54 protein-coding genes, 4 tRNA genes and 1 pseudogene (1 of these 59 only partly in view) are annotated in these 56814 nt (G+C 57.6%); 32 read left to right on the forward strand and 27 right to left on the reverse strand.

From position 1 onward, the window contains the following. From FGF66_RS05260 to metK, 3 genes are all read right to left on the reverse strand, one after another. A partial coding sequence (locus tag FGF66_RS05260; RefSeq protein WP_211341980.1) for an nSTAND1 domain-containing NTPase occupies positions 1-2360 on the reverse strand: 2360 nt, incomplete at its 3' end. Between the two features lie 280 nt (positions 2361-2640). Next, positions 2641-4056 (reverse strand): adenosylhomocysteinase, encoded by a 1416-nt coding sequence (gene ahcY / locus FGF66_RS05265; RefSeq protein ID WP_139456640.1) that lies wholly within the window; start codon positions 4054-4056, stop codon positions 2641-2643. Between the two features lie 84 nt (positions 4057-4140). Then, positions 4141-5352, reverse strand: a complete 1212-nt coding sequence (metK, locus tag FGF66_RS05270; RefSeq protein ID WP_139456641.1) for a methionine adenosyltransferase — start codon at positions 5350-5352, stop codon at positions 4141-4143. A 167-nt stretch (positions 5353-5519) separates the two neighbouring features. On the opposite strand from metK, the gene FGF66_RS05280 reads away from it, so the two are divergent. The 3 genes from FGF66_RS05280 (at position 5520) to FGF66_RS05290 (ending at position 8071) form a co-directional block, all read left to right on the forward strand. Continuing rightward, positions 5520-5741: a hypothetical protein gene (locus FGF66_RS05280; RefSeq protein ID WP_139456642.1), complete on the forward strand. Its 222-nt coding sequence runs from the start codon at positions 5520-5522 to the stop codon at positions 5739-5741. An 8-nt stretch (positions 5742-5749) separates the two neighbouring features. Further along, positions 5750-7474 (forward strand): metallophosphoesterase family protein, encoded by a 1725-nt coding sequence (locus FGF66_RS05285; RefSeq protein ID WP_139456643.1) that lies wholly within the window; start codon positions 5750-5752, stop codon positions 7472-7474. Between the two features lie 84 nt (positions 7475-7558). Then, a complete protein-coding gene (locus tag FGF66_RS05290; RefSeq protein WP_139456644.1) occupies positions 7559-8071 on the forward strand; it encodes an HNH endonuclease in 513 nt (170 codons plus the stop codon). 37 nt (positions 8072-8108) lie between these two features. On the opposite strand, the gene FGF66_RS05295 is transcribed toward FGF66_RS05290, so the two are convergent. Further along, entirely contained in the window at positions 8109-9086 is a 978-nt protein-coding gene (locus tag FGF66_RS05295; protein ID WP_139456645.1) for a sugar phosphate nucleotidyltransferase, read from the reverse strand. A gap of 297 nt (positions 9087-9383) precedes the next feature. Between FGF66_RS05295 and FGF66_RS05300 the strand changes: the two genes are divergently transcribed. From FGF66_RS05300 to rny, 9 genes are all read left to right on the forward strand, one after another. Continuing rightward, positions 9384-9794, forward strand: coding sequence for an NUDIX hydrolase (locus FGF66_RS05300; RefSeq protein WP_139456646.1), 411 nt, complete (start codon positions 9384-9386; stop codon positions 9792-9794). Positions 9795-9901: 107 nt separating this feature from the next. Beyond that, positions 9902-9977: transfer RNA gene (locus FGF66_RS05305), tRNA-Pro, on the forward strand. Positions 9978-9999: 22 nt separating this feature from the next. Next, positions 10000-10072, forward strand: a tRNA-Arg gene (locus FGF66_RS05310). 26 nt (positions 10073-10098) lie between these two features. Further along, a tRNA-His gene (locus tag FGF66_RS05315) sits at positions 10099-10174 on the forward strand. 54 nt (positions 10175-10228) lie between these two features. Beyond that, positions 10229-10300, forward strand: a tRNA-Glu gene (locus tag FGF66_RS05320). A 234-nt stretch (positions 10301-10534) separates the two neighbouring features. Next, positions 10535-12967, forward strand: coding sequence for a phenylalanine--tRNA ligase subunit beta (gene pheT / locus FGF66_RS05325; RefSeq protein ID WP_139456647.1), 2433 nt, complete (start codon positions 10535-10537; stop codon positions 12965-12967). A gap of 14 nt (positions 12968-12981) precedes the next feature. Next, positions 12982-13287 (forward strand): hypothetical protein, encoded by a 306-nt coding sequence (locus FGF66_RS05330; protein WP_170181224.1) that lies wholly within the window; start codon positions 12982-12984, stop codon positions 13285-13287. Between the two features lie 5 nt (positions 13288-13292). Beyond that, positions 13293-13556, forward strand: a complete 264-nt coding sequence (locus FGF66_RS05335; protein ID WP_170181225.1) for a cell division protein ZapA — start codon at positions 13293-13295, stop codon at positions 13554-13556. 309 nt (positions 13557-13865) lie between these two features. After that, complete coding sequence (gene rny / locus FGF66_RS05345; RefSeq protein WP_139456651.1) at positions 13866-15440, forward strand: ribonuclease Y; 1575 nt, start codon at positions 13866-13868, stop codon at positions 15438-15440. A gap of 279 nt (positions 15441-15719) precedes the next feature. Here rny and mfd read toward each other — a convergent pair whose 3' ends face one another. From mfd to FGF66_RS12620, 3 genes are all read right to left on the reverse strand, one after another. Continuing rightward, positions 15720-19010, reverse strand: a complete 3291-nt coding sequence (gene mfd / locus FGF66_RS05350) for a transcription-repair coupling factor (RefSeq protein ID WP_139456652.1) — start codon at positions 19008-19010, stop codon at positions 15720-15722. A gap of 206 nt (positions 19011-19216) precedes the next feature. Beyond that, positions 19217-19378 carry a transposase gene (locus FGF66_RS05355; protein ID WP_139456653.1) on the reverse strand — a complete coding sequence of 54 codons (162 nt, stop codon included), beginning with the start codon at positions 19376-19378 and terminating at the stop codon, positions 19217-19219. A 3-nt stretch (positions 19379-19381) separates the two neighbouring features. Continuing rightward, the gene (locus tag FGF66_RS12620) at positions 19382-19534 is read right to left on the reverse strand and encodes a hypothetical protein (protein WP_170181227.1); all 153 of its coding nucleotides are present in this window, start codon (positions 19532-19534) and stop codon (positions 19382-19384) included. Positions 19535-19822: 288 nt separating this feature from the next. Here FGF66_RS12620 and FGF66_RS05360 point away from each other — a divergent pair, with 288 nt between their 5' ends. Beyond that, complete coding sequence (locus tag FGF66_RS05360) at positions 19823-21175, forward strand: EpsD family peptidyl-prolyl cis-trans isomerase (protein ID WP_139456654.1); 1353 nt, start codon at positions 19823-19825, stop codon at positions 21173-21175. A gap of 110 nt (positions 21176-21285) precedes the next feature. Here FGF66_RS05360 and FGF66_RS05365 read toward each other — a convergent pair whose 3' ends face one another. After that, positions 21286-21540 carry a hypothetical protein gene (locus FGF66_RS05365; protein WP_139456655.1) on the reverse strand — a complete coding sequence of 85 codons (255 nt, stop codon included), beginning with the start codon at positions 21538-21540 and terminating at the stop codon, positions 21286-21288. A 181-nt stretch (positions 21541-21721) separates the two neighbouring features. On the opposite strand from FGF66_RS05365, the gene FGF66_RS05370 reads away from it, so the two are divergent. The 3 genes from FGF66_RS05370 (at position 21722) to FGF66_RS05380 (ending at position 23029) form a co-directional block, all read left to right on the forward strand. Further along, positions 21722-22030, forward strand: coding sequence for a hypothetical protein (locus FGF66_RS05370; protein ID WP_170181228.1), 309 nt, complete (start codon positions 21722-21724; stop codon positions 22028-22030). 68 nt (positions 22031-22098) lie between these two features. Continuing rightward, positions 22099-22494, forward strand: coding sequence for a TspO/MBR family protein (locus FGF66_RS05375; RefSeq protein WP_139456657.1), 396 nt, complete (start codon positions 22099-22101; stop codon positions 22492-22494). Between the two features lie 91 nt (positions 22495-22585). Then, a complete protein-coding gene (locus FGF66_RS05380; RefSeq protein ID WP_139456658.1) occupies positions 22586-23029 on the forward strand; it encodes a PPC domain-containing DNA-binding protein in 444 nt (147 codons plus the stop codon). Between the two features lie 124 nt (positions 23030-23153). On the opposite strand, the gene ald is transcribed toward FGF66_RS05380, so the two are convergent. Further along, complete coding sequence (gene ald, locus FGF66_RS05385; RefSeq protein ID WP_139456659.1) at positions 23154-24257, reverse strand: alanine dehydrogenase; 1104 nt, start codon at positions 24255-24257, stop codon at positions 23154-23156. A 143-nt stretch (positions 24258-24400) separates the two neighbouring features. Here ald and FGF66_RS05390 point away from each other — a divergent pair, with 143 nt between their 5' ends. After that, complete coding sequence (locus FGF66_RS05390) at positions 24401-24679, forward strand: hypothetical protein (protein ID WP_246046587.1); 279 nt, start codon at positions 24401-24403, stop codon at positions 24677-24679. Positions 24680-24694: 15 nt separating this feature from the next. Here FGF66_RS05390 and FGF66_RS05395 read toward each other — a convergent pair whose 3' ends face one another. Next, positions 24695-25444 (reverse strand): M48 family metallopeptidase, encoded by a 750-nt coding sequence (locus tag FGF66_RS05395; protein WP_139456661.1) that lies wholly within the window; start codon positions 25442-25444, stop codon positions 24695-24697. 182 nt (positions 25445-25626) lie between these two features. Next, positions 25627-26763 (reverse strand): trans-sulfuration enzyme family protein, encoded by a 1137-nt coding sequence (locus tag FGF66_RS05400; RefSeq protein WP_139456662.1) that lies wholly within the window; start codon positions 26761-26763, stop codon positions 25627-25629. A 173-nt stretch (positions 26764-26936) separates the two neighbouring features. Here FGF66_RS05400 and FGF66_RS05405 point away from each other — a divergent pair, with 173 nt between their 5' ends. Continuing rightward, on the forward strand, positions 26937-27410 hold the full coding sequence (locus FGF66_RS05405) for a DUF4395 domain-containing protein (protein ID WP_246046588.1): 474 nt from the start codon (positions 26937-26939) through the stop codon (positions 27408-27410). A gap of 9 nt (positions 27411-27419) precedes the next feature. Here the strand turns inward: FGF66_RS05405 and FGF66_RS05410 are convergent, their stop codons facing one another. After that, positions 27420-28652: a toll/interleukin-1 receptor domain-containing protein gene (locus FGF66_RS05410; protein WP_139456663.1), complete on the reverse strand. Its 1233-nt coding sequence runs from the start codon at positions 28650-28652 to the stop codon at positions 27420-27422. 172 nt (positions 28653-28824) lie between these two features. Beyond that, a complete protein-coding gene (locus tag FGF66_RS05415) occupies positions 28825-29151 on the reverse strand; it encodes a helix-turn-helix domain-containing protein (protein WP_139456664.1) in 327 nt (108 codons plus the stop codon). A gap of 618 nt (positions 29152-29769) precedes the next feature. Between FGF66_RS05415 and FGF66_RS05420 the strand changes: the two genes are divergently transcribed. The 6 genes from FGF66_RS05420 to FGF66_RS05445 all read left to right on the forward strand — a co-directional run bounded on the left by FGF66_RS05420 (position 29770) and on the right by FGF66_RS05445 (position 35042). Beyond that, positions 29770-30912 (forward strand): trans-sulfuration enzyme family protein, encoded by a 1143-nt coding sequence (locus tag FGF66_RS05420; RefSeq protein ID WP_139456665.1) that lies wholly within the window; start codon positions 29770-29772, stop codon positions 30910-30912. Positions 30913-30923: 11 nt separating this feature from the next. After that, a complete protein-coding gene (cysK, locus tag FGF66_RS05425; RefSeq protein ID WP_139456666.1) occupies positions 30924-31856 on the forward strand; it encodes a cysteine synthase A in 933 nt (310 codons plus the stop codon). Between the two features lie 364 nt (positions 31857-32220). Further along, positions 32221-32430 carry a sulfur carrier protein ThiS gene (thiS, locus tag FGF66_RS05430; RefSeq protein WP_170181229.1) on the forward strand — a complete coding sequence of 70 codons (210 nt, stop codon included), beginning with the start codon at positions 32221-32223 and terminating at the stop codon, positions 32428-32430. 34 nt (positions 32431-32464) lie between these two features. Beyond that, entirely contained in the window at positions 32465-33244 is a 780-nt protein-coding gene (locus FGF66_RS05435) for a thiazole synthase (protein WP_139456668.1), read from the forward strand. Next, positions 33241-34308 carry a 2-iminoacetate synthase ThiH gene (gene thiH, locus FGF66_RS05440; protein WP_139456669.1) on the forward strand — a complete coding sequence of 356 codons (1068 nt, stop codon included), beginning with the start codon at positions 33241-33243 and terminating at the stop codon, positions 34306-34308. The genes FGF66_RS05435 and thiH overlap by 4 nt, the downstream gene beginning before the upstream one ends. Continuing rightward, positions 34305-35042, forward strand: coding sequence for a HesA/MoeB/ThiF family protein (locus FGF66_RS05445; RefSeq protein WP_170181230.1), 738 nt, complete (start codon positions 34305-34307; stop codon positions 35040-35042). The genes thiH and FGF66_RS05445 overlap by 4 nt, the downstream gene beginning before the upstream one ends. Before the next feature lie 62 nt (positions 35043-35104). Here the strand turns inward: FGF66_RS05445 and FGF66_RS05450 are convergent, their stop codons facing one another. The 6 genes and pseudogenes from FGF66_RS05450 to FGF66_RS05470 form a co-directional block, all read right to left on the reverse strand. Continuing rightward, positions 35105-35815: a DCL family protein gene (locus FGF66_RS05450; protein ID WP_139456671.1), complete on the reverse strand. Its 711-nt coding sequence runs from the start codon at positions 35813-35815 to the stop codon at positions 35105-35107. Positions 35816-36013: 198 nt separating this feature from the next. After that, a pseudogene (locus tag FGF66_RS12935) lies at positions 36014-36100 on the reverse strand (tyrosine-type recombinase/integrase); the annotation flags it as partial. 111 nt (positions 36101-36211) lie between these two features. Further along, complete coding sequence (gene recQ / locus FGF66_RS05455) at positions 36212-38038, reverse strand: DNA helicase RecQ (protein WP_139456672.1); 1827 nt, start codon at positions 38036-38038, stop codon at positions 36212-36214. Between the two features lie 9 nt (positions 38039-38047). Next, positions 38048-38650 carry a UpxY family transcription antiterminator gene (locus tag FGF66_RS05460; protein WP_139456673.1) on the reverse strand — a complete coding sequence of 201 codons (603 nt, stop codon included), beginning with the start codon at positions 38648-38650 and terminating at the stop codon, positions 38048-38050. Positions 38651-38875: 225 nt separating this feature from the next. Beyond that, positions 38876-39649, reverse strand: a complete 774-nt coding sequence (locus FGF66_RS05465) for a YdcF family protein (protein WP_139456674.1) — start codon at positions 39647-39649, stop codon at positions 38876-38878. A gap of 105 nt (positions 39650-39754) precedes the next feature. Beyond that, positions 39755-40198 carry a (deoxy)nucleoside triphosphate pyrophosphohydrolase gene (locus FGF66_RS05470; RefSeq protein WP_281279052.1) on the reverse strand — a complete coding sequence of 148 codons (444 nt, stop codon included), beginning with the start codon at positions 40196-40198 and terminating at the stop codon, positions 39755-39757. Positions 40199-40444: 246 nt separating this feature from the next. Between FGF66_RS05470 and FGF66_RS05475 the strand changes: the two genes are divergently transcribed. After that, positions 40445-41215: a hypothetical protein gene (locus FGF66_RS05475; protein WP_139456675.1), complete on the forward strand. Its 771-nt coding sequence runs from the start codon at positions 40445-40447 to the stop codon at positions 41213-41215. 624 nt (positions 41216-41839) lie between these two features. Continuing rightward, positions 41840-42271: a photosystem P840 reaction center protein PscD gene (pscD, locus tag FGF66_RS05480; protein ID WP_139456676.1), complete on the forward strand. Its 432-nt coding sequence runs from the start codon at positions 41840-41842 to the stop codon at positions 42269-42271. Positions 42272-42390: 119 nt separating this feature from the next. On the opposite strand, the gene ybgF is transcribed toward pscD, so the two are convergent. From ybgF to FGF66_RS05520, 8 genes are all read right to left on the reverse strand, one after another. Then, the gene (ybgF, locus tag FGF66_RS05485; protein ID WP_246046590.1) at positions 42391-43224 is read right to left on the reverse strand and encodes a tol-pal system protein YbgF; all 834 of its coding nucleotides are present in this window, start codon (positions 43222-43224) and stop codon (positions 42391-42393) included. Between the two features lie 87 nt (positions 43225-43311). Then, positions 43312-43815 (reverse strand): peptidoglycan-associated lipoprotein Pal, encoded by a 504-nt coding sequence (pal, locus tag FGF66_RS05490; RefSeq protein ID WP_139456678.1) that lies wholly within the window; start codon positions 43813-43815, stop codon positions 43312-43314. Between the two features lie 75 nt (positions 43816-43890). Next, positions 43891-44400: a peptidoglycan-associated lipoprotein Pal gene (gene pal, locus FGF66_RS05495; RefSeq protein WP_342779640.1), complete on the reverse strand. Its 510-nt coding sequence runs from the start codon at positions 44398-44400 to the stop codon at positions 43891-43893. Next, positions 44382-45686, reverse strand: a complete 1305-nt coding sequence (gene tolB / locus FGF66_RS05500; protein ID WP_139456679.1) for a Tol-Pal system beta propeller repeat protein TolB — start codon at positions 45684-45686, stop codon at positions 44382-44384. Before tolB ends, pal (FGF66_RS05495) begins: the two co-directional genes overlap by 19 nt. Before the next feature lie 168 nt (positions 45687-45854). Further along, positions 45855-46805, reverse strand: a complete 951-nt coding sequence (locus tag FGF66_RS05505) for an energy transducer TonB (protein WP_139456680.1) — start codon at positions 46803-46805, stop codon at positions 45855-45857. A 15-nt stretch (positions 46806-46820) separates the two neighbouring features. After that, positions 46821-47240 (reverse strand): protein TolR, encoded by a 420-nt coding sequence (gene tolR / locus FGF66_RS05510; RefSeq protein ID WP_139456712.1) that lies wholly within the window; start codon positions 47238-47240, stop codon positions 46821-46823. A gap of 15 nt (positions 47241-47255) precedes the next feature. Then, positions 47256-47912 (reverse strand): protein TolQ, encoded by a 657-nt coding sequence (tolQ, locus tag FGF66_RS05515; protein ID WP_139456681.1) that lies wholly within the window; start codon positions 47910-47912, stop codon positions 47256-47258. 26 nt (positions 47913-47938) lie between these two features. Further along, positions 47939-49516: a DUF92 domain-containing protein gene (locus FGF66_RS05520; protein WP_170181233.1), complete on the reverse strand. Its 1578-nt coding sequence runs from the start codon at positions 49514-49516 to the stop codon at positions 47939-47941. A 504-nt stretch (positions 49517-50020) separates the two neighbouring features. On the opposite strand from FGF66_RS05520, the gene ilvD reads away from it, so the two are divergent. The 6 genes from ilvD to FGF66_RS05550 all read left to right on the forward strand — a co-directional run. Beyond that, positions 50021-51703, forward strand: a complete 1683-nt coding sequence (gene ilvD, locus FGF66_RS05525) for a dihydroxy-acid dehydratase (RefSeq protein WP_139456682.1) — start codon at positions 50021-50023, stop codon at positions 51701-51703. Positions 51704-51775: 72 nt separating this feature from the next. Further along, positions 51776-53497 carry a biosynthetic-type acetolactate synthase large subunit gene (gene ilvB, locus FGF66_RS05530; protein WP_139456683.1) on the forward strand — a complete coding sequence of 574 codons (1722 nt, stop codon included), beginning with the start codon at positions 51776-51778 and terminating at the stop codon, positions 53495-53497. A gap of 9 nt (positions 53498-53506) precedes the next feature. Further along, positions 53507-53986 (forward strand): acetolactate synthase small subunit, encoded by a 480-nt coding sequence (gene ilvN, locus FGF66_RS05535; RefSeq protein ID WP_129052200.1) that lies wholly within the window; start codon positions 53507-53509, stop codon positions 53984-53986. A gap of 43 nt (positions 53987-54029) precedes the next feature. Next, positions 54030-55022, forward strand: a complete 993-nt coding sequence (gene ilvC, locus FGF66_RS05540) for a ketol-acid reductoisomerase (RefSeq protein ID WP_139456684.1) — start codon at positions 54030-54032, stop codon at positions 55020-55022. An 11-nt stretch (positions 55023-55033) separates the two neighbouring features. Beyond that, positions 55034-56089: a 3-isopropylmalate dehydrogenase gene (leuB, locus tag FGF66_RS05545; protein ID WP_170181236.1), complete on the forward strand. Its 1056-nt coding sequence runs from the start codon at positions 55034-55036 to the stop codon at positions 56087-56089. A gap of 166 nt (positions 56090-56255) precedes the next feature. Further along, on the forward strand, positions 56256-56814 hold the 5' portion of the coding sequence (locus tag FGF66_RS05550; RefSeq protein WP_139456686.1) for a 3-isopropylmalate dehydratase large subunit. 737 nt of this gene lie beyond the right edge of the window; only the first 559 of its 1296 coding nucleotides appear in the window; the start codon lies at positions 56256-56258; the stop codon falls past the right edge of the window.

Consider the following 56814-nt stretch of genomic DNA (forward strand, 5'->3'; position numbering starts at 1 on the left):
TCGGAAGCCGCCAGTCGTTTCCTCACGGCGAGCGACTCACGGAAAGCGTTGAGAGCGCCGTCGAGATCGCCCTGGTCGCGGAGCACGTCGCCTTGATCAACGATAAGCCTACAATTGTGATGGAGCCAAAAAGGCATTTCCCTGTTTTCAGAAGGAAGCGTTTCAAGCCAGTCGGCGACGGAACTCAAAGCGCTGGATACAAGGTCAAGCCGTCCCAACTCCTCCAGCCGGTCGGCGATAGCGTAGAGGAGCGGGTTCGCCAGCGCCTCCCAGTGGTTGTGCTGGCGGTCGGCGCGGAGCAGCGCTCCGGCATGGTTCAGGAGAGCGGTGGCGTCACTGAGTTTGCTGTTGTTTTCGGAGGGGTTCAGCGCTTCGGCAAGCGCATCGCGCAGCCAGTGAGCGAGCCGGTCGCCCAGCGCGGCTTCAGGGCTTTGAGCATCGCGAGCGAAACGGTAGGCCAGCACATGGGTGAAGCGCCAGTGGCCGCTCTCCGCAAGGCGGAAGAGGCCGCGCTGGACAAGGCTTCGGAGGTGTTCGCGGAGGCGGTTTCTGCCGGCATCGCCGGATTCGGCAAGGCCGGTCGCCGCCGCCATCGCTTCGAGCAAAAAGGGGGTGGGGGCCAGCAGGCCCGCTGCGGCGAGCATGAGCTGGCCGGTCTCATCAAGGCCGCGAATGCTGCGCTCGTAGAGCCAGTGGAGTGTTCGTTCGGCCTGCCGGGGGTCACTGAGCAGCGGCAGCCCTTCGGCCTTCCAGCCGCGAATCAGTTCCGCAGGCTCTTCGTCATCGCGCACGAGGAGGTTGCCAGCCCAGTTGAGGGCAAGCGGGTGGCCTTCGAGCAGCTCCAGTACGCTTTGCCGGATTGCCGGGTCAAGAGGCCGACTCGCCGTGAGCGAGTCGAAGAGGCGGGCCGACTCGTCGGGTTGGAGCGCCTCCCTGAGTTCGATGCTCTCCGACGCCGCCGACTGGGTGCTCAGGCGGGTAAGCAGCAGGTGGCGGCACTCGTGGGAGAGCACGCCGAGCAGCTCCGGCATGGTTGTGCGCTCCTCCTCGCCGTCGGCCTCTTCGCCCCCTTCGATGACGAGCAGTACCCGGCGTACGCGGAAAGCTTCGGTGGCCCGGTCGCGTGCCGGAGCGTTGTTCATGAAATCGTAGCCTTGCAGGCGGTTGGCAAGGGCGTTCCATGCCGGTTCGGCACGACCGTGAAGGGCGTAGAGGTCGAGATAGAGAATGCCGTCAGGAAAGGGCGTTGCGTCGAGAGAAGCACGATTGGCGCCGACAATTTCCGCGAGAGCGCTCGCCGCAAGGGCGGTCTTGCCGAGGCCCGCAGGCCCGACGACGGCGGTGTTCAGCCCGGCGCGCAGGCGCTCGGTGAGCTGCTTCAGCTCTTTGTCGCGCCCCGTGAAGTGTTCAGCCAGGGGCGGGAGTTCGCAGGGGATTCGCATCTTTTTCTGCGCGCCAAACGAGCCGTGATCGATTCTGATGACGGTTTCATGCACGACCGGTAACGCTGCGGCAGCGCCCGACGAATTGCTCGTCAATGCGCCTGAAGCAGGAGAGCGGGCTGCGAGCACGTTGTTTATCAGGAGATTCCTTGCCGAATCACATACCTGCGCGCTACGGTCACGCGGTTTGGAGATGGAGAGGTGATCCTCGTCGAGCCCAACCGGTTCGGAGCCTGTGCCCGGATTGGCCGATGTGGGGTTCACAATGGGCAAAACTCCCCGGACGCTGCATAATTCGTAATAGGTGGCTGTTTTGATTCCGAGCGCTGGTGCATGGTTCTGGTACCAGCCATAGAGGTCGCGAAGGTGAGCATCATGCAGGCGAAGCTCTTCGATGCTGACGGTGCTGCCAAAAACCCCTCGAAATGTATCAACAAGCGTGGCAAGCTCAGCCCCGGCGTGAGGCGTGGCGAGGAATAGAACGGCTCTCGACTGTTCGGCAACCGCTTTCTTATGCGGATCAGGGGATTCGCTGGCTTTGCGAAGCAACTGTTTCACCAGCAGGCCGCCGAGGCTGTGGCCGATGAACATGAGAGGGCGTTGGCCGAGACCCTTCTGGGCCATGCGGTCGAGCACCTGAAGCGCCCGGTCGGGCAGGGCCATCGTGTGCCCGGAATCGTTAGAGCCGAGGCCAAACAGACGCTTGAATCGAGGCCACCGCGACGGACTGGCCGCATAATTGAGCGACCAGACACCAACCTGCGGAAACTCGTCGCCCAGCCAGTGCGGCCAGGAGGTCGAGTCATCCTTTCCGTAACGCCAAGCGCCAAAGGCGTCGTCACCCAAGCCGTGGACGAAGAGCACATCCGCCTTGCGGTTGGTCTTGTCACAGCCGGAAATTGGAATCAGCTCACTCATGGTTTATTATGCAGGTCAATGATCGGTGATTTATCGATGCTATGGGAGCCGTTGTTCGGCATTGTTGACCAACCTTTAGTATTCGCGTAGTGCCGCATTCTTTTGAACGTAATTTACTCAAGCGTCATGAGTGCGCAAAGCGGAGTATGTATTCCGCTGTTGCGTGAAACCTGAGAGCAACGAGGCATATCTGACAGATCCGTCCGATCAGTCAGCAAACAAAAAAAGCCGCCCTTTTTCAAGGCGGCTTTTTTTCGTCGATCCTTCGTAAAACCGGGGATCAGTAGCGGTAGTGTTCGGGCTTGTAGGGGCCTTCGACCGGGACGCTGATGTAGTCGGCCTGCTCCTGGGTGAGCGTGGTCAGCTTGACGCCGATCTGGCCGAGGTGCAGGCGGGCCACCTCTTCGTCGAGCTGCTTGGGCAGGCGATAGACATCGACCGCGTAGTCGTTCTTCCAGAGTTCGATCTGGGCGAGGGTCTGGTTGGTGAAGGAGTTGCTCATCACGAACGACGGGTGGCCGGTGGCGCAACCAAGGTTCACCAGACGGCCTTCGGCCAGCAGGTAGATGCAGCGGCCATCCTCGAAGACGTACTTGTCAACCTGCGGCTTGATGTTGATCTTCGTCGCGCCCTTGAAGTTGTTGAGCGCATCGACCTGGATTTCGTTGTCGAAGTGGCCGATGTTGCAGACAATCGCCTCGTCGGGCATCTGCTTCAAGTGTTCGAGGGTGATGACATCCTTGTTGCCGGTGGTGGTAACGTAGATGTTGCCCTCTTTGATGGCCTCTTCCATGGTGGTGACTTCAAAGCCCTCCATCGCCGCCTGCAATGCGCAGATCGGGTCGATCTCGGTGACGATCACGCGAGCGCCGTAGGAGCGCATCGAGTGGGCGCAGCCTTTGCCGACGTCGCCATAGCCGAGCACGACGGCCACTTTTCCGGCGATCATGACGTCCGTGGCGCGCTTGATGCCGTCAGCGAGCGACTCGCGGCAGCCGTAGAGGTTGTCGAACTTCGACTTGGTGACCGAGTCGTTGACGTTGATGGCCGGGAAGAGCAGTTCGCCCTTTTCCATCATCTGGTAGAGGCGATGCACGCCGGTGGTGGTCTCCTCGGAGACGCCCTTCATGTCGGCAGCAACCTTGTGCCAGCGCTGGGTGTCTTCGGCGAAGACGTCCTTGAGCTGCTGGTAGAGAGCCTTCTCTTCAGCGTTGCCGGGAACCTTGTCGAGCAGCGAAGGCTCGTTCTCGATCTTGTAGCCGAGGTGGATCATCAGTGTCGCGTCGCCACCGTCATCGACAATGAGGTTGGGGCCAAGGCCGCCTTCGAATTCGAGAATCTGGCGGGTGCACCACCAGTACTCGTCGAGGGTCTCGCCCTTCCAGGCGTACACCGGCACACCGGCGGCGGCGATGGCCGCGGCGGCGTGATCCTGCGTCGAGAAGATGTTGCAGCTCGCCCAGCGCACGTCCGCGCCGAGTTCGACGAGCGTCTCGATCAGGACGGCGGTCTGGATGGTCATGTGCAGGGAGCCAGCGATGCGGGCGCCCGCGAGCGGTTTCTTGCCTTCGTACTTCTTGCGCGTAGCCATCAGGCCCGGCATCTCTTTTTCAGCGATTTCGATCTCTTTGCGGCCCCATTCGGCGAGCGTTATATCGGCCACCTTGTATTGGAGCACTGCGGCTTCAGTTGTCATGATGTGTGTTTTTTGTCAGTTGGTTCGGAACAGGGGAAAGCCCCTGCAAAACGCGTTCGCAGAGGCTTTCAAAGGATTTATGGATCAGAGGCCGAAAGCGGCTTTCAGCTCGCCGACCTTCTCGGTCTTTTCCCACGGGAAGATGTCGCGGCCGAAGTGACCGTAAGCGGCGGAGTCGCGGTAGCACCAGCCGTGCGGGCGGTCGAGGTTGAAGCGGCGGATGATGGCCAGCGGGCGAAGATCGAAGATCGCCTCGGCTTTTTCCTGAATCTGCTCGTCGGACAGGCCGTGCTTGCCGGTGCCGTGGGTGTTGATGTAGATCGAGACCGGACGGGCCACGCCGATGGCGTAGGAGACCTGCACGGTGCACTTGTCGGCCAGATCAGCGGCAACGATGTTCTTGGCCACGTGGCGGGCTGCGTAAGCCGCGCTGCGGTCAACCTTCGACGGGTCTTTGCCGCTGAACGCGCCACCGCCGTGCGGAGCTGCGCCGCCGTAGGTGTCCACGATGATCTTGCGGCCGGTCAGACCGGTATCGCCGTGAGGGCCACCGATTTCGAAGCGGCCGGTCGGGTTGATGTGGAACTTGGTGTTCTCGTCGATCAGCTCGGCGGGGATCACCTTCCTGACGACGTTCTCGATGATGTCGTTCTTGATGACCGCCTGGAACTCGGCTTCGCTCATGCCTGCCGGCTCGGGATCGTGCTGGGTGGAAACAACCACGGCATCGACGCGGGCGACCTTCTCGTCAACGTACTCGAGCGTGACCTGGCTCTTGGAATCGGGGCGGAGGTAAGTCATGATCTGGCCAGCCTTGCGGATGTCGGCCAGAACCTTCACGAGCTGCTGGGCGAACTGGATGGCGGCAGGCATCAGCTCCGGGGTCTCGGTGCAGGCGTAGCCGAACATCATACCCTGGTCGCCGGCGCCGACGCGGTCGAACTCGTCAGCGATCTCTTCCTTGCGATCCACGCCACGGTTGATGTCGGGCGACTGCGAATGCAGGGCGGAGAGGACACCGCAGGAGTTTGCGTCGAACATGTATTCACCTTTGGTGTAACCAATCTCGGTGATGGTCTTGCGGGCGATAGTCTGAACATCCACAATGCCTTTGGTGGTGACTTCGCCGCCGACGATCACCTGTCCGGTGGTGACGAAGGTTTCGCAGGCGACGCGGGAGTTGGGATCCTGCTTGATGAATTCGTCGAGAATCGCATCGGAAATCTGGTCGGCTACCTTGTCCGGATGGCCTTCTGAAACTGATTCGGAGGTAAAGAAGTACCTTGATTGTGACATAGTTTCCCTTTCGGTTTTTTGTTAATCGAACGACAAGAACGGCAGGCGTCCGGCGGGTTGCCGAAGCGGTATTCTCGTGAAGGTGAATGTCGTGAAGGGACAGACGGGACACGGGAAGCCTTTCGGCAAGCTCCGGGGACGAATCCCGCAAGAGAGCTTTTGGCACCGTGTCCATAGGTAATGGGGATGCCGGAAAATCAGCAACAAATGTACGAATTGGCGTGATGCGATGCAAAAGTTTTGTGCTCTTTTGGGGAAAAGTAAACGGTGTGGACGAAGGGGACGATATGGACGGAAGAGGGGCGGAATTGTTAGCGGGGAGTTTACAATTCGGGGGCGGGCAATGGTTTATCTTTTCGGGTGAATTTGGCGTTTTGCAAAGCAACTGAAAGTTACCATGAGCATCGGTCGTTTGTTCGGGAAATCGGGCGCGGTTTTCGCGCTGTTCGTGCTGCTTCAGTTTCCGGCGGCGGCATGGGCGGAGCCGTGGAAGTTCGGCGTGATGGGCGACACGCAGTGGACATGCGCCGATCCGTCGGGGCAAAATCCGCGCACCGTGCCGGTTTCGATTATCGGGCAGGTGAACCGGCAGTTCATCGATGCTGGCGTGAAGTTCGTCATCCAGGTTGGCGACCTGAGCGACGACGGCAAGGAGGTGTCCGAGGAGGTTCGCGTCGCAGCGGCCCGGCCGCTCATCGATGCCGGGATCGGATTCTTCGCCTTCCGGGGCAACCACGAGGCTCAAAAGAAAAACGATAACGGCTACGGCGCACCCGGCTTCCGGCAGCGCTACCGGCAGACTCGCGATGGCGGTTTCAGAAAAACGGACGGCAATTCCTTTATCGTGGGTTCGAACTTCAGCAGCCCGGTCGAGGTGAGCCGCGATCTCGACGGCTTGAGCTACTCGTTCGATTGCGGCGACGGCGAGGAGCGCGCCCGTTTCGTCATCATCGACAACTGGCCGCTGCCGGGCCGCCTGGTCGCCAATTCGACGCACTACCCCTCCGGCTGCACCGTCGCCGACCAGCAGCCGTGGATCGGCGAGCGGCTCGACCGCCGGACACGCGGCGCGGCGCACACTTTTGTTCTGTCGCATCAGCCGCTCATCGGCGCGGGGCATCAGGACACGCTCTTCAGCGGATACGCCAACGAGCATCCGGAGTGGCAGAACGCATTTTTCGAGAGCCTGCAAGACAACGGCGTCCGCCTCTTCATCTGCGGTCACGACCACATCCACCAGCGCTCGCTCGTCACGAGTCCGGACGGCAAGTCGAAGGTCGAACAGCTCATCGCCCAGTCGGTCAGCACCAAATTCTACACGCCGAAAGTTCTCGACGACGCCAAATGGTTCGGTCAGAAAAGCCGCGAGATTTCGATTTCGCAGGAGCACGAGGCGGTCGGCTACTATATCTTTACCATCGACGGCCCGACGGTGACGGTCGATTACTGGGCCGACGAGGACGGCCACTGGCAATCCGACGCCGCCTATCCGCAAGGCGCGGGCCGTCCGGACACCGGCGTGACGCCGCAATTTCATTTCGTCAAAAAAGAGCACTGGAGCTACAGCCTGAACGGCAAGCAGTTCCTCGTTGCGCAGGGGGCGAGTTATACAGTGGTGCGCGATGGGCGCGATGGGCGCGACGGCAGCGAGGCCCGGGTTCTCGACGGTGTGAACGCGAGCGAGTCGCGGGACGCCAGCCTCGACACTGCTGGCGGCAAGGGACGGCCTCTGACCAAGGTGGTCAATACCGGCTGGATTGCCGCCGGGTCATCGAAGCACCGGAGCGGCAATCTGGCGACTCCCCTCTTTTTCATCAGCGGACTCGGCGAGCTTGGCGGCGACCGCGCCGACACATTCGTGCTGTCGATGAGCTACGATCCGGCGAAGATTCGTCCGGAAGCGATTGCCAGCGGGCGGTTCGGCCTCGTGACGCGGGACTCCGCCAGGCGGTGGATCAACGCGGTCGAGGCCAACAGCGGCGGAACGGCAACCTTTATCGACGGGCCGTGGAAGCGGGGTTACGCCCTCGGTTCGCACGGCATCGACCGCAAGCATCAGTGCGCCTGGGCGGTAATAAACCACGAGGGCGCTTTTGCCGTGGCGAATTTTTCTGCACATTGAAGCTCAAGCCCTGGCCGTCAATTCAAGAAAGGCTAACTGAAATGGAGGTCTGATAACCGGAATGTCCTGCAACCGGAGACAACCATGCTTCTGCAAAAATCCAAAGTTCTGGTGCTCAACGCGAGTTACGAACCGCTGAGCATCTGCGACGCCCGCAATGCCGTGCTGCTGCTCTTCTGCGGCAAGGCGATGATGGTCGCCAGCCATCCGGAACACCGCATCCACACGGTGACGAAGAGCTATCCGCTGCCGAGCATCGTGAGGCTGATGGTTTACGTGAGAATCGATTACCGGAGCGCTGTGCTGAACCGGAAAAACCTCTTCATGCGGGATGGATTCAGGTGTCAGTATTGCGGACGCAAGGATGAAACGCTGACGGTCGATCACGTGATTCCGAAATCACGCGGAGGCGAGGATGCCTGGGAGAATCTCACCACCGCCTGCAAGCCCTGCAATACGAAGAAGGGCAACCGCACACCAGCCGAGGCGGGGATGGCAATGCTGAAAAAGCCGTGCAGGCCGAGCAACATCACGCTCATGCGCCAGCACTACCTCTCGATCTCCGACGAGTGGAAGCCCTACCTTTTCATGAGCTGACCGGCCAGCCTTCGCCAGCCGGTCGCTTGCCATCCGTTCAGCCCATCCGTATTTCCGAATAGTCGCCAATGTTCAGCTCGTGCCCCATCGCCGAAACAAGGGCGTTGTTGCCGACGATCGACCGGTCGAGCATGATGTCGCTGACCTGCGATTTCTGGCCGATGATGGAGTTCATGATGATGGAGTCCTTGACGACGGCGTTCTCGGCGATAGTGGCGTTCGGGCCGATGATGGAGTTGGTGACGGTGGCGCTGTCGGCGATAAATACCGGAGGGTTGATAATGCAGCCGGGCAACGATTTTTCCTGATGATTTTTGTGCAGGAGCACCTCGTTGGTCGAGAGGAGCGTTTCGGATTTGCCGCAGTCGTACCACCCCTGCACCGGAAAGGTCGAGAAGGGTTCGCCAAGATCGATCATGTGCTGCAAGGCGTCGGTAAGCTGGAATTCGCCTTTGGTGCGGATGTTATTGGCGATGATGTGCTCGATGCTGCTGAAGAGCGTTCCGGCCCGATGGAGGAAATAGAGACCGACAAGGGCGAGATTGCTGACCGGCTCTTCCGGTTTTTCGACGAGCCTGACGATCCGGTCGCCCTCGGTGACCGCCACGCCGAAGCGGCGCGGATCTTCGACCTCCCTGACGCCGAGCGATGAAACGGAGCTGCCGAGCACAGGCATGAGATCGACATCGAAAATGGTGTCGCCGAGAATGATGAAGAGCGGTTCGTCATCCAGGACATTCGGCCTGCACATATGGACGGCATGGGCAAGACCGAGCTGCTCCGACTGGGTGACGAAGGTCAACTTGATCGAATAGTTCGAGGTGAGATACTCCTCGATCTTGCTGCCGAGATAACCGACGATGATCACCGCCTCATCGATTCCCGACTCAATGAGCTTGTCCATGATATGACCGATGATCGGCTTTCCGGCGACGTTGAGCAAAACCTTCGGCTGAGAGAAGGTATGAGGACGAAGCCGACTGCCGACTCCGGCAACAGGAATGATAGCTTTCATGCCAGGGGTTGTTTTGGTTGACTGTATATATTCGAGTGAATTTACTTTAATAACAGGAATTTATCATCATCCGGAAGTCCGGGAAACTTCGCCGTTCAACAGAGTCCGGCGAGTGCAATTCAAGCGAGCGAAGCGCTTGGGGCGCGGTTTTCAGGACGGAAAAGATCATTGTGACATGATGGTGAAATCATCATGGAAAAAAGCTGAAATGCTTTATCTTTTGCACTGGCCGGACTCATAACGATCGTTATTGAATAAGCGCCGGTCGATTCAACGATTCACCTCCGTCAGGCAATCATGGCAAATGAAACGCTCAAGATATCGGAACAGTCAGGCGTACTGCCAATTGCTGGCGACAGGATCGTGCTGATCACCGCCCGCGGCTCCGGACGCTGGATACTTCCCAAAGGATATATCGAGAAGGGCATGAGCCCCGCCGAATCCGCGGCCAAGGAGGCCTGGGAGGAGGCGGGCATTATCGGGAACGTCCAGCACGAACAGATCGGCGCCTACTCGTACCGCCGCCCGTCTGGCATCTTCTCGGTCAAGATATTTCCGTTCGAAGTCGAATCTCTGCTTGACCAGTGGGAAGAGATGCATGTGCGCCAGCGTCGCCTGGTCTCCCCCTCGGAAGCCATCAAGATGATCTGCCACAAGGAACTCAAGAGTCTCGTAAGTGATTATATTGTTAATCGTTTCGATCTTTGATCCATCGTTTTCCGTTCTTTTGGCGGAGATTTTTTCCATGAAGAAATTCTGATAATTTTGTTTGGTTATTTCTGCCTGTATCGTATATTATGAGCCTTCCGTTAAGACGGGGCATGGCGCAGCTGGTAGCGTGCCTGCTTTGGGAGCAGGAGGTCCCGAGTTCGAGTCTCGGTGCCCCGACCATGGAGAGCTGCGACAGGATTATGTGCCCGTAGCTCAATGGATAGAGCATCAGCCTTCTAAGCTGAGGGTTACAGGTTCGAGTCCTGTCGGGCATACAGGAAGAGGATTTTTCGCTTTTCATGGTGATTGTAGCTCAGGTGGTTAGAGCGCCAGGTTGTGGCCCTGGAGGTCGGGGGTTCGAGTCCCCTCATTCACCCCGGTTCTGAATGGGCTTCCGCAACTTTCGGGAAGCATTCTTTTTTTGATTGATTGGCCCCATCGACTAGTGGTTAGGTCATCACCCTTTCAAGGTGGTAGCACGGGTTCGAATCCCGTTGGGGTCACAACATAGCTCCGATAAACTTCGCGGTTTTGAGTTGAGTTCAATATATACGCTGGTTTTCAAGCTCTGTGCTGTTGCAGGTTCAGAGCTTTTTTTATTAGGTTGCGGCATCTCTGAACATCGCTGGCACTATCGATAACGCGGTACTGGCTGGCGCTCCATCGAATCGGCATCGCATCGTTCCCGGCGATTTTCCGAGATGCTTTTCATGAAATGCATTGCATAATACCCGCCCATGAAAATCTCCGTCAACTGGCTCAAGGAGTTCATCCCCTCGCTTTCATCCGATAGTTCCGGACTTGTCGATCACCTGACCTTTCTCGGCCTCGAAGTCGAAGAGGTCGTCGAGCAGAAGCTGCCCGACGAGAAGGTGCTCGTAGGCAAGGTCGCCGAGGTCAGGCCCCACCCTAACGCCGACCGGCTGCGCATCTGCATGGTCGATACCGGCGAGGGCGAACTGCGGCAGATCGTCTGCGGCGCACCGAACGTCGAGGCTGGCATGATGGTGCCGGTCGCCACCATCGGCGCCGAGCTGACGACCGTTTCCGGCGAAAGCTTCACCATCAAGCCTGCGAAAATTCGCGGCGAGCACTCGTCCGGCATGATCTGCGCTGCTGACGAGCTTGGCTTGTCCGACAATCACGACGGCGTGATGGTGCTCGACGAGGGGTGCCAGGTGGGCCAACCGCTTGCCAGCTACCTCGAAACCGACACGGTGCTCGACATCGCCGTGACACCGAATCGCCCCGACGCGCTTTCGCATCTCGGCGTGGCGCGCGAGCTGGCCGACTGCCACGAAATTGTCTATCCGCAAGCGCCGGTGATCGAGTTCACGCGCGGCGGCGGCCTCGTCGAGGTACGGGACGAGGAGGCTTGTCCCTACTACACGGCCACGATCATTCGCGGCGTGACGGTCGCCCCGTCGCCTCGCTGGCTGGCCCGCCGTCTCGAACAGATCGGCCTGCGTCCGAAGAACAACATCGTCGATATCACCAACTACATCCTGCACTCGTTCGGCCAGCCGCTGCACGCTTTCGACTATCACCTGCTCGCCGGCAGCCGCATTATCGTGCGTAGCGACGCCAGCGCCCCCTTCATGGCGCTCAACAATGTCGAGTACCAGCTCCAGCCAGGCATGGCGGCCGTTTGCGATTCGCGGGATCCGGTGGCCATCGGCGGGGTCATGGGCGGCCTCCACTCGGCGGTCACCGAAAAGACGACCGACATTCTGCTCGAATCTGCGTACTTCAACCCGGCATCGATCCGGAAAACCGCCAGGCAGCTCCAGCTCTCTTCCGATTCATCCTACCGTTTCGAGCGCGGCGTCGATCCGTGTAACGTGAAACGGGCCGCAGAATACGCCATCGCCCTGATTCTTGAAATCGCGGGTGGCAAGGTCGATTCCGCCGAGGCGTGGGGCAGCATGCCGACCACGCCGAGGATCGTGACGCTCAGGCCCAGGCGCGCCAACGCGGTGCTCGGCAGTTCGATCAGTGCATCCGAAATGGTGCGACTGCTCGAAAAAATCTGCATCAAGGCGGTTTCGCAGGGCTCGGTTTCATCCGACGCCGACCAGATCGCCTTTTCGGCGCCATCGTTCCGGGTCGATATCGAACAGGAGATCGACCTGATCGAGGAGGTCGCCCGCCTCTACGGCTACAACAATCTGGAGCCAGCATCCGCGATGGTTTCGAGCTATCCGGTCAGCCGAAAGACACCCGAATATTTTCCCGATTACCTGCGCGACATCATGATCGGCCTCGACTTCCGGGAGGCGCTCACCAACCCCCTGATCCGGAAAACCGAGGCTGAGTGCTTCAGCTCAATGGCGGTCAGCGCGCTCAATCCGATCAGCGAAGAGCTGGAAGTGCTCCGCCCGAACCTCGCCCCCTCGCTGCTCAAAGTCACCGGGCACAACATGCGGCACGGCAATCGCGACCTTCGGCTCTTCGAGGTGGCGCACGGTTTCGAGAAGCTGCCGGAGAGCGAGCGCCGGGGAGAGGGGCCGCTGTCGGCATTCCTTGAAAAGGAGCTGCTCGCGATGGTGATAACCGGACGGCGTGAACCAAGAAGCTGGAACCGTCAGGATGAGAACGTCGATTTTTACGATCTCAGGGGTGCGGTGGAGATGTTGCTTGAGAAGCTAAATTTACTTGAAAAATCAGCATTCAATATTTATAATGAGCGGACGATTGGTATTGAAATCACCTCGACGCAAAACGGGAAAACTTCCGTTCTGAAGGCGGGCTCGGTTCAAGAGGTCAGCAGGGAGACGCTCGATGCTTTCGGTCTCGATCAGGATGTGTATCTGGCCGAGCTGGATGTCGCGGTACTGGAGCGTTGTTTCGAATCAGGCGTGGTCTATGAACCGCCGTCGAAATTCCCCGTGGTCGAAAGAGACCTCTCATTTGTGCTCCCCCGTCACATACCGGCCCGTCGCCTGATCGATCTCGCCAGAGCGAGCGATCCCTTGGTCAGATCGGTTCGGATTTTCGATGTTTTCGATCGGGTCGAAGCCGAGGGAGAATCCCCGACGCGAAGCGTGGCAATATCGCTGGAGCTTGCCGACAGGTCGGGAACGATGAACGAAGAGGCAATCAGCGCGGTCATCTCGAAGGTGAGTGACAATGCCAAAAGTGAACTTGGTGCGGTAATTCGGCAAGTTTGATTCAGTCCGGTTTTATGGATGCAGCAAACGAGCATAATGATCAGCAGTTGCTTGCGGGCCTCGAAGAGAATGTCGCGAGGCTTGTGGAGCAGCTCTCCGAATGCCGGAAAGAAAATGAGTTGTTGAAATCTGAGGTTTCGAGCCTCCAGAACATATTGCGGTCATTCAAGCTGCCAGGCACCGAAGGGCCGGAGGTACAGGTGGCAGTCACTTCAGGCGATGGATTCTCCTACGCCGAAAAGCTTCAGATCAAACAGAAGCTGGTGATGGTCCTGCAAAAGATCGAGAGGGAACTGAGGGGAGAGAAAGCCGGATTTTGATGTCCATGGAAAAGATCAACGTCAATGTATATGGCGACAACTACCCGCTGAGGGTAGAGAACAGCGAACTGACCGGAAAGGCGGCCAAAGATGTCGATGGCGTCATGAGACGCTTCGCGGCCAAAGCTCCGGATCTGGAAGCCAAAAAGCTGGCTGTACTGGCCGCGGTCCAGTTTGCTGAAAAAAAGAACGAACTGGAGGAGGAGTTGTCGCAACTCAGGCAGAAAATGGCTCATATCAATGATTTTATCGAGCAAAATTTGCGTTAAAGGGTTACATTGAAGTCAGACGAAATATCCGCACCACTGCGAGAGGTGTTTTGTAAGTAAAAGAACTAACAGGACAGAACAGGGAACCGAACTCTTCTTTTTGATTGCAGGCCTTGCTGTCTGGCGGCGACGAGCTGCTGGCATCGGCGTTTTTCGAGGCGCCGCATTGGAAGCAAAAAATCTGAAGGTGGCCCCCACCGTGATTGAACGGGTTCTTGAATCTTACACATCTCTTGCGGGTGCGGGTTTTTTTTGTTCAATTTTGAAAGACCGGCCTCGTTTTGGCCGGTTGAAAAAGGAGGTTAGTTAATGGGGATCGTCATAAACCTGTTTCTCATTATTGCGGCATCCGTCATCTTTTTTGCGGTTGGATTCTACATCGGCCGGATTTTTCTTGAACGTATCGGCACCACCAAGGTGCTCGAAGCCGAGGAACGCGCCGTTCAGGTCGTCCAGGAGGCCCAGAAGGAGGCCAACGATTACAAGGAGCTGAAGGTCAACGAGGTGAACCAGGAGTGGAAAAAGCGCAAGCGTGAATTCGACAGCGAAGTAACCATCAAGAACAACAAGTTCGCCCAACTGCAGAAGCAGATCCGCCAGAAAGAGGTGACTCTGAACAATCAGATGCGGGATGTGAAGGAGACCGAAAAGAAGCTCCAGGATCAGAAAGAGGAACTAAAGCATCTGACCGACAACGTGCAGAATCGCTCCGCCGAGCTTGAAAAAATCATCTTCGAGCAGAACCAGCGCCTTGAGAGCATCTCGAACCTGACCGCCGAAGAGGCCCGCCAGATGCTCATCGACAACATGATCACGAAGGCCCGGGAGGAGGCGACCGAAACAGTCCACCAGATTCACGAAGAGGCCACGCAGAAGGCCGACCGGATCGCCGAGAAAATCATGCTCACGGCCATCCAGCGCATCTCCTTCGAGCAGGCTACCGAAAGCGCCCTGTCGGTGGTGCACATCCAGAGCGACGAACTGAAGGGCCGCATCATCGGGCGTGAAGGCCGCAACATCAAAGCTTTCGAGAACGCAACCGGCGTGGACATCATCGTTGACGACACTCCCGAGGTAGTCATTCTCTCCTGCTTCGATCCGCTCCGCCGCGAAATGGCGAAGTTGACGTTGCAAAAGCTTCTCGTTGACGGCATCATCCATCCGGTTGCTATCGAAAAGGCTTATCAGGACGCGAAGAAAGAGATCGAAGATGTCATCATCTCCTCCGGCGAAGAGGCGATCTCGTCGCTTCAGATTCCCGACATGCCTGCCGAGATTGTCGGCATGATCGGCAAGATGCGATTCCATACCGTTTACGGCCAGAACCTGTTGCAGCATAGCCGCGAAGTAGCCATGCTGGCCGGTCTGATGGCCGCCGAGCTGAAGCTTGACGCCAAGCAAGCCAAGCGCGCCGGTCTGTTGCACGACATCGGACTGGTGCTTCCTGAAACCGATATACCTCACGCCTTGGCCGGCATGGAGTTCCTCAAGAAATTCAACATGTCACCGGTGGTGCTCAACGCGATTGGCGCCCATCACGGCGAGGTCGAGAAGGCATCGCCCATTGCCGACCTGGTCGATGCGGCCAACGTCGTTTCGCTCTCGAGGCCGGGCGCTCGCGGCGCGGTCACGGCGGAAGGCAACGTCAAGCGCCTCGAAAGCCTCGAGGAGATCGCCAAAACCTTCCCCGGCGTTCTCAAGACCTACGCCCTGCAGGCAGGCCGCGAGATCAGGGTGATCGTTGAAGGCGACAACGTCAGCGACTCCCAAGCCGACGTCCTTGCCCACGACATCGCCAGCAAGATCGAGTCGGAAGCGCAATACCCCGGCCAGATCAAGGTGACCATCCTGCGCGAAAAACGCTCGGTCGCCTTCGCGAAGTAGAAGATGAGGCTGCCTCGACAGCAAAGACGAGGCAGCCTCTGCCGTTTCCCCCAATCAAGCCTCCCCCACCAGTAATTTCCACACGGGCAACAAAGTGGGTTTTTACCCCGCCTGCCTGACTATGTTGCGGGTCATTGCTCCAAGCCACATCCCGATTTCCACTTTTTGCAGTCCTCGCAACCGGAATCACCTGAATTTTCAACCTCTTTTGGAAGAACAGCTCGTATAGGTCGTATAGGACTTATACGACCTATAGGAAGGAATACAGCAAAGAGGATTTTACTCGCTTGCAACCGCTCTCTCCGCGACCGCCTTCAGCAGCGCTTCGTACCGGTCGATGAGCGCCAGCGGAGCGGTGTCGGCGGCGGCGGGGTGCTGGAAGACAAGCTTCATCTTTTTTTCGTGCCTGAACTGCGGGTGGTACTCTTTGAGCGCACCGTCCTGCAATGCTACGATCAGGTTCTTGAAAAAGGCGCTGTCGTAGAACTCCTTGTCGTCGTCCGACGGCAGGAAGATGGTGGCGACCGATGGCTGGAGGTCGATCTTTTCGAGACCGAGCGACGAACCAAAGTGCTTCAGACGGGCCAGGGCGAGCAGGTTCCGCACCTCCTCCGGCATCGCGCCGAAGCGATCTTCCAGCTCCCTGGCGATGTTCCGGAGCGCCGCGTCGTCAGCGGCTTTGGAAATCCGGTCGTAGCACGAGAATCGCTCCTGCGTGGCGGTGATGTAATAATCGGGAAGGAGCGCGTCGAAGAAAAAGATCATGTCGCACGGCCTCTGCGGTTTGAGCGCGGCCTTTTCGCTGTCGCTGAAGATGTGGCTGAATTCGGTGAGCTTGAGTTCGGCCACGGTCTCCTCGATCATCTTCTGGTAGAGGTCGAAGCCGATTTCGTGGATGAAGCCCGACTGCTCCGCGCCGAGCAGGTTGCCCGCGCCGCGAATATCGAGGTCGCGTAGCGCGACGTTAATGCCGGAGCCAAGCTCCGTGAAGCTCTCGATCACTGCGATGCGCTGGATCGCCTCGCGCTTGAGCGTGTGCAAGGGCGGCGTGACGAGGTAGCAGTACGCCTTGCGCTCGCTGCGGCCCACGCGCCCCCGGAGCTGGTACAAATCCGACAGGCCGAACATGTCGGCGCGGTTGATGATGATCGTGTTGGCGTTGGAAATGTCCAGCCCGGAGCCGATGATGGAGGTCGAAATGAGCACGTCGAGTTCCTGCTGCATGAAATCCATCATGACGTTTTCCAGCTCCTTTGCGGGCATCTGTCCGTGCGCCGAGGCCATGCGGGCGTAGGGCACGAGTTCGCGCAACTTGCGCTCGGTCTCTTCGAGGCTGGCGACGCGGTTGTGCAGAAAGAATATCTGCCCCTCGCGCTGGATTTCGCGGCGGATGGCTGACTGGATCGCCGCTGAATCGTACTCGGTGATGATCGTCTCGACCGGCTGGCGGTTCTTTGGCGGCGTCGAAACAATGGAGATGTCGCGCGCACCGAGCATCGAGAACTGCATGGTGCGCGGAATCGGCGTGGCCGACATGGTGAGCGTATCGACGCCGGGGAACTGGTGGCGTAGTTTCTCCTTGACCTCCACGCCGAAGTGCTGCTCCTCGTCGATGACGAGCAGGCCCAAATCCTTGAACACCACGTCCTTCGAGACCAGGCGGTGTGTGCCGATGACGATGTCCACCGCTCCGGAGGCGATGCGCTCGATGATCTCCTTCTGCTGCTTTCGCGGCACGAAGCGGCTCAGTACGGCGATGTTCACCGGAAAGTTCTCGAAGCGCCGGGCGAACGACTCGCCGTGCTGGTGGGTCAAAATGGTGGTCGGCGTGAGGATCGCCACCTGCTTTTTGCCCTCGACCGCCTTGAAAGCCGCGCGCATGGCGATTTCGGTCTTGCCGAATCCGGCGTCGCCGCAGATGAGCCGATCCATCGGCGACGGCGATTGCATGTCTTTCTTCACCTCCTGGATCGCCTTGAGCTGGTCGGGGGTCTCCTCGAACATGAAGGACGCCTCGAACTCGCGCTGGAAGATCGAGTCCGGCCCAAAGGCGAAGCCGGGCGTCATCTTGCGCTCGGCGTAAACGCGGATCAGTTTGGCGGCAATGTCACGCAATTTCTTGCGCACCTTCTCCTTTTTGGCGCTCCACTTCGAACTGCCGAGCTTCGAGAGGCTGGGCAACGAACCCTCCGACGCGGTGTACTTCGAGAGCAGATTGATGTTCTGCACGTTGACGAAGAGCTGGTCGCCGCCCTCGTACTCCACCAGCACACACTCCTGCTCCGAATCGCCCACCTGGATCGTTTCGAGCGACCGGAACACGCCGACGCCGTAATCTTCGTGCACAACGTAATCGCCCACTTTGAGGCGCTGAAGCTCCTTGAGCGAAATGCCCCGAACCTTGCGCTTGCGGTGCGTTTTGTGGGTGTGGAACTTGCCAAAAATGTCGGACTCGGTGTAGAGATTCAGCTCACCGAACGCGAAGCCGGAGTGCAGGTTGGCCGGAATCCACTCGATGGCGTCCGGCGATTTGTCGGCGTTCTCGTCGGCGATGAACTCCGCCAGCTCCTCGATTTCGCGGCGCGACGCGCAGGCGAAGAGCGGCTTCAGCCCTCGCTCGGCCTCCTCCCGCAGGCGTCCCGCAAGCAGCCGGAAGTTACCTTGCAGCCGCTGCTGTTCGCTCGAACCAAAGTCGAGGCCCTGCTTGTCGATCCGGTGGATCACCACGTGCCGGAAGCGCGGAAGCGCGGCTTCAAGCATGGCGCGGCTCGTGGCGCTCTGCATCGCGGTGGCGTCGTCGATGACGATGATCGCCGACTCCGGCAGGTAGTCGAGAATGCCGGAGTGGCTGGCCGCCGTTGCGCCATCCTGCGTGAAGCTGCCGAACAGATCGACCGACTCGATCTTCGAGGTGGAGAGCTGGCTGTCGGTGTCGAAATTCCTGAGCGAGCTGACCGTGTCGCCGAAAAACTCGATGCGCACCGGCTCGAGTCCGCCATAGCAGAAGACATCGATGATCGAACCGCGCACCGAAAACTCGCCTTCGTTCTCGACGAACTCCCGTTTCTCGAAGCCGTTGTTTTTGAGGAATTGCATCAGCGCGTCGTACCCGGCGGTGCTTCCGGCGGCGAGCGAAAAGACTCTGTCATTCGACGACTCCGCGCTGCAAACCTCGACGCCGAGATCCTCGAATGCCGCCAGCACCACCACCGGTTCGTTGCGCGACAGCTTGCCGAGCGCAGGCGAAAGCTCGTCGGCGGTGTTGCAGAGCGCCCTGCCTTCGAGCAAGAGCGGCAGGTCGTTGTCGTACACCTCCTCCGCCTCCGGGCTGCACAACAGCAGCACCGGCGCATCGAAATCCCCCGCCAGCCCGGCGGCGATGAAGGGCGCGAGCGAACCCCGGACGCCGCAGATGCTCGCCGGCCGGTGCTCTCCGCCCGCCACCGGAGTGGCGAGCGCCTCGCGCAGGGCGCGATACGTAGCCGATGCGGCGAGACTGTCGAGAACGAGGTCAACCGGCTTTTTGACGATAGTGGCGAACTGGGCTGCGGAATCGGCGGGAGCTTTCATGGAACGGCGTCAATACGGATTTTCAGGCAAACGGATAACCCTCCACGGGCAATCCGTGAAGCATACACACGAACCGCCCGGCGGCGGCATGAGTAACTGTACCTGTTCAGATTTGTACAACGCTTAATATAATAAACAGCCTTTATTCAGGAAGCAATCGCAGTGATGACGAGTAACGAGAGGCGGCAGAAATTACGCGAGAATTGTCAGCAGATGATTTCGCTCCCGTGACCGTTGCGCCCGTTACCGCGTTTCTGGACAATCGAGGCATGTTTCGGATAGCTGAGGTACTCGTCCATTTCTGCGTCAAGCACCTGTTCGATCAAAATGCTTTTTGAGCTGGTCAAAAAACCGTCCTTGTCGAACAAGGCTCACTGGCCGCCACGTTCACGCAGAAGCTGTCCGATCAACGCCTTTTGGGTATCGGATTTTTGCTCTTTCTTTTTGAGCATGGTTGTTCCTCTTTTTCCATGATAGAAAACTATTGCTGCGTCAATGGTAAACAGTTCTGAATCCTCGGTCATCGCGAGGCCGAATCTTCGTCATTTTTATTTTGGCACACCACTATAACCGGTTACACACTTTATCTTACAGACTCGTTTCGGAGCAGCATGGTCCATTTCTTGAAGAGAGATTTTTCAAAACAACGAAGGCCCGGTACTTTCCGGTTTTTCGTTATTTTGAGCTGAGTGCTGTGCAAAAAGCAATAAATTTTTCTATATGTCTGCTATTAATTTCTATAGAAATTATATTTGACACCTATGATTTGTTTTTTTTACAGGAATGAGAACATAATTTCATCTCTTCAAATCATGAAAAAAATCACCTCTCTTTTTGTCATTCTGCTGTTCGCTATCATTGCCGGATGTTCTCATCAAGCATCGAATGAGCCGGATGGCGGTGTTGCTGCGATGGTCAATGGCGTTGAAATCACCAAGCGACAGGTCGAGTATCTCTATCAGCGCTCCGCCATGCCAGGCATGAGCGAGGAACAGTCGGCCAACATGAAAAGACGCATTCTCGCCGACCTGATTCGCGTCGAACTGCTTGCCGGAAAAGGACGGGAGATGAAGCTCGACAACACGCCGGACTACAGCATGGCGCTCTATACCGCGCAGAAAAACGTGCTGGCCGGTTTTGCCGAGAAAAAGATTGCGGGTAATCAGTCATCGATTTCTGCCGATCAAGCAGAATCGGTCGTTCTGAATACGCCACAACTGTTTGCCGGGCGTAAACTGTTTGTTTACGACGAGGTGATCTTTCCCGGCGTCGATATGGCGCTACTGGAATCGCTCGATGAAATGGCGAGCGATGGAGCGCCACTCAGCCGCCTCCTCGATGAACTGAAGACAAAAAAAATCCCCTTCAACAAAACACTCATAGCCCTGACTTCTGAAAAGATTCCGTCGCAAATTCTCTCCATTCTTAACCAGATCAAGCCAAACATACCCCAGATCGTCGCGCGTAATGGCAGCAAAACATCAATGATTTTGCTGTTGCGTGATACATATCCTGCGCCTGTCGAAGGCGATCCGGCAAAAAGAGCAGCAATGTCGATGATCGCCGCAAATCAGAGAAATTTTGCGTTATCGAAAACAATGAGCGAACTGCTCGACAATGCCAAAATCACCTATTATGACGAGTATGCACAAACAGCCGAAGGCAATAAAAAGCTCTCGCCACTTCCTCACCCTGACACTAAAAAAGCAGCAAAAAAAATCCATAATAAAATATTGCTCGCTTCCGGCTTGTCTGCGTCGTTCATCCTTGCCGTCATGATGGTAACGGCAGTCATGCGAACCTTTTACAGCATGTCATGGCTTCCGAAGCTCTGGCTTGGCGCTACGACATCTTCGGATCAGGCGCAGCATTATGATATTCGCCACACAACCTCATTGCCACGTCGCCTCTATCTTTTTGGCGTGATATTGCTGATCGCCGCCGTATTGATACTCGAAGTCCTGTTCCTCTGGAACAAGCTGCCCATCCTGGCGATTCTCGCTTGCTTCGCTGGCGGAATTATCGCGGAAGTTATTGCAAGCCGCTTGCTGAATGTCGGCATCGTTCGTGGATGGTCAAGAAAAACCTACACGATCATTGCCTCGCTTCTCGCATTGATGACTCTTGTTGACGCTTTGGCGACCATCAAAATGAGTTCTCTCTGAATCGTCGGGCAGTCACCACGGCAAAGCCTCACCCCGTTTGCCAGATTCAGGGTTCAACCACGAGAAAAAAGCTGCGCTCATGGCTGAACCCTGATGGAGACAGACGAGCCTCACTCCTTGCTGCTATACGTCCGAATGCTCGCGATCGAATCGATGTCGTAATAGGTGTTGACCGACAAGCCATCGGAGTCTTCGGTCACTCTCAGAAACAGGTCGCTGATGAAAAGAACGGCGTCTTCGTACACCTTCCCCTCGTTGATCTGAAGCTTGACCCCTTTCCTGATTTTTCTCGACATGGTGCCATGCAGTGGAACTGAAGCATATTCGAGAACCTTCTCCCATGTCTGTAATGCGCTGACTGCCATAAAAGCCTCCGTAATTTTCTACAATTATGAAATTAATGCCTTTATTTATTTAGGCATAGTAGTATATTTAGCTTATTTTTTAACAATTATCAACTTTCAGCAACGAACAAGGAGACCCGATGACCCACGCCAAACCGGCAGCTCTTGCGAGGTCTTCTTTCTAAACGGAGAGTATTGAATCATGGAAACAGCATTACGCCCGCTGGGAACCGTCATGACGCTGATCGAAAAACTCGGCCATGAGGTCACTTACGCCTACGAAGACCTGGTCTTTATCAATCACAACGACTTTTTGCTGCAATTCGACGCCGCCGATCCCAATGCGCTCGACCTGTTTTTCAACACCGAGTGCGACGCCAAAGAGGCCGATGAAGTCGCCGGGCGCATGATTCCGGAAGGAATTCAACAGGGGCTGCTCATCCGCAGAAAAGGAACCTACACCATGACGGAAGCCGAGAACAACAACCTGCAAATCACCTTCAATCCCTGACGGCGACTTCGGTTATCGGAACCATTTGCGGCTGCGTTGCATTCTTCGGACAAAAAGGAGAGTGAACCATGCAAAGCTGGTATGACGGGCTCAACAAACCCAAACTGACACCGCCCAACAAGGTGTTCTGGCCGGTATGGTCAATGCTTTATGTGCTGATCGCTATAGCGCTGATCGTCTATTTCAGGACTCCCGTCAAACCCTATTCCACGACGGTGCTTTTGTTTTTGGCGGCGCACTTCCTGGCAGGATTTTCCTGGACTTCGATCTTTTTCGGAAAAAAGAAAATCCTGGCCGCCCTCATCGACCTGCTCTTCATGGATGTGACGCTCCTGGCCATCATCTTCTTCTTTGCCAACACCAACCCGCTGGCGGCAGCGCTGCTCGCGCCTTACGCTCTCTGGAGCCTTCTGGCGACCTGGCTGAACTTTGGCATCTGGCGGCTCAATCCCGACAAGCGATGAGACGATTGCCGCCCTATTGCCGGAAGCAGCCGAATCGCTACCTTACAAAAAAACCGGCGGCAGCAGGCTCAATTTTCTGAATTCACAAACCATGAAATATTCGGAAGCACAACAAGGAAGGGTCTTCATCATCCGGCTTGAGGATGGCGACATCTTTCACGAACAGATCGAACGATTTGCGAAGGAAAAAGGAATCGAGCGGGCCTGGCTGAACGTGGTCGGCGGAGCCGACAAGGAGAGCCGACTGGTCGTCGGCCCGGAAGAGAGCCGGGCGTTCCCGGTCAATCCGATGGTGCACGAACTGTACGATGCGCATGAAATCGTCGGCGCGGGTACCCTGTTCCCCGACGACACCGGCGCGCCGGTCGTGCACCTGCACATGGCCTGCGGTCGCGAAGAGAACACCGTCACCGGCTGCGTACGCAACGGCGTCAAAGTCTGGCACGTCATGGAGGTCATACTGGTAGAGCTTCTCGGCTCGGAAGCCCGCAGAATGCCCGACAAGGCAACAGGCTTCAAGTTGCTCGTACCGTGAGAGGAAAAATTATGAATGCTGAATTATGAATTGAAGAAATAATTCAACTCTTCTCCTGTTCGACCTATAAGTCCTATATGACTTATACGACCTATTCAAAAGAACTTACGGATCCCCTCAACACTCACGCGAACGGATTCCCCCCGCACTCCATTCCCAGCGAGGTGGCTACCGCCGCCTGCGTGACTTTGCCGTTCCAAACGTTCAGGCCGCCCGCGAGGCCGGGCATCACCACCATCGCGCTCTCCAGCCCAAGATCGGCGAGCCGCCGAACGTAGGGCAGCGTCACGCCCGTGAGCGCCTCGGTGGCGGTGGCGGGATAGGCGGCGGGCATGTTGGTCACGCAGTAATGCACGACACCAGCGTCGATAAAGACCGGATCGAGATGCGAGGTCGGGCGCGAGGTCTCGACGCAGCCGCCCTGATCGATGGCGATATCGACGATCACCGCCCCCGGCTTCATCGACTGCACCATGCCGCGCGTGACCAGCTTCGGCGCGCTCGCGCCGGGGAGCAGCACCGCGCCAACGAGGAGGTCGGTTCCCGGCAGCAGCTCTTCGAGGTGCTGCTCGTTCGAGTAGATCGTGTGCACCTCCGCCGGAAGCAGCGCCTCCAGCTCGCGCATCCGCTCGTGGTCGGTCTCCATCACCGTCACCTCCGCGCCGAGACCCGCGGCGATCCGCGCGGCGCTCATCCCGGCAACGCCACCGCCAAGCACGAGCACCCTGCCGGGCAGCACACCGGGCACGCCGCAGAGCAACTTGCCCTCGCCACCGTTATGCTTCGAGAGGTAGTAACCGCCCATGAGCACGCTCATCTTTCCGGCGACCTCGCTCATCGGCGCGAGCAGCGGCAAGCGCCCGCCGACCTCGACCGTTTCGTAACCGATGGCCGTAACGCCCGATTCCACAAGCGCTTGCGCGAGACCCGGCACACCGGCCAGATGCAGATAGGTGAACAGAATCATCTCTTTCCGGAAAAAAGCGTACTCCTCGGCGAGCGGCTCCTTGACCTTGACCACCAGCTCGCACCGCCACGCCTCCGCCGCCGAATCGGCGAGCACCGCCCCGGCCAGCCGGTACTTCTCGTCGCCGAACCCGCTCGACTCGCCCGCGCCACGCTCGACAACCACGCGATGCCCCGCGCCGACAAGCTGCCGCACCCCCGCCGGAGTACAGGCCACCCTGGTCTCGCGGGTCTTGATTTCCCTCGGAATTCCTATATTCATGGCAGAAAAATGATTAGGGTTATCCGCCGCTTCGTGGTGCCAAAAGTCCAATGATCCCGACAAATCACGACGGAACCATACGCTCTCAAGAAGTCCACTTTTCAATGTAACGTTTCGGCAAACTCTCCGGAACAGCCTGAATGATGAATATTCCGCAAGAACCAGCATACTGGCTCCTTTCGGCGGGCTGCCTCTGCGTCGCCTCGCTGCCCGCCCTGATGCGCAAAATCACCAAGGCGCGAGCCATCGCCATCGCGGCGCTCTGGCTCGCCCTCTGCGCCGCGACCATCTGGCAGTCCGGCCTCTTGCCGGGCTTGGCGACGACCCTCGTCTCCGGACTCTGGGGGGTGATTCTGCTTGCCGCGTCGCTCATCTTTTCGGGCATCCGGTCGATGCCGAACCAGCGCTTCGAAGAGCGCTAAATCAGTCGTCCGCGATCAACGATTGCTCGAAAACCACGCGGGCACGAAGCGCCACGCATGTTTCATCTCGCGATCATGAACGGCGTAATCGGGATCGTACCGCGCGACCGCCTCCCAGTAGCGGGCGGAGTGATCCATGTGCAGCGTGTGGCACAGCTCGTGAATCATGATGTAGCGCACCAGCTCCGGCGGCAGAAAAATCAGCTTCAGATTGAGATTGATGTTGCCCCGCGACGAGCAACTCCCCCACCGGCTCTTCTGCTTTTTGACCGAAACTCCCGAAATTTTGAACCCATTGATCGCGGCAAGCCTCGTGAGTTGAGACCCAAGCTTCAGCTTTGCGCGATGTTTCAACCACTGTTCAAGCGCCTCGAAGCACCACGCCCGGTTATCCACTCCGCCGGAAAGATCGAGCACATTGCCATCGAGTTCCCTGATGAAAATGCCCGGACGAAGCGGGTCGTACCGGTACTCGACCCGCCACGACTCGCCGACACCGGCAAGCTCGATCGCCTCCGGCAGCGCCGTTTCGGCCTGCGCGGGTTCGGCGGCGCGATGCTTGTCGAAGTTGCCCTGCACCTTCATGATCCACTCCATCTTGCTCTCGACCAGCGCGGACACCCGCTTCGGGTCGAACCCGACCGGCAAAACCACCGTCAGCCCCTCCTCCGGCGACATTTTCAAACGGGCATGACGCGCCCGGCGACTGACCTTGACGGTGTATGCAATGCCGGATGAATTGCCTCGGAAGGATAGAGCGGACATGCTGGTCGGGATGCGATGAACGTTGCCGAAATGCTCCCGAAGTATAGCCAGCGAGTGCAGATAAAAAAAGCGGATACCCCCTTCCCGGCGCTCCGCCTGCACCTGTCGGGCAGGAAAAAGACCGGGAATCCTGCATTGCACAGGAAAAGGATGAAACGGGGATATCCGGGAAACAGGAAAAATCAGGCGAGCGCCTGGCGAAGATCGGCGACGAGATCGTCCGGGTCTTCGATGCCGACCGAGAGGCGAATGACCGAATCGGTGATGCCCGCCGCCAGCCGGTGCTCGCTGGTCATCGAGGCGTGGCTCATCGTCGCCGGATGCTCGATGAGCGACTCGACGCCGCCGAGGCTTTCGGCCAGCGCGAAAATCCGCGTGCCGCGCAGCACCCGCTCGACCTCCGCCTGCCCGCCCGCCAGCTCGAACGACACCATGCCGCCAAAACCTCGCTGCTGGCGCTTTGCCAACTCATGCTGCGGATGGCTTTCGAGGCCGGGATAAAACACGCGCGTCACCTTCGGATGGCCATCGAGAAACTCCGCGACGATCCGCGCATTGCGCTCGTGCTCCTTCATGCGCGGCACGAGCGTCTTGATGCCACGCAGCACCAGCCAGCAATCGAACGGCTGGGCGCAGGTGCCGAGCGAGTTGACGAGGAACTTCAGCTTCTCGTCGAGGTCGGGCCTGTTGGAAAGAATCGCGCCACCGACCACATCGGAGTGACCGTTGAGATACTTCGTGGTCGAGTGAACGACGATGTCCGCCCCAAGCCTGAACGGCTGCTGGAGATAGGGCGAGAGAAACGTGTTATCGACGATGGACAACAGGCCGCGCTCCCTGGCGATAGCCGTCACCGCCGCGATGTCGATGAGATTCAGGAGCGGATTGGAGGGCGTTTCGATCCAGACCGCTTTCGTTTTGTCGTTGATATGCGCCCGGATCGCTTCGGGATCGCGCAGGCTGATGAAGCGGATGCGGACGTCGAAATGCTCCTCTATGGTGCGCAGCAGCCGCGCCGTGCCGCCGTAGCAGTCGTCAGTGCAGATGATCTCGTCGCCGTTACTGAAAAGATGCATCACGGAGGCGATTGCCGCCATGCCGGTGGTCACGGCCACGGCGAACGAGCACCCTTCGAGCGCCGCGAGGCTGTCTTCGAGCGCCTTGCGAGTCGGGTTGCCGCTGCGCGTGTAATCGAAGCCGCGAGTCTTGCCAATATCCTCGAAAACAAAGGTCGAACTCTGGTAGATCGGCGTCATGATCGCGCCGTAAGCCTTGTCCGGAGCCACTCCGGCGTGGATGGTGTCGGTCTGAAAACTCATAAAAGGGGATTTTTTCTGATGATTGTCGATTGGCTTCTCGCCGCCGCGCAACTCTGGTGACAACGGCGGACATTTGGAAATCTAATTAACGATTGTTAATTTCAAAACAGAAAACACGGCATTTGACACTCATCGTTCAGACGCTGCTCCATGAACACAATCCCCCGATACGCATGTCATTCCATCCAGCAACCAACGGCATTCCGATGCCCATCGTCACCCTCAACCGGAGCGTGCTCCTCACCGGCATCGCGCTCGGCTATATCTTCCAGCAGCCGCTCGTCACCACTGCGCTGTTTCTCATCGTGCTCCCGGCGGTGCTCTGGGGCCAGAAAGCGAGCCTCATCTACTTCGCCGGTTCGCGCCTTTTCCGAGAGTTGAACCGGAACGCGGAGACCGAAAGCCCGCTCCTGATGCGCTTCAACAACGCGATAGCCGTCATCATGCTCGGCGCGGCGCAACTCGCGTTCCTCTTCGGCGCAACGCAGGCCGGATGGATCATCTCCGGCATGGTAGCCCTCGCCGCGCTGATAGCCCTCTGCGGCTTCTGCTTCGGCTGCTACCTCTACTTCCAGTTCAACATGCAGCGGTACAAACTGTTCGGAAAGAAGAATACATCCGGCGCAGAGGCGTTGCAGGTCGAATAAGAAGCTAACTCACTTCCCAGCCTTCAAATCCCGTAGAAGCCGATCGAAAGATTTTTTGTAAGCATCGTGATCTTTCCACAGGGTGAAGTCTCCGATGTGTCGCTGACGCTTAACGTTTCCCGCCCAGCCTGTCGTGCTGTCCATAACGGCTTCATCCAGACGAACGGGAAAGAGAATATTTTTTTTCTCGATCCTCTCGCGGTCAAGAGCATGTTCAACCTCATGTTCTACCCAATCGCTCTGAACGGAATGCTCTGATAAAATCAAGAGAAGCTTGTCGTGAATCCGGATTGACTCGTCGATGGTTGGACGGATTTTGTCACCAATCTTCATATCTTCAGATGCCAGCCAGCAACGGACGTTGTTTGCTTGTAACCCTTCCCAAAGACGTTTAGCAAACTCCTCATCATTGTGGCTATAGCTGATAAAACAAGAATAATATTGAAATGGAGTGGCCGTCAAGGAACGAGTGTACTCAATCATTTGGTCAGGGACACCGCAGCCACGGAGGAATGCTTCGGGTATTTTGCCTTTGGATAGGTAAAGTGTATCAATGCCGATAGCTGAGGAACTGTGGTGTTGAACTGTTTCAAGACCTCGGACAGTACTGAGATCGAGTTCTGCAAAAATTGTTGCACTGGCATATATACCGCTGAAATCAGCCCCAAAAACACTAGCAAACAACAAATTGGTTCCACTCAGATCGGCCCCACTTAGATTGGCGTTATTCAGACCAGCCCGTTCCAGCTTGGCTCCATTCAGTTTGGCTTCACGCAGATCAGCCCAACTTAACTCTGCATCACTAAGGTTAGCTTCACTAAGATTGGCCCGCCTCAGATTGGCCCATTCCAGTTTGGCTCCATTCAGTTTGGTTTCACGCAAATTAGCTTCTTCCAGGTTGGCTCCGTGTAGATCAGCTTTATTCAGATTAGCCCATTCCAGTTTGGCTCCATTCAGTTTGGCATCACGCAAATTAGCTTCACTAAGTTGAGCTCTTCTCAGATTGGTTTGCTCCAGTTTTGCCCTATCCAGTTTGGATTCACTCAATAAAGCTTCACTAAGATCGGCTCCACTCAAATCGGCATCACTCAGATCAGCTTCACTAAGATTAGCTCTCCACAGACTAAGGCCCCTAAGATTAGCTCCATTCAAATCCGGCTCAAACGCTAAAAACTCCTCCCTCCAGCTATTCCAAGCCTCAGCGCCCTGCCTCAAAATCGCCAGATGTTTCGAATTTGCCATAGTGGTTTATCGATGAGTGAACGATGCTGCCGGGGTGCGTCGGATGGGGGCGACTACGGAAAAGATACCGAAACAGTGCGCGTTCAGCAACAAGCTGAATCGAAGTCCAGAGCAGACACACAGGTCTGCCCCTACGGAATATATTGTCCTTAACTCACCACGACTGACAGATTCAGGCGTCGGCGGGTTTCTTTTTCGGCTCCAGCCTGATCACCAATTCACACCCGACCGCCTCGGCGTATTTTCTCAGCGTAGCAATGGAGGGCGAATGTTGACTGCCGCCCTCCAGCCGGGAGATGGCGCTTTTGGTCGTGCCGATCTTGCTGGCAACCGCCTCCTGCGTCATGCCGGAGTTCTTCCGCGCTTCAAGCAGCTCCCGGATCAGCGCGTACTTCGGTTCAAGCGCTTCGCATTCCCTGCGAAACTCCTCGTTTTCCATCTCTTTCCGCAAGAACTCTTTAGGGTCATACTTGACCGGCTGATACGGCAGATCATCCATTGGTTACCTCCTTCATTCGCTTGAGTGCTATCATCAGTTCTTTTTGAGGCGTTGCTTGTGGCAAAAGTTAGCAAACGTGCAAACCATTTAAAAAAAAGTCCCGGAGAAAAAGAAAAGTCAGAGGCTGTCTCAAAAGTGATTCACAACGGCATTTTAAGCCTGCATTTGATTGTCATTCTGAGTCCGACGCAGTCGGGCGAAGAATCCAGAAAAATCTCGTTAAACCCTTATAATTAGTCACTTATTCGGTTTTTCCGAGAAAAATGGATTCTTCACTTCGTTCAGAATGACAGAGGGAAATATGATAATCCTTAAAAAACAGAGCCTTGGATAACCTTTTAAACAGGCGCCTACGAGAATACCATCGTCTCCGGGTCACAGACGTATCACGATTTCGATTTCACTTGAGCAACCACACCAATCCGCCTTCCCCGCAAAATCGCTCGGCGGAAACTGTTTGTTTGGAAAAATGGCCGATAAATCGTAACAATCGTTAACAGCGAGATTGCGACAGCGTCAAGCCCGGTTTTTGGCGGAAGGTGTTTCGGGAAAAGGAGGAACCGTGAATTCTGCTTACCTTGTCTGTACATCCGCAAACACGAACGAGCATTACAGCATATGCACTTTGAAACCATCGCCATCCATGACGGAAATACGCCGGAAAGCTGCGCCGGATCGGTGACGCCGCCGGTGTACCAGACTTCGACCTTTGCCCGCCCCAGCCTCGACGAGCGGGGCGAATTCTTCTATTCGCGCATCGGCAACCCGACGCGCTCGGCGCTCGAAACGACCCTCGCGCTGCTTGAAAACGGCAAGCACGCCACAACCTTCGCTTCCGGCGTGGCGGCGATGGTGGCCGCGATGCAGGTGCTCAAACCGGGCGACCACGTCGTCTCCAGCCTTGATGTGTACGGCGGCAGCTACCGCATTTTCGAGCAGCTCATGCACCCGTGGGGGGTCGAAACCTCCTACGCGGCGAGCGAGGCGACGGAGAGCTATCGGGAGTACATCCGCCCGGAAACCCGCATGATCTGGGTCGAAACGCCCTCCAATCCGCTTTTGCAGATTTGCGACATCCGCGCCCTCGCCGCCATCGCCAACGAGCGCGGCATCGTGCTCGCCGTGGACAACACCTTCGCCAGCCCGTACTTCCAGAGGCCGCTCGACCTCGGGGCGCACCTCGTCATCCACTCGACCACCAAGTACCTCGGCGGCCACAGCGACGTCATCGGCGGCGCGGTCGTCGTGTCGGACGACCGGCTGCACCTCGCCGTCCGCAACTACCAGGGCGCGGCAGGGGCGATTCCCGGCCCGTGGGATTGCTGGCTGGTCTCGCGTGGCCTCAAGACGCTGAAAATCCGCATGGAGGAGCACCAGAAAAACGCGCTGCATCTGGCGCGAGCGCTCGAAAAGCATCCAGTGGTGAGCCGGGTCATCTACCCCGGACTGGAGTCACACCCGCAACACGAGCTGGCGAAAAGCCAGATGAGCGGCTTCGGCGGAATGCTCACCATCGCGCTGAAAGGCGGACTTCCGGCAGCGCGGAAGATGATCGACAGCCTGCGACTTTTCGCCATCGCCGACAGCCTCGGCGGCGTGGAGTCGCTCGTCGCCTCGCCCGCGCTGATGACCCTCGGCCCGCTATCGCAACAGGAACGCGACCGCCGCGCCTGCACCGACGACCTGGTGCGGCTCTCGGTCGGCCTCGAAAACGCGGAGGATCTCGAAGCGGACCTCCTGCAAGCCCTTGCAACCATCTAAATTTCAACGACATGGCCATCATCGCAAATATCACGAGCACCATCGGATGTACGCCGTTGGTGCGGCTCAACAAGCTCGCAGAGGGGCTCGACGCCGACATTCTCCTCAAGCTCGAATACTTCAATCCGCTCGGCAGCGTCAAGGATCGCATCGGGCGGGCGATGATCGAGGCAGCCGAAGCCGAGGGAAAGATCGACGCGAAAACGCTCATCGTGGAGCCAACCAGCGGCAACACCGGCATCGCGCTCGCCTTCGTCTGCGCCCAGCGCGGCTACCGGCTGCTGCTCACGATGCCCGAAACGATGAGCATCGAGCGCCGTAAACTGCTGCGCTACCTCGGCGCGGAGCTGGTGCTCACCCCCGGCTCGCTGGGGATGAAGGGGGCCATCGAAGAAGCGGCGCGGATCGTCGAGGCCGAAAAGAACAGCTTCAACCCCGGCCAGTTCCAGAACCCGGCCAATCCCCGTATTCACCAGGCCACGACCGGCCCCGAAATCTGGAACGACACCGAGGGTCGGGTTGACATGCTCGTGTCGGGCGTCGGCACGGGCGGAACCATCACCGGAACCTCGCGCTTCATCAAGGCGCTCAAGCCTGGCTTCAAAAGCATCGCTGTCGAGCCGAAAGATTCGCCGGTGCTCTCCGGCGGCCAACCGGGGCCGCACAAAATCCAGGGCATCGGCGCGGGCTTCGTGCCCGAGGCGCTCGATGTGTCGCTGCTCGACGAGGTGGTAACGGTGAGCAACGAGGACGCCATCTCGACCGCGCGAGCGCTCGCCTCGCAGGAGGGCATCCTCTGCGGCATCTCCTCCGGCGCAGCGGTTCACGCGGCCCTCGAAGTGGCTCGGCGCTCCTCCTCGGCAGGCAAAACCATCGTCGCCATCATCCCGAGCACCGGCGAACGCTACCTCAGCACCGCGCTCTTCGAGGGCATCGAGGGGTAAGTGGAACGCTCCTGCATTCAGGAGGGTTTTAACCCGACGGACACTTGAAACTCTTACATTCACATTGCCCCGGCTTTCAAGCCGGGGTTCGAGAGAATAGTGAACACCCTTCTTCTGGTTTCGATCTGTAATTATGACTCCGGCAACAAAAAATCGCAATCGACGCTGTAGTAAGATATTGGGCTAAAGCCCTGATTCATTTTATCTTATCCGCATACCCCGGACTGAAGTCCGGGGTATGCGGATAAGAGTTTTAATGGCCGGAGCAATAACTCTCGTACGTACATTTCATTTTGAGGCCAACGCGGAACATGTATATTTGTCGTCAGGCACGAAACAAACCGGTTATCACTATCCATTTCCCATGTCCACAATCGGCATCATCCTGAATGGCGAGCGCAGGGAAATTCCTGCGGGCGCGACGGTCGCCGACCTTCTCTGCATCGCGGACGCTGGCCGTCAGCCGGTGGCTGTGGTGGTCAACGAAAATATCGTGCGTCCCGACCAGCGAGACTCGTGTATCTTGCAGGACGAGGATCAGGTCGAAATTCTTGTTTTCGCTGGCGGAGGCTGATCGCCGCCAGATCAAAGTCTGTTACTGTAACTCCATGGATTTACTTCGCTTAGGCACATATACCTTCTCATCCCGCCTGATTCTCGGCACCGGCAAATTCAGCAGCACCTCGGCGATGATCGAGGCCGTCCGCGCGTCGGGAACGCAGCTTGTCACGGTCGCCCTGCGGCGCTTCAATCGTGAACAGGCCGAGGACGATCTGTTCGGCCCGCTGTCCGAAATCGAGGGCCTCACGCTGATGCCCAACACCTCCGGCGCGGCCACGGCCAGCGAGGCGGTCAAGGCGGCGCATATTTCGCGTGAACTCTCCGGCAGCCCCTTCATCAAGGTGGAGATTCACCCGAACCCGCACCACTTGATGCCCGACCCCATCGAGACCTACGAAGCGTGCAAAATTCTCGCCGCCGAAGGGTTCATCGTCATGCCCTACATCCCGGCTGACCCGGTGCTGGCCAAGCGGCTCGAAGAGGTGGGGTGCAGCTCGGTGATGCCGCTCGGCTCGGCCATCGGCAGCGGGCAGGGGCTTTCGACCGCCGAGATGGTGAAAATCATCATCCGCGAGAGCAACATTCCGGTCATCGTGGACGCCGGGCTGCGCTCGCCGTCGGAGGCTTGCGCGGCGATGGAAATGGGGTGCGAAGCGGTGCTGGTCAACAGCGCCGTGGCGGTGGCCCGCGATCCGGCGGCGATGGCGAGCGCTTTCGCCAAAGCGGTCGAGGCGGGATTCGAGGCGCGCAACGCAGGCCTGATGCCACGCTCGAGCGCGGCAGTGGCGACGAGTCCGCTCACCTCGTTCCTCGGAGGGGCTTCATGAGCGCGTTGCCCGCATGGCTGACGGACAAGCGGCTCTCGGCGGAGATCGAACCGCTGTTGCGGCAAACGGACGACGAGTCGCTCGAACGGCTCGCCGCCGAGGCGCAGGCGATCACGCTGCGGCGCTTCGGGCGCATCATTTCGCTCTACGCGCCGCTCTACCTCTCCAACTTCTGTTCGAGCGGCTGCGTCTATTGCGGCTTCGCCTCGGACAGAACGTCGCCGCGCCGCAAGCTCGATACCGGCGAAATCGAAAAGGAGTTGCTGGCGATGAAGGCGCTCGGCATCGGCGACGTGCTGCTGCTTACCGGCGAGCGCACTGCGGCGGTGGGCTTCGACTATCTGCGCCGCGCCGTGGAGATCGCCGCCCGGCACATGCCCCGCGTCGTCGTCGAGGCGTTCCCGATGAGCGTCGCCGAGTATCGCGGCCTCGCCGAATGCGGCTGCACCGGCATCACGATTTACCAGGAGACTTACGACCCGGACAACTACCGCGACCTGCACCGCTGGGGGCCGAAGCAGGATTTCCTCGAACGGCTCGAAACGCCGGAACGCGCCATCACTGGCGGCATCCGGAGCGTCGGCATCGGAGCGCTGCTCGGCCTGTCGGAGCCGGTCGGCGAAGCGCTCGCCCTGTTGCGCCACGCGAAGTATTTATGTAAGACATACTGGAAAGCGGGCATCTCGGTCTCCTTTCCGCGCATCCGCCCGCAGGAGGGCGGCTTCCAGCCCAACTTCACGGTCTCGGATCGCTTCCTCGCACGGATGATCTTCGCCTTCCGCATCGGGTTGCCGGATGTCGATCTGGTGCTCTCGACCCGCGAAAGCTCGGCCTTCCGCGACGGCATGGCCGGACTCGGCATCACCCGCATGAGCATCGCCAGCCGCACGACCGTGGGCGGCTACGTCGAGTCGGACGCCGCGAGCGCGAGCCAGTTCGAGGTATGCGACGACCGAAGCGCCGAGGCGTTCTGCGCCGCCCTTCGCGCAAAAAATCTGGAACCGGTGTTCAAGAACTGGGACGCGGCCTACAACAACCCGCTGCCCTCAGAGGAGCGGGCGTGAGTTTGACTGACGAGCAACGCCAGCGCTACGCCCGCCACCTCGCGCTGCCGGAAGTCGGCGAGGCGGGGCAGGAGAAGCTGCTCGGCTCGAAGGTGCTGGTGATTGGCGCGGGCGGCCTCGGCTCCCCTGCCGCATTCTACCTCGCGGCGGCGGGCGTCGGCACCATCGGCCTCATGGACGGCGACACGGTCGATCTCTCCAACCTGCAACGCCAGATTCTGCACACGACCGCATCGGTCGGCACGAACAAAACGGAGTCAGCGCGAGACAGAATCGCAGCCCTCGACCCCGCCATCACCGTCGAATGCCACCCCTTCCGGCTCAGTGCGGACAACGCGCCGGAGATTCTCGCCGGATACGACTTCGTCATCGACGCCACGGACAATTTCGACTCGAAATTCCTCATCGCCCGCGCCTGCCACGAGGCGTCGAAACCGTGGTCTCACGGCGGAATCGGCAACTTCCACGGCCAGACCATGACCATCATTCCAGGCCAAACCGCCTGCTACCGCTGCATCTTCCACGAAGACGGCGCAACGAAGGAGGCCATTCCGCAAGGCCCCATCGGCGCCCTACCCGGCATCATCGGCTCCATCCAAGCGATCGAAGCGATCAAATATTTGCTCGGCATCGGTGAGTTGCTGACGGATGCGCTGCTGATGTTCGACGCGCTGGCGATGAGTTTTCGGAAGGTGACGGTGCGGCGGAATGCGGGATGTGGGGTGTGCGGGTGAGGAAAGATTGTGGCGACAAATTTCCTTACATGTTGATTTTTTATAAACGCCTAACGCCCCCGTTAGGACGCCTCCCGATCGTCACCAATGTCCATGAGTCGGGCACCCTGGCGAAGATTGCCCTCGGCACTAACCAGCCGGAGTAGCGCGTTGGCTTTATGAAATCGATGCCAGCTTTCCCGTTGCGCCTCGTCCATGAATGTATCCACAGCCTTCTGGTCCCCGGTGTGGTCGATCTCTACATCTTGGGCCGTCCATTGATTCTCCGCCAACCACTCGTTGACTAATGATTTAAGTGTGTGAGGCGGTTCGTGATCTACATGGGCTTCATCCCGAGTGAAGTCGTTTCCAGAAATTGGACATGTACGGGCTTCGGTATCACGTGTCGGCCACTGCGAATCTTTGTATGCGAGTTTTTGGTCGTTAATGGCATTCCGGCATGCCATGCGGAGACGCGTTATAGGGGTGGACGGCGTTAACGCCTCCTTCCATGAAATATCAGTCTCCGTTCCATCCACCCGCCGTACATAGAAGCAACGGGTATTGAACTCGGGCGCTTGGGCAACGAAGAATCCTGCCACTCCAGCACCGGCCTTTTCTTCCCGCTGCGGATGATTGGCTACGAGACCAAGAAGTACATCCACCGCATTGTCCTCGAGTATTGGAACCCGGTCTTCGTACCGATCACGGATTTCTCGAATGGCCTTGTCCGCAGCCGTCTTTGAGGGGAACGTATATGAACCAAGTGTAACCGGAATGGACCTTCCCATCATCAACTTTACTCCTCCGCATCGGGCATCCTAACATTGTTTATACTGATCCGCCTAAACCGCGGATTTCTAAATCACAGTCCATATAAGACGCAATCGAGAAGCCATTGAAAATACCGCTAATAACTTTATTTTTAGTCACTTAAGCCTTACGTTGCTTTTTATTTCTGCTTCTTATACGGGTCGGCATAAGAACACTGCTCACAGCCCGTCAACAGGGCTTCGAACACCAGACGGCCCGCGATTCAAGACATGCGTATAGATCATGGTGGTGCGTACATCATTATGCCATTGAACAATCTCTTTAAAAGGTAAATAACAACATCCTGTCTAAAAATTTATTTTTTACACTGAAAACTCATTGACAGGTTCATAGCCATCTGGCCAAGGCAAAAGCAATCACCCACCCACAAACTCCCCAATCACCCGCAAAAACGGCTCGGCATACCGCTCCAGCTTCACCTCGCCAATCCCCGATACGGCAAGCATTTCATCGCGTGTCGTGGGTTTGAGGAGACTCAGTTCGACGAGAGTCTTATCCGAGAACACTACATATGGCGGCACGCCCTGCTCGTCGGCGAGACGCTTGCGTAGCATCCGGAGCTGCTCGAAGAGCTGCTTTGCATCCGGCGGCAGGGCGTCGAGACCGGCGCTTTTGCGGGTTGCCGCGCTCTTCTTCTCCGTGATCCGCACCAACTCGACCCGCTCCTCGCCCCTGAGAATTTTCGCGCCGCCTTCGAGCAGGTAGAGCATCGGGTACAATCCCTCCGAGCGGCCAACGGCTTTTCGGGAGATGAGGTCGTCGATGAGCCGTCGCCAGAACTTCTTGTCGTGCTCCTTGCCGATGCCATAGACCTTCAGCCGGTCGTGGCCGAAATCCTTGATCTTCTGGTTCTTGCTGCCGACGAGGATGTCGATCAGGTGCGCCGCGCCGAAGCGCGAGTCGGTGCGCACGATGACCGAGAGCAGCATCTGCGCCTCTCGCGTGCAGTCGGTCAGTTCGTGCAGGCCGAGGCAGACATCGCACGAGGCGCAGTTGTCGCGGGGATAGGTTTCGCCGAAATAGTCGAGCAGCATCCGGCGGCGGCATGCGGTCGAGGAGGCGAAGGAGATGACCTTCGAGAGCGAGTCGAGCGCCCGCTGCCGCTCCGGTTCGTCCGTCATCGCGTCGATGAAAAAGCGCACCTTCGGAATATCGGCCTGTGAAAAAAGCAGGATGCAGCGGGCCGCCTCGCCGTCGCGTCCGGCGCGGCCGGTCTCTTGGTAGTAGCTCTCGATGCTCTTGGGCAGGTCGGCGTGGATGACGAAGCGCACATTGGACTTGTCGATCCCCATACCGAAGGCCACGGTCGCCACGATCACATCGACTTCGTCGCGGATAAAAGCCTCCTGATTGTCGCGCCGCTCCTGGTCGCCGAGACCGGCATGGTAGGGCAGGGCGCGAAAGCCGCGCTTTTGCAGCATCTTCGCCGTGTCGTTGACGCTCTTGCGGCTGGTGCGATAGACTATGCCCGACCGGCCTGTGAACTCTTTCAGGATCGAGACGAGCTGCCCCTCCCCTGCCTCCTTGAAGCGCACCTCATAGGTGAGGTTCGGGCGGTCGAACGACGCTCGCAAGACGAACGGATCGCGCAGGCGGAGTTTCCGGGCGATGTCGTGCTGCACCCGCTCCGTCGCGGTGGCGGTGAAGGCAGCGACCGGAATGCCGGGCAAAACTTCGGGAATCGAGGAGAGGGCGAGGTAGTCGGGGCGGAAGTCGTGGCCCCACTCGGAGATGCAGTGCGCCTCGTCGATCACCGCCATGCTGATCTGGCAGCTCGCGAGCAGCTCGCGGAAATGGTCGAGGGCGAAGCGTTCGGGAGCGACGTAGAGCAGGTCGAGCTCTTCGGACTGGAGCGAGCGGAGCACGGCGGACTGTTCGGCGAAGTCGAGCGAGCTGTTCAGGAACGCCGCCCGGATGCCGTTGGCGCGAGCACCATCGACCTGATCCTTCATGAGCGAAATGAGCGGGCTGACCACCAGCGCCGCGCCGGGCATGAGCACCGCCGGAAGCTGGTAACAGAGCGACTTGCCGCCGCCGGTCGGCATGACGGCAAAGACATCGCGCCCACCCATCAGCGCCCGGACGATCTCTTCCTGATTTGGCCTGAAGGAGCTGAATCCGAAAACCCGGCGAAGCGGATGATCGAGCGATCCAGCGCCGGATGAGGGGTTCGGGGCGCTCATGCTCGCGGCTCAGGAGTGAGCCATGTGCCTGATGGCTGACTCGACCTCATGGCCACCGGTTTTGCTCGCGTCGAGCGACTGCGCCGAAGCTCCCTTTTCAATCGGGGCAAGCAGTTCCGGCGCGATCGTGATCTCCACGCCCTGCATGATGCTGTCGAAATAGACCACGAGCCGCTCTTCGCGGCCCTCTTTTCTGACCACGCCCTCCATGTCCTTGAACGGCCCGGCCAGTACGCGCACTTTCTTGCCGACGGGAATCGAAATGACGGTCTCGCCAATCGAGTCGGGTTCGTGAGCGAGGCGCTTCAGCCAGTCGATATCCCGCTCGGAAATCACCGACGGCGTCTTGCCGATACCGATGAACTTCACCACGCCATCGGTTTCGAGCACATGCACATGCTCTTTGTGATAGTCGATCCTGACGAAAACGTAACCTCTGATAAGCGGCTCTTCGACCCTCTTTTTCCGGTCACTCCACTGCCTGACCGTCTCGATCAGAGGCAGAAAGCTTGACAATCCCTTTTCAAGCAGGTACTGGTGCACTTTTTTCTCGTAGCGAGAACAAACATAAACAGCGTACCAGCATTCGTTTTGTTTAGACTCATTAATCATCGCTAAAAAGGTCAACTGGTTGCATTCACCTGAAATATATGCGCTCACAGAGCCTGTCCCATATTTCGGCGACACAAACATATACAAATATTATACTTCTATACTTGATGGACTCAATATATAAAACTTTGATAATAAAAAGCGGTTGCCAACAGATGCATAAATTGCCGCCACCATCTTAGCGGAATAATGACGGGCAGCTCAACACAACTGATCTTTCTACCATCACTTGTCGGGCATCATAACGCGCAGGGCGAAACGGTAAACGGTTCGTCCGATCATCTCCCGCAATGCCATTGCGGAGGCATCCAGCCCGTTGGCATCGGGCAGAAAATCGAGCATCGTCGTTTGGCGCATCTGGTCGGTCGCCCTGAAATCGACCGCAAAGGGCTCGACCTCGAAACCTGCGGCCCTGAACAGCATGAGCGCTCGGGACATGTGAAACGTGCTGGTCACCAGAATGATCCGCTTCGGCTTGCCATGCGCCACGCCGAGTAACGCCGCCGTGGCGACCGCCTCTCCGGCGGTATTGGCAACCGTCGAAGTCAGCCGGATGCTTCCGGCAGGCACGCCGCGCAATCGCGCCCTTGCGGCCAGCAGCTCCCCCTCGGGAGCGGCATCGGGCTGCCACGGCATCTGGCCGCCCGTGAAAACGAGCACCGGAGCCTTGCCCGCCCTGAAGAGATCTACCCCGCCCTCAAAACGATCCGCCGCCTCCCCGAACTCGCCGAGAGGCGCTCCGTCGAGTTGCCGGAGCATCCCGCTCAAAACGACAATGGCATCCGCTCGCCGGACGCTCTCCACCGGAATGCGATGGTACGGCATCTCGATACGGCGCATCAAGGCATCGCCGACAACCGGCAGGCTCAACGCCCATAGCAGCGCGAGAGCAATCCAGACGAGGTATCGGCGCTTGAACAAGAGGCCCGCGATGGCAAGCAACAGGCAGATGCCCGGAGGCAGCACGAACAGCGGCAGAAGTTTGCTCAGTATCAGCATGGAGGAGCGTTGTATTTAACAAAAAATCACTCGCACATGTATTAACTATCGTGAAGATACCAGAAACAGGCAAAGGTTTGCAAGAAAGATCTGCGGCGCTCACAACTATCGCTGAAGCTTTCGGGGATATGCGGCAACAGTTTTCTGCCGGTACTCTGCAAGAACGGGAAGATCCGCCTCCGGAAAATCGAAATCGCCTGCCTCGCCGATTTCGATCCATCGCAGCTCTTCATGCTCACCGGAATCCGGCTCACCGCTGACGATGCGGCAACGAAAAGCGATCAGCCGGAGCGAGCGGTCGGAGTAGCTGTGCTCGACCGGCGTGAGGCGCTCGACGATCTCCACCCTGACGCCAAGCTCCTCCATCAGCTCCCGGTCGAGCGCCTCGGCCTCCGACTCGCCAACCTCGACCTTGCCTCCCGGAAACTCCCACTTGCGAGCCAGATGGCGTCCGGCGGATCTTCTGGCAATCAGGAACCTGCCATCACGTTCGATGATGGCGCAAACGACGTCGCCGATAAACAATTGAAGTGATTTGATATTTGACAATGACGAAAACGATGTCATGGCAACCTGAGCGGATGCCGTTGACCTGAACGCGAGAATTTACAACTCTGTCAACAATATCCTGTATCCCCGGCTTTCAAACATGGAGAAGCGGACTTAAAGAGCCATGCAGGAATGGAAGACGGCATCAAGATGTTGAGCGCAATTTTATTATAAACTGAATTACTCTTATTTTCTTCAATACTGTTAAAAATGCCGCCGTCCCCACCCCATCGAGGAGATCACCACATGAAAAATCGTTTTGCCCGCCTGAAAAGCCTGACGCTGCTTTTCCTGCTCTCCCAACTGTTTGCCACCTGCACCACCGAGCAAAGCATGGTAGATCAGAACGCGCTGAAGCAGCGATACCGCGCGGCGGTCGCCGATGCAGCCGTTGCCGAGCCGTCGGAAATATCGAGAAATCTTGTAGCCATCCTGCCGTCGAACGAGCGGCTCGTCTGGAAAAACCGCAACGACTCGCTGAATACGCGAGTGCTGGTCGTAACCTGGACGAACTATAATGGCTATGATGGCAAGATCGGCCAACCGGTTATGGTGTCGAGAGAAATCTGGGTGACGACGGTGCCGGAGGTGAAAAATTTCTGTAAACAGCAGAAAGTTCAAGGCGCATTGCGGCTCGAACAGCTTCTCGGCCTGCCACCAAACAACGGAAAAACGAAATTCGTCGAAATGTGGGTCAAACCATCCGATCTGTACCGGCCAAGCGCGGATCCTGAAATAACTGACCGCGAAGCAGAAACCGGGTTCCATACCACCAATGGCTATATCAAGGTAACTGACGAGTTCAAAAAGTGGTACAACGACCTGAAAGCGCAATCCTACGGAGACAACGGCTACCCGTGGACCAGGCTCGGCTACACATACGACTGGGGAAAAGAGAAGAACCACATCGGCATGAGCGAATTTGTCATCCTCACCGGCGCCACCGTCGAGATCAATTCGATTTCAACGACTGAGGAGTATGAAGGCGGAAAAAAGAGAAGAGCTGATTGCCAATGATTGTCACACACAAGGCAAAAATCTTGAAAAAGCCCGGTAAGCCTTCACGGAGATCGAGAGGCAATGGGCAGCCAGAGAGTGGCCGCATCCCGGACAAATGGTCGCTGAATCTCCGAAATAGCGGTCTCACCAGACGTTACCCATGTAGCAATGTATCGACAGGATGAGGAGTTACTGAATATCGTGGAACAGACAGAGATTTTGTTCCTGAAAACGCTTCGCGCCAATAATTTCACCGCGCATAATTGTTTCAAATAAAAGGGTGTCTCTAAAAAGTGTGATGAGCGGTTCGAGTGCAAGGCGAACGGAGCGCAGAAACTGTAATGTACACGCAGTACATGAGGATTTCGAGCACCGCCCAACGCTAGCAATCGAAAAGCGCAATATGTTTTTAGAGATGCCCAAAAGCCCCGAGATTACACAGACATAATACGTCACAACCAGGCAATCAGCCAGAATTTTGAGCGCTTACACCGCCGAAAACTCTCATGAACGAACTGCCGGAAAGCACGCGCGCGAAGCGATGAAATCTTTTTTTATTTGCAGACCTTTTACTAACTTAACTGTAATAAAGGTTTACACCACCACGAGGTGCCCAGTCAGCCAATCAAACCGAGCAGAACCATGCAGCCTCAGCTAAGCCGTCCGCAAACCGCGACCAACCAGGTTCGCAACTCTGTTTCTGGCCCCTGGTCAGGAAATGCGGCACACAAAGCCGAAAAGTATTTCATCACATCAGCAAAACGCGATCGCAACGACAAGCTCCAGATCGAGATTATGCCTTCATCTGGCCGTCGGAAGCTGTCGCCAACCCCGGAGATGATCCGCAAGCTCATCGACGGCGAGATCGAAATTTACGTTCTCACCACCCAGCCTGACATCGCCATCGATCTTGGCAAGCAGGTGATCGACATGGAAAACCGCTACGTCATCGATTTCGACAAGCGCGGCGTCAAGTGGACGATGAGGGATATTCCCGTGTTCTACCGCGAAGGCAAGGGCCTGTGCGTTGAACTCGACAACAGGATTTACACCCTCAACGAATTCTTCAAATAAACAGGCTTGTTTCAGCACCTCTCTCAGGCAAATCTGTTCAGAAAGAGCCATGCTCCAGCGTGGCTCTTTTTTTGTGCATAAAAAAGCCCGGATCATCGCCGGGCTTTTCAGAGTACTGATTATTTCTTTTCGAGACTCTTTTGGGCGAGTTTCGCTTCCGGAGATTGCGGATAGAGATTGACGACATCTTTGAACCGCGCTTTCGCGTTGGCTTCGTCTCCGATCCTGGTGAATGAAAGTCCCTGCTTGTACAGCGCGGCAGGCCGTTTGAGACTCTTGGTGTATCTGGCGATCACGACCTGATATTCGAGGATAGCCTTCTCGTACCACTTTTCATTGTAATAGGTCTCGGCGAGATAGAACTGCGCGTCGGCCACTTTCGGCGATTTGGGATTGCCGGTCATGAATGCAGTGAAATTGTCACGCGCGCCCGCAAAATCGAGCTTTTTCATCTTGATCAGCCCCTCGTTGATCAATGCCTCGCCGGTTGCCGGTGAATTCGCCCCTTGCATTGCACCTGAAGACGGGCCTTTCGGCTGATCAGCAGCATTCCCGGGTGCACTGCCTGACGTTGAGGATGCCGGTGGCGGCGGCATAACCCTCGGCGGCAAGGACTTGCCGGTTCCGTCGCTTTCAATGCCGAGATACTGCTCTATCCTTGCAATCCGGCTCTCGAAATCATTGGTTTTCCTGACCAGCAGGGAATCCTCCATATCCAGCCTCTTCATAGAAGCCCGATAATCATATTGCAGTTGATCGACGGTACCGCGAAGTGAAGCGACCTCTTCACGGTACTGGGTTATTTCGGAATAGGAACCCGCTGACTGCTGTTTTATAACCTGCGACTCCTGCTTGAGCTGTGAAACTTCTCCCTGAACATAGCTCATATCGTTCTGCGACGCACATGCGGAAAGAAGAATCACTGGAATAAATAAAAAGCGCCTGGTTTTCATCATGAATCGATAATTGGTTCATTAATGACAAAACCGGAGACCGGACATAACCCGGCCTCCGGCATCATGCTAATTCGATCGGAAGGCTTACTTCGTAACAAAGTGATCTCTTCTGTTCTTCGCCCAAGCCTCTTCGTTGTTACCGGTGTCGAATGGCTTCTCTTCGCCGTAGCTGACAGTCGAAAGTCGATTGTTGCTGACGCCAAGGTTGATCAGATAGTTCTGAGCTGCTTCGGCGCGGCGCTCCCCGAGCGCAATGTTGTACTCGTCAGTACCACGCTCGTCGCAATGGCCCTCGATAGTCACCGAAGTATAGGAATTCTTCTGCATCCAGGCGGCATTCTGTTTCAACTGCTCCTGCGCTTCGGGACTCAAGGCAGAACTGTCGAAATCGAAGAAAACGTCACCGATGACAGTACCACGACCTCCTCTTTGGTCAAGGTTTTCCACATCCACTCCAGAGCCGCCGCCTTTGCCCGATCCGTAACCAGATCCTGCGGCGTCACTCGTCGATGCTGCTTTCTTTGAAGAACAACCGCCGGCCAGAATGATGATGGCAGCTCCAATAACTCCTGCTAACGTGTGTCTCATGAGGTTTCTCCCCTTTCGTTGATGTAATCAAAACAGACTGGCGGGCCGGAAAGCCCTTCGTATTATCAATAATATTTACTGCTCCACAAAATGCGCTCTTCTGTTCTGAGCCCATCCTGCTTCGTCATGACCAGTATCGAACGGCTTTTCTTCGCCGTAACTGATCGCGGTCATACGGGCCTGATCGGCCCCGAGACCCACCATGGCGTCCATGGCCGAATCGGCTCGACGCTGGCCAAGAGCCATGTTGTACTCCGAAGTGCCCCGTTCATCGCAATGGCCTTCAATGACGACACTCTTGGCCGTGTTGGCGACCATCCATCCGGCATTCTGTTTAAGTTGCGCCTCGCCTTCGGGAGTAATGCCGGAACGGTCGAAATCAAAGAAAATATCGCCAAGAGGCGCGACTGGCGCAGGAGGCGGCGGTGGTGGTACGGGTTCTGGTTGTCTGGTGGTGCAGCATGCGCCAAGAAGCAGCAGTGCCGGAACATACAACGCCCTCTTGGTGATTTTTTTTACGCTTGTCATATTTCCATCACTGTTTAAAGGGTTGACAAAAAAAACAGTTACTTGTTGACAGACCATGATGGCTGCTGCTGCTCACCTTCCATGCGAAGCAACGGCTTCTGGTTTGTACCGTCCGCATTCATGACATACAGCTTTCTTTTCCCGTCACGGGTCGATGAAAAAACAATCATGCTACCATCGGGCGACCAGGATGGGTACTCGTTATTCCGCGACCCGCTGGTCAACTGGAGCAGACCTGACCCATCGGCGCCTATTGAAAATATATTGATTTCACCACTCTTTTGCATTGAGGAATACAATATTTTATCACCATTTGGAGACCATGACGGCTGGGTATTGTAGGTGCCGCTGTAGGTCAGACGCCGAACCTGGCCGCTGTTCATATCCTGAATGAAAACATGGGGACCGCCCTGCCTGGTCGAGACAAAAGCCATCTTTGAGCCGTCAGGAGAAAAGGAGGGTGATACATCGATGCCGCCGCCTTTGGTCAACCGGCGCTCGACCGTGCCGTCTGCCCTGATGAGATAAAGATCCTGATCGCCCTGATAGGAGAGCGTCGTGACGAGCGTGTTGGTGCCTGGCCGCCAGGCTGGGCTGATGCACACGCCGTGCTTGTTGACCGAGACTTTCGCGCCGGTTGCAAGATTTTTGATATAAAGATTGGGCCTGCCGCTCGTATAATCCATCCATGCAAGATAGTTGCCGTCGGAAGAAACGGTAGGCGTCAGAGAGATCGACCTCGAATTGGTGAGCTGCACGACATTCTCTCCGTCGAAATCGCACATGTAAACCTCTTTATTGCCGGTGCGATTGGAGATGAAAACGATTTTGGTGCCGAACACGGAGCGCTTGCCGGTGAGCAGTTCGACAAGATCGGCGCAGAAACGCAACCCGATTGCCCGAAGCTGGCTCTCCTCGCCGGAATAGTTGCGACGGAGCAACGACTTGCCGGAAGCATCGAAAACCTGCATTTCAAGAACAGGCTTGCCCGATTTCTTCGTAACGCTTCCCCCCGCATAAATATCGCCGCCAACAGATGCGATTGAGGCAAGATTGAGCGTACCGTCCTGAGAATTTCTGATGTTGAGCGGAGCGGACATCAGATTGAACAAGCCGGTGAAATCGAGCCCTCCCTTGATAGTGGCGTTGAGACTGTTGGCCCATGCAGACTCCTTGTCCCCTTTGGCGGCTGTTTTATCGAGAACGATGGCGATCCTGCTGGCCCCCGTTTTCCGGATAGCGATGTATTCGCCAACCTCTTCGGCTTTGAGCGTCAACGGCATGAGCAGCAAACCGAACAGCACGAGGCAGAGGGAGACGAACGTATTTCTGGTGCTTCTCATATCAGGCGGAAATGAATTGATGTTTAACAAGGATACCCCGTTTTCAGCACGAGGCTCCAGGCCTCATTTGGCAGACCGACGGGCACAAAGCCCCAGTCCATACTCTTCAGGAGATGATTATTCAGATTATACAACAACTTTGCAAAACAAAACAACCTTCCGAGCGACTCAAGGCTTGATCCCTTCCGGTGTGAAGACAAACCCCACCCACCTACCTTTGCTACCTCCTGCCCTGGGTGGTGCCGGAAAAGGGGTCGATTTGGCGAGGGCGACCTTGACGGAATTGTTGAGATATTCGCTCGATGATTTCCGGTCATAGCGTATCTGGCTGACCGAGCCATCCGGCAGAATCAGCAAGGAGACATAGACCTCCATTCCCGTGGTGCTTCGAATCATCAGGCTTGAAAACTCCCAGTTGTTCTGGATGATTCCGGCGATTTGCGCCATGTAGGGATCGAACGCTCCCCCGCCACCGGCGCCGTAACGGCCGCCACCCGCCCCCGAGCCGGAACCGAAGCTGGCGGGACCGCCGCCACCGGCCACTTTTTTCTGAAGACCGGCCAGCGTACTGCTGAGATTGCTCGGAGCCGATGCCGAAGTTTTGCCCGTCTCGGTTTTCCGCGCGGCGGTATTTGTCTTGAGCCGTTCGAGCGCCGCCTGAAGATTTTTGCGTTCGTCAGCCGCGCTCTGCTTCTTCGGAGTCGGCTCGGGGGTCTTGACCGGAGCCTTGAGTGGAGGCTTTTCTGGAATTTTCTTGACCGCCGCCGGTTCGGGAATCTTTTTGGCAGGTTGAGGCGGTGCCGACTCGGCAACCTTTTTGGCGGGTTGAGGCGCTGGCGGCTCGGCAACCTTTTTGGCGCCCGCCGGTTCGGATGCCTCCGGCTGCTTTTCGACGTCAGCAACAGGCGCTTCGACGCTTTTCGGCCCGCCAGCGGGACCGGGAAGGCCAGGCATCTGCATCAGCGATACGCTGACGATCTTCAGCGGAGGATGCATACGGACGTAAAGGAGCTGAAGCACAACGACAGCGGCAATGACCGCCACATGCGCCGCCGCGGCAATGCCAATCCAGCTGTAAAGCCGCCTCTCGTCCTGCTTCAGTTCATCCCTGCTCTGCATACCTTGCCTGTCGAATCAACGGTTCTGGCTATCCGGCACCGACGGTTCGGTGACCATGCCAATCTTTTCCACCCCGGCCTCCCTGATCGATGCCATGACCGACATAACAAAACCGTACGGCAGCGTTCTGTCAGCCTTCAGATAAACCTCTTCGGCATTCATCGATTCGAGAATTTTCGGCAGCCTGTCGGCGATTTGCGAGGCATCGAGCTGATAATCGTTGATCATGATCCTCCTCGACGCATCGACGGTCACCACAAGTCCCTTGGAGTCGATATCCATCCGCTCGTGCGTCGTCTGCGGCACATCGACCTTCATGCCGCTGGTCATCATGGGCGCGGTCACCATGAAGATGACGAGCAGCACCAGCATGACATCCACGAATGGCGTCACGTTGATGTCGCTCATAAGCCTGGTTTTCTGTCCGGTCGTCATCGCCATCTTCTCCGTTTACTGATTGAGCAATGAATCGACGAAGTCCGGAGCGAAGTCTTCCATGTCGCGCTCGATCTGACCGATCTGCTGAGTGAAGTAGTTGTACCCCATGACGGCGGGAATCGCCGCGACCAGACCCGTCGCCGTGGCAATGAGCGCTTCGGAGATGCCGGGAGCGACCGCGGCGAGCGAAGCTGACTTCATGAGACCGATATTCTGAAAGGAGCTCATGATGCCCCAGACGGTGCCGAACAGGCCGATGAAGGGGGCGGTGTTGCCCACGGTCGCCAGAAACGGCACCATGCGGGTCAAGCGCTTGCTCTCGGCATTGACTTCGCGCTTGACGGCGAGCATGATGCGTTCGCGCAGTTTTGACGCGGAGCGGTCGCGCATCGCGCTGTACTCGATGTACCCGGCGCGGAACACCTTCGGCAGCGAGCCGTTGCGGTAGCTTTCGCTCGCCGCGAAGAGCTTGTCTGCATGCTGCAAGTCGAAAAACGAGTCCAGAAAATCCTGCGACTCCCGCATCGACTTCCTCACGAATCCGAACTTCCAGGCGATGATCGCCCAGGAAACGATCGAAAACGCAAGCAGCACGAGCAGCACTATCACCACCACCGGCCCGGATCCGGCAATCAGCGAAACAATTCCACCATTGGCATGTTCAGACATGTTCGATTCCCTCTGATAGGTTCACATTATAAAGAGACCAGATTCCGTACAACCATATATGCAACGGCAGAACCCGATATAGCACACAATGTATTGACCAGATCGTTGTTTACAAAATGATACCCCTTGAGCAGCTCGTTCGACACGCAACTGCCATCGGGCGCGACGCTGTGCGTCCGTTCCGTCACCTTCTGGCGGATGGGGTCATAATATTGCGCCTGCACCGTCGCCCCGAAAAAGCTGTCCACAAGAGCGGCGATAAGACCGGAAAAGCCGATGACCAGAAGCGATTGCACAATGCCAACCTGCCCGATCCACGAAACGTTCAGGAGCACGGCGCTCGAACAGATGAGCAGGGAACCGATGAACGACGCCGAGGTGCCGGGTATGGAAACGCCGCCGGAAGTTCCGACCGGCACATCCTTGAAGGTGGTAATGAGCCGCGCTTTGGCGTTGGGCCACATGGTGCCGATTTCGGTCGCCCAGGTGTCGGCCTGCACGGCGGCCAGTGTGCCGAGATAAGCAAAAAATATATATGGGTCGCCGGTCAGCGAGTAGATCACCATCATGATCCAGGCCACGCCACCGTTGGCATAGACCTGGCCGGCATCGCGCTGGGAACCCTTTTCGAACACCAGGTCGAACTTCGCCTTGCGTTTGTGGCCAAGCTTGGAGAGAATGGAGGAGAGGAGATAAAAGGTCAGCATCGGCACGGTCCAAATGAGACCACCGATACCGAAAATGGTCGTCCCGAGCAGGAAGGTCGCCGTCGCGCCGCTGTTGTCGAGAAACTTGACCTTGATCGAAAAGATCGCCATGAACAGCGCGAAAAGTCCGCCGAGCAGAAAGCCGTCGATCGTCACCATGCTGTTGACGTCGAGCACGTAGAGCACGTAGGCGATGGCAAGCGGAATGAAAAGATTGTCGAAGCCCCAGGAGAGCAGCGCCTCGACCGCCGTGGCGAGCAGCGCCAGAAGCAGCGCAAGGGCGAGAAGCATCCAGACCGGCTGGCCGATGAGGCCGCCCGTAAAGGCATCCCGGAAAACAAAGAGAGAGACCGAAAGAATGACGAGGCTGGAGATGAACATCGCCATCGAACCTTCGACGCTCTTCCTGCTCTTGGTCAGATTCTCGATATGACGTCCACCGGCTGACACGCCTACCAACGCGGCCAGCGCGTCGCTGACGCCAAGCACCAGCATCGAGGTCTGGAGAATCCAGACATGCTCGCCCCAGAGAAACAGTGCTTGCAGCGCAAAGGCCAGGGGGAAAAGCACCGGCCCGTAACTGACGACCGTCTCGCCCTCTTGCGTTATGACAGGCTCGCCGTGCAGCGACCTCAGAAATCCCGCCTTGAAGCTCACCAGCCCGACAAGAGCGTAAAGCAAAGCCGCGAGCAAAGGCAAGGTGTTGGAGACGAAGTACGATGGAATGAAGAACATCACGACCCCCATGCCGAGATGAATCACCTTCCTGACGACAAGCGGATTGACACTGAATTTCCTGGTCAAAAGCTCACCAAGCACCAGAAAAAAGCTTACAAGAGTCAAAAGCAGAAAAAAAGAAGGCATATCCTGAGGAGAGGGAGGCTGGATATTCACCATGGTACTGACTTTTTTTTATGATAGGTGGAACATAAACAGAACCCTTAGGTCAAGATACAATTTTTAAGTTTTTACACCACTTCGAACAAATGAAATAATTGTGGTTTTTTGTGTACAAGAAGAATCGGACACTTGATTTAATAACCGGGAAAATGTAAATTGATTCCGATTTTTCTCATGAACAGGCGCGATAACCGAACCATTGCAATGCCGTTTCCGACCAAACATCGTTCCATGACCGCAGCCTCAGGGCGCACGGAGGCCTCACGCCCCGAAGCCCCCGCAGCAAGCAGCTTTACCGCACACCACTCCTCTCTCCTCTCCGGCATTCTCCTTACCGTATCGGTACCGCTCGTACACGTACGAATTATCGTAGCCTGACCCGCCGTCAGCCCGTTCCCAGGTCCAGCGTATATTCCATCAATACCATCAGACTCAACGGCTTCGGGACAGGCAGGCCCGGACTGTTGCTTTTTCAATTGCTAACCATTGTCATATATATCAATGAGATCCGACACCATAAAAAAAGGATTTGACAAGGCTCCGCACCGCAGTCTCCTTAAAGCGACCGGATGCGTTTCGTCGAGAGACGATTTCTCGAAACCGTTCATCGGCATCTGCAACTCCTTCAACGAGCTGATTCCCGGCCACGCGCACTTGCAGGAGCTGGGCCGCATCGCCAAAGAAGCCGTGCGCGAGGCTGGCGGTGTGCCGTTCGAGTTCAACACCATCGGCGTCTGCGACGGCATCGCGATGGGCCACGTCGGTATGCGCTACTCGCTGGCCAGCCGCGAGCTGATCGCCGACTCGGTCGAGACCGTCGTCGAGGCGCACCGGCTGGACGGGCTGGTCTGCATTCCGAACTGCGACAAGATCACTCCCGGCATGATGATGGGTGCGCTGAGAACCAACGTGCCGGTCATCTTCGTCTCGGGCGGGCCTATGAAGGCGGGCCACACGCCGTCGGGCCAAACGGTCGATCTCATTTCGGTCTTCGAGGCGGTCGGCAAGTGCAGCACCGGCGAAATCACGGAGGATGAACTCCAGACCATCGAGGAGTGCGGCTGCCCCGGTTGCGGCTCCTGCTCCGGCATGTTTACGGCCAACTCGATGAACTGCCTCTGCGAGGCGCTCGGCTTCGCCCTGCCCGGCAACGGCACGATTCTGGCCGCCGATCCGCGCCGCAACGAGCTGGTCAAAGCAGCCGCCGGACGCATCGTCGATCTGGTGAAGGAGGATGTTCGTCCGCGCACCATTCTGACCCGCGCGGCGATGCTCAACGCCTTCGCACTCGATTTGGCGATGGGCGGCAGCACTAACACGATCCTGCACACGCTGGCCATCGCCAGCGAAGCCGAACTCGATTTCGACTTCGCGGAGCTGAACGACCTGTCGGCAAAGACGCCTTACATCTGCAAGGTCAGCCCGGCAACCACCGAGGTGCACATCGAGGACGTGGATCGCGCGGGCGGCATCTCCGCGATTCTGAAGGAGCTGTCGAAGGTCGAGGGGCTGCTCGATCTCTCCGCCCCGACCGTCACCGGCAAGACGCTCGGCGAAAATATCGCGAATGCCGAGGTGCTCGACCGCAAGGTGATCCGCTCGGTCGAGGATCCCTACTCGGCCACCGGAGGACTCGCGGTGCTCTACGGGAACCTTGCGCCGAATGGCGCGGTTGTCAAAACCGGCGCGGTCAGCCCGTCGATGATGAAGCACACCGGCCCGGCCAGGGTCTATGACTGCCAGGACGACGCCATCGCGGGCATCATGCAGGGCGACGTGAAGTCCGGCGACGTGGTGGTGATCCGCTACGAAGGCCCGCGCGGCGGCCCCGGAATGCCGGAGATGCTCTCGCCGACCAGCGCCATCATGGGGCGCGGCCTCGGCGACTCGGTGGCGCTCATCACCGACGGGCGCTTCTCCGGCGGATCGCGCGGAGCCTGCATCGGCCACGTATCGCCCGAAGCCGCCGATCGCGGCCCGATCGCGGCGGTCCGTACCGGCGACCTGATCACCATCGACATTCCGCAGCGCTCGATGACGGTCGCGCTCGATGACGAGACCATGCGCCAGCGCATCGAGGCGTTGCCGGAGTTCGAGCCGAAAATCAAAAAAGGGTACCTAGCGCGATACGCGCGAATGGTCACCTCGGCCAACACAGGCGCAGTGCTGAAAACAGATTTTTAACAGAAATGAAACAGGGCGAGTCGATCGCGCTTCAGGATGACTCGCCTTTCCATCGATCAACAGGATTGAACCATGCATAACAACGGAGAGAAACTGATCGGATCCGAAATATTTTTCGAGTGTCTGAGGCGTGAAAACGTCGAGTACATCTTCGGCTACCCCGGCGGGGCGTTGCTGAAGGTCTATGAAACCCTGCACGATGTCGAGGACATCAAACATATTCTGGTGCGCCACGAACAGGGCGCGACCCACATGGCCGAGGGGTACGCCCGCGCCACCGGCAGGCCCGGCGTGGTGCTCGTCACCTCCGGCCCCGGCGCGACCAACACCGTCACCGGCATCACCAACGCCTACATGGACTCCACGCCGCTGGTGGTCTTCACCGGCCAGGTGCCGAGTTCGCTGATCGGCAACGACGCCTTCCAGGAGGCGGACATCGTCGGCATCACGCGCCCAATCACCAAGCACAACTTCCTGGTCAAGGATGTGAAGGAGCTGGCCACAACCATCAGCAAGGCGTTTTACCTCGCCACCAACGGACGGCCCGGCCCGGTGCTGGTCGATATGCCGAAGGATGTGCTCAACGCCGAGTGCGTGTTCGAGTGGCCGGAGAGCGTCGAAATCCGGGGCTTCAAGCCGACCATCAAGTGCCACGCCAACCAGGTGCAGAAAGCGGCGAAAATGATCGCCAAGGCCAAGCGTCCGCTTTTCTACATCGGCGGCGGCGTCATCAGCGCCGAAGCTTCGGAGGAGCTGCGCAAGCTGGCCATCGACCAGCAGATTCCGGTCACCATGACCCTGCAGGGGCTTGGCGCGTTCCCCGGCGACCATCCGCTCTCGATGGGAATGCTCGGCATGCACGGCACCTACTGGGCCAACCAGGCGGTGAGCAACTGCGACCTGTTGATCGCCGTCGGCGCGCGCTTCGACGACCGCGTCACCGGCAAGGTCGATACCTTCGCCACGCAGGCCTACAAGATTCACAACGACATCGACCCGACCAACGTGGACAAGAACATCAAGGTCGATCTGCCGGTGGTCGGCGACTCGAAGGACTTCCTCGCCTCGCTGATCGAAGCGATGCCGAAAACGAAGGAGGATCGCAGCTCGTGGCTCTCGGAAATCGAGGCGTGGCGCAAGCAGTGCCCGCTCGACTACGCCGTCGAGCAAGACTCGCTCAAGACCGAGTTCGTCATCGACGAGGTCTCGAAGCAGACCAGGGGCCACGCGGTGGTCGTCACCGACGTCGGCCAGCACCAGATGTGGACTTCGCAATACTACAAGTTCACCGAACCGCGCTCGATCATCACCAGCGGCGGCCTCGGCACGATGGGTTTCGGCCTGCCGTCGGCCATCGGCGCGGCCTTCGGCGTCACCGACCGGCCGGTGGTGCTCTTCAGCGGCGACGGCGGCCTGATGATGAACATCCAAGAGCTGGTCACGGCGGTCTATAACAAGCTGCCGGTCAAGATATTCCTCATCAACAACAGTTATCTCGGCATGGTGCGCCAGTGGCAGGAGTTGTTCCACCAGGAGAAGTACTCCTTCACCGACCTGGCCGCGAGCAACCCCGATTTCGTCAAGGTCGCCGAAGCGTTTGGCTGCAAGGCGATGTCGGCAAGCAATCCCGAATCGGCGCGAAACGCCATCACCGAAGCGCTCGCGTACAACGACGGGCCGGTACTGGTTGACTTCAGGGTCGTCCGCAAGGACATGGTTTTTCCAATGGTGCCTGCTGGCGGGTCGATTTCCGACATGCTGCTGGCCCGGCTGAATCCGAAAACAATGGTTTAAGTTACTTCTATGAAACATCTTATATCCGTTCTGGTCGAGAACAAGTTCGGCACGCTGAACCGGGTTGCAGCCATGTTCAGCGCACGCGGCTTCAATCTCGAAAGCATCTCCATCGGCGAGACCGAAGACCCCGAAATTTCGCGCATGACCATCGTGACACGGGGCGAAGACCGCATCATCAGCCAGGTACTGAAACAGCTCAACCGGCTGGTCGATACCATCAAGGTGACCGATCTGACCCATCAGCCGCACGTGGAGCGCGAACTGCTGCTTCTGAGCCTGAAACTCAGCAAATCCACCCAGCACGAGATTTTCGAGCTGGCCAATGTTTTTAAGGGAAAAGTCGTGGATATAAAGCAAAAATCCATTACTATTGAGTTCGTCGGTTCACCCGACAAAATCAACACGGCTATCGATCTATTCAAGCCTTTTGGCATACGGGAACTCGCCCGCTCCGGCGCGGTGGCCATCCATCGCGGCGAGAGCTGAATTTTTTTATGTACGTCCAAATCAAGTCAACACGAATATGTCAATGAATGTCTATTACGAGCAGGATGCCGATCTCGCGGTACTGCAGAACAAGAATATCGCCATTCTCGGCTACGGCAGCCAGGGCCACGCCCATGCGCTGAACCTGAAGGACAGCGGCATGAACGTCTGCGTCGGCCTTCGCACCGATAGCGCCTCCTGCGACAAAGCCCGCGAGGCCGGTCTCAGGGTGGATACCGTCGCCGAAGCGGTCAAATGGGCCGATATTATCATGGTGCTCCTGCCGGATCAGACCCAGAAAAGCGTTTACGACAATGAGATCGCGCCGAACATGAAATCGGGCGCGACGCTCGCTTTCGGCCACGGCTTCAATATTCACTACAACCAGATCGTGCCTCCGGCTGACGTGAACGTCATCATGATCGCCCCGAAAAGCCCCGGCCACCTCGTTCGCCGCACCTACACCGAAGGCAACGGCGTACCCTGCCTCATCGCGGTGCACCAGGACGCCACCGGCGAGGCCAAGGCGCTCGCGCTCGCATGGGCGCGCGGCATCGGCGGCACCAAGGCTGGCGTCATCGAGACCAACTTTAAGGACGAGACCGAGACCGATCTGTTCGGCGAGCAGGCCGTCCTGTGCGGCGGTTCGGCTGAACTCATCAAGGCCGGATTCGAGACCCTGACGGAAGCCGGATACCCGGCAGAGCTGGCCTACTTCGAGTGCATGCACGAGCTGAAGCTCATCGTCGATCTCTATTACGAAGGCGGCCTGTCGCGCATGAACTACTCGGTCAGCGACACCGCCGAGTACGGTGGCATGACCCGCGGCCCGCGTGTTGTCGCTTCCGCCGCGAAAGCCGAGATGAAGAAAATTCTCGAAGAGATCCAGGATGGCCGTTTCGCCAAAGAGTTCATCGACGAGTGCAACTCCGGCTACAAGAAGATGAACGAGCTGCGCGAGAGCAACCGCAACCACCCCATCGAAGTCGTCGGCGCGAAGCTGCGCGGCATGATGAGCTGGCTGAAAAAGAAATGAGCGGGAGGATGATGTACAAAATAGTCTCCATACCCGGCGACGGCATCGGCCCCGAAGTGGTAGCCGGTGCGCTCGAAGTGCTGAACGCCATCGCGAAAAAGCACGATTTTGAAGTCACGGTCGAGGAGCACCTCTTCGGCGGCGCTTCGTATGACGTGCACGGCTCCATGCTGACCGACGAGACGCTCGAAGCGTGCAAGAACTGCGATGCCGTGCTGCTTGGCGCGGTCGGCGGCTACAAGTGGGAGAACCTGCCGCACGAGCAAAAGCCCGAAGCGGCGCTGCTGAGAATCCGCAAAGAGCTCGGCCTGTTCGCCAACCTGCGCCCGGCAAAGGTTTACGACGCGCTGGTGGCCTCATCGACGCTGAAGACCGAAGTGGTGCAGGGCACTGATTTCATGGTCTTCCGCGAGCTGACCGGCGGCATCTACTTTGGCCAGCCAAGAGGCTACGACGAAACGCGCGGCTGGAACACGATGGTCTATGAGCGTTACGAGGTCGAGCGCATCGCCCGGCTTGCGTTCGAGTACGCCCGGAAGCGCGGCAACGCCAAAGTGACCTCCATCGACAAGGCAAACGTGCTCGAAGTCTCGCAGTTCTGGCGCAACATCGTGCACGAAGTGCATCAGGATTTTCCGGAAATCGAGCTGGTGGACATGTACGTGGACAACGCCGCCATGCAGGTGGTGCGCAACCCGAAGCAGTTCGAGGTGATCGTGACGAGTAACCTCTTCGGCGACATCCTGAGCGATATCTCAGGCATGATCACCGGCAGCCTCGGCATGTTGCCTTCGGCCAGCATCGGCTCGGAGCATGCGCTCTACGAACCGATCCACGGCAGTGCTCCAGACATCGCGGGCCAAAATAAGGCCAACCCGATTGCGACCATCGCGTCGGTGGCCATGATGTTCGAGAACAGCTTCGACAGGCCAGAAGTGGCGGGCGAGATCTACGCCGCCATTGAAGACGCGCTTGCCGCCGGCTTCCGCACGGGCGACATTGCCGCGCCGGGCGAGGCGACCTGTTCGACAACCGAAATGACGGCAGCCATCGTCGCCCGAATTTGACGGCGAGCAACGCGAAGAAAACGACAGAGCACATGCGGCGGTGAGCCGCGACGAGAAAAGCCGGAGCTCTGCAAGCATCCGGCTTTTCAGCTTATGAAGAGGCCATCCAGCCCGGACAAGAAAAAATTCAGACAGGTTTATATCCGATAACGGAATCTTTGAAACCATGGCACAAACGATAACCCAGAAAATTTTCGCCAGGGCCGCGAACCGCAAGTTCGTCGATCCCGGCCAGAGCGTGTGGCTCAATGTCGATGTTCTCTTGACGCACGACGTCTGCGGGCCGCCGACCTTCGATATCTTCAAGCAGGAGTTCGGCCCGAACGCCAAAGTGTGGGATCCGTCGAAAGTGGTGGTGCTTCCCGACCACTACATCTTCACGGCCAACGAGCACGCGCACCGCAACATCGACCTGCTGAGGCAGTTCGCCGCCGAGCAGGGTCTGCCGAACTACTATGATGTAGGCACCGACCGTTACCGCGGCGTCTGCCACGTCGCGCTCGCCGAAGAGGGATTCAATCTCCCCGGCACCGTCTTGTTCGGTACCGACTCGCACACCTGCACCTCCGGCGCGTTCGGCATGTTCGGCTCCGGCATTGGCAACACCGACGCGGCCTTCATCCTCGGCACCGGCAAGCTCTGGGAGAAGGTGCCCGATTCGATGAAGTTCACCTTCGAGGGTCAGATGCCCGACTATCTGACAGCCAAAGACCTGATCCTCCAGA

Source organism: Chlorobaculum thiosulfatiphilum (genome assembly GCF_006265165.1).
GTDB lineage: Bacteria > Bacteroidota > Chlorobiia > Chlorobiales > Chlorobiaceae > Chlorobaculum > Chlorobaculum thiosulfatiphilum.

What these genes read in the sequence shown, in the direction of transcription:
- FGF66_RS05410 (WP_139456663.1), bottom strand. Translation starts at nt 28,652, where the DNA reads ATGGCAAATTCGAAACATCTGGCGATTTTGAGGCAGGGCGCTGAGGCT.
- FGF66_RS12620 (WP_170181227.1), bottom strand. Translation starts at nt 19,534, where the DNA reads ATGACCGAGGATTCAGAACTGTTTACCATTGACGCAGCAATAGTTTTC.
- recQ (WP_139456672.1), bottom strand. Translation starts at nt 38,038, where the DNA reads ATGAGCGCCCCGAACCCCTCATCCGGCGCTGGATCGCTCGATCATCCG.
- pal (WP_139456678.1), bottom strand. Translation starts at nt 43,815, where the DNA reads ATGAGACACACGTTAGCAGGAGTTATTGGAGCTGCCATCATCATTCTG.
- FGF66_RS05475 (WP_139456675.1), top strand. Translation starts at nt 40,445, where the DNA reads ATGAAAAATCGTTTTGCCCGCCTGAAAAGCCTGACGCTGCTTTTCCTG.
- ahcY (WP_139456640.1), bottom strand. Translation starts at nt 4,056, where the DNA reads ATGACAACTGAAGCCGCAGTGCTCCAATACAAGGTGGCCGATATAACG.
- thiS (WP_170181229.1), top strand. Translation starts at nt 32,221, where the DNA reads ATGTCCACAATCGGCATCATCCTGAATGGCGAGCGCAGGGAAATTCCT.
- pheT (WP_139456647.1), top strand. Translation starts at nt 10,535, where the DNA reads ATGAAAATCTCCGTCAACTGGCTCAAGGAGTTCATCCCCTCGCTTTCA.
- FGF66_RS05450 (WP_139456671.1), bottom strand. Translation starts at nt 35,815, where the DNA reads ATGATGGGAAGGTCCATTCCGGTTACACTTGGTTCATATACGTTCCCC.
- FGF66_RS05390 (WP_246046587.1), top strand. Translation starts at nt 24,401, where the DNA reads ATGAATATTCCGCAAGAACCAGCATACTGGCTCCTTTCGGCGGGCTGC.
- FGF66_RS05505 (WP_139456680.1), bottom strand. Translation starts at nt 46,805, where the DNA reads ATGCAGAGCAGGGATGAACTGAAGCAGGACGAGAGGCGGCTTTACAGC.
- FGF66_RS05295 (WP_139456645.1), bottom strand. Translation starts at nt 9,086, where the DNA reads ATGAAAGCTATCATTCCTGTTGCCGGAGTCGGCAGTCGGCTTCGTCCT.
- FGF66_RS05370 (WP_170181228.1), top strand. Translation starts at nt 21,722, where the DNA reads ATGGAAACAGCATTACGCCCGCTGGGAACCGTCATGACGCTGATCGAA.
- ybgF (WP_246046590.1), bottom strand. Translation starts at nt 43,224, where the DNA reads ATGAAAACCAGGCGCTTTTTATTTATTCCAGTGATTCTTCTTTCCGCA.
- tolQ (WP_139456681.1), bottom strand. Translation starts at nt 47,912, where the DNA reads ATGTCTGAACATGCCAATGGTGGAATTGTTTCGCTGATTGCCGGATCC.
- ilvD (WP_139456682.1), top strand. Translation starts at nt 50,021, where the DNA reads ATGAGATCCGACACCATAAAAAAAGGATTTGACAAGGCTCCGCACCGC.
- ilvN (WP_129052200.1), top strand. Translation starts at nt 53,507, where the DNA reads ATGAAACATCTTATATCCGTTCTGGTCGAGAACAAGTTCGGCACGCTG.
- mfd (WP_139456652.1), bottom strand. Translation starts at nt 19,010, where the DNA reads ATGAAAGCTCCCGCCGATTCCGCAGCCCAGTTCGCCACTATCGTCAAA.
- ilvB (WP_139456683.1), top strand. Translation starts at nt 51,776, where the DNA reads ATGCATAACAACGGAGAGAAACTGATCGGATCCGAAATATTTTTCGAG.
- FGF66_RS05435 (WP_139456668.1), top strand. Translation starts at nt 32,465, where the DNA reads ATGGATTTACTTCGCTTAGGCACATATACCTTCTCATCCCGCCTGATT.
- FGF66_RS05460 (WP_139456673.1), bottom strand. Translation starts at nt 38,650, where the DNA reads ATGATTAATGAGTCTAAACAAAACGAATGCTGGTACGCTGTTTATGTT.
- ilvC (WP_139456684.1), top strand. Translation starts at nt 54,030, where the DNA reads ATGAATGTCTATTACGAGCAGGATGCCGATCTCGCGGTACTGCAGAAC.
- FGF66_RS05420 (WP_139456665.1), top strand. Translation starts at nt 29,770, where the DNA reads ATGCACTTTGAAACCATCGCCATCCATGACGGAAATACGCCGGAAAGC.
- FGF66_RS05465 (WP_139456674.1), bottom strand. Translation starts at nt 39,649, where the DNA reads ATGCTGATACTGAGCAAACTTCTGCCGCTGTTCGTGCTGCCTCCGGGC.
- tolB (WP_139456679.1), bottom strand. Translation starts at nt 45,686, where the DNA reads ATGAGAAGCACCAGAAATACGTTCGTCTCCCTCTGCCTCGTGCTGTTC.
- FGF66_RS05405 (WP_246046588.1), top strand. Translation starts at nt 26,937, where the DNA reads ATGTCATTCCATCCAGCAACCAACGGCATTCCGATGCCCATCGTCACC.
- rny (WP_139456651.1), top strand. Translation starts at nt 13,866, where the DNA reads ATGGGGATCGTCATAAACCTGTTTCTCATTATTGCGGCATCCGTCATC.
- thiH (WP_139456669.1), top strand. Translation starts at nt 33,241, where the DNA reads ATGAGCGCGTTGCCCGCATGGCTGACGGACAAGCGGCTCTCGGCGGAG.
- FGF66_RS05365 (WP_139456655.1), bottom strand. Translation starts at nt 21,540, where the DNA reads ATGGCAGTCAGCGCATTACAGACATGGGAGAAGGTTCTCGAATATGCT.
- ald (WP_139456659.1), bottom strand. Translation starts at nt 24,257, where the DNA reads ATGAATATAGGAATTCCGAGGGAAATCAAGACCCGCGAGACCAGGGTG.
- FGF66_RS05300 (WP_139456646.1), top strand. Translation starts at nt 9,384, where the DNA reads ATGGCAAATGAAACGCTCAAGATATCGGAACAGTCAGGCGTACTGCCA.
- FGF66_RS05330 (WP_170181224.1), top strand. Translation starts at nt 12,982, where the DNA reads ATGGATGCAGCAAACGAGCATAATGATCAGCAGTTGCTTGCGGGCCTC.
- FGF66_RS05335 (WP_170181225.1), top strand. Translation starts at nt 13,293, where the DNA reads ATGGAAAAGATCAACGTCAATGTATATGGCGACAACTACCCGCTGAGG.
- FGF66_RS05375 (WP_139456657.1), top strand. Translation starts at nt 22,099, where the DNA reads ATGCAAAGCTGGTATGACGGGCTCAACAAACCCAAACTGACACCGCCC.
- tolR (WP_139456712.1), bottom strand. Translation starts at nt 47,240, where the DNA reads ATGACGACCGGACAGAAAACCAGGCTTATGAGCGACATCAACGTGACG.
- FGF66_RS05415 (WP_139456664.1), bottom strand. Translation starts at nt 29,151, where the DNA reads ATGGATGATCTGCCGTATCAGCCGGTCAAGTATGACCCTAAAGAGTTC.
- FGF66_RS05380 (WP_139456658.1), top strand. Translation starts at nt 22,586, where the DNA reads ATGAAATATTCGGAAGCACAACAAGGAAGGGTCTTCATCATCCGGCTT.
- FGF66_RS05285 (WP_139456643.1), top strand. Translation starts at nt 5,750, where the DNA reads ATGAGCATCGGTCGTTTGTTCGGGAAATCGGGCGCGGTTTTCGCGCTG.
- FGF66_RS05395 (WP_139456661.1), bottom strand. Translation starts at nt 25,444, where the DNA reads ATGTCCGCTCTATCCTTCCGAGGCAATTCATCCGGCATTGCATACACC.
- pal (WP_342779640.1), bottom strand. Translation starts at nt 44,400, where the DNA reads ATGGTCTGTCAACAAGTAACTGTTTTTTTTGTCAACCCTTTAAACAGT.
- pscD (WP_139456676.1), top strand. Translation starts at nt 41,840, where the DNA reads ATGCAGCCTCAGCTAAGCCGTCCGCAAACCGCGACCAACCAGGTTCGC.
- metK (WP_139456641.1), bottom strand. Translation starts at nt 5,352, where the DNA reads ATGTCACAATCAAGGTACTTCTTTACCTCCGAATCAGTTTCAGAAGGC.
- FGF66_RS05290 (WP_139456644.1), top strand. Translation starts at nt 7,559, where the DNA reads ATGCTTCTGCAAAAATCCAAAGTTCTGGTGCTCAACGCGAGTTACGAA.
- FGF66_RS05360 (WP_139456654.1), top strand. Translation starts at nt 19,823, where the DNA reads ATGAAAAAAATCACCTCTCTTTTTGTCATTCTGCTGTTCGCTATCATT.
- FGF66_RS05400 (WP_139456662.1), bottom strand. Translation starts at nt 26,763, where the DNA reads ATGAGTTTTCAGACCGACACCATCCACGCCGGAGTGGCTCCGGACAAG.
- leuB (WP_170181236.1), top strand. Translation starts at nt 55,034, where the DNA reads ATGTACAAAATAGTCTCCATACCCGGCGACGGCATCGGCCCCGAAGTG.
- cysK (WP_139456666.1), top strand. Translation starts at nt 30,924, where the DNA reads ATGGCCATCATCGCAAATATCACGAGCACCATCGGATGTACGCCGTTG.
- FGF66_RS05520 (WP_170181233.1), bottom strand. Translation starts at nt 49,516, where the DNA reads ATGGTGAATATCCAGCCTCCCTCTCCTCAGGATATGCCTTCTTTTTTT.